Genomic DNA, 57,671 nt, shown 5'->3' with positions numbered 1-57,671 from the left:
TTTAGGGTGTTAATTCATGAAAGCTGTGAAGTAAAGGATGATGAGCAGCCCTTAGTTCTTTATCTTTTACCGCAACAAGAATTTCGCCATGAAGCTTTAAAGAAAAAAAGCCGTAAATACATTGTTATATTTGATAAATACCATTCTATAGGCAACTGCGATTAGCTGATTTAAAATTTCATATTATATGATTAGCCAGTAATATTTATTGTTACTGGTTTTTTCAATTCATGTTACTTCTATCTATTAATAATCATTAGAAAGGCTAGGTCTTTTACTCAACTCAAACAAAAATATTCGGGCATATTGCGCTTTTTTTTGTCTAAAACTTTGCCAATTATCACTAATGTGGCAGCTAAATGAGCTAGAAGCATAAATCACCTTGATCCCAGACACTGAACTCAGGTTTAATAAGGTTAGTCACTTGCGCAAAAATGTAAGTCTTAAGGGATATTTTGCGCAATGGAATGGATTCAGCTTTGCGGCAGTTCAATTTATTAGCGATCTGCTGCCATGAACATAGCAAATATTGCGGTATGGGTAGAATTGGGTTACTTTCAATCGCTCTATTCGTGAAATGCTCAGTATGTTGTCGATGTGTTGTGGTTCCTTAGATAAGGAAACCGATGGCGATACCTCGGTAAATTGATATTTTCATGTTGCAGCGAAATTAAAGTAGCACTATCCGTATTGCGTTGTAAAAATTGGTTTAAGTACGTTTTTATCCTACCTGGAGTATACTGATGACGACTCGTAAAACCCTTGCTAATGCTATCCGCTTTCTAAGTATGGATGCGGTTCAAAAAGCAAAATCAGGGCATCCTGGCGCGCCAATGGGCATGGCTGATATCGCTGAAGTACTGTGGCGTGACCATATGAATCATAACCCAGCAGACCCTCACTGGGCAGATCGCGACCGTTTTGTACTGTCAAACGGCCATGGCTCAATGTTGATTTATAGCTTACTGCACCTCACTGGTTATGACTTACCTATCGAAGAGTTAAAAAACTTCCGCCAATTACACTCTAAAACACCGGGCCACCCAGAATATGGCTATACTCCAGGTGTTGAAACAACAACTGGTCCTTTGGGGCAAGGCATTGCAAACGCAGTGGGTTTTGCGATTGCAGAACGCACATTAGCCGCGCAATTTAACCGCCCTGGCCATGACGTTGTTGACCACCACACTTATGTTTTCATGGGTGATGGCTGTATGATGGAAGGTATCTCGCATGAAGCATGTTCTTTAGCGGGTACACTGAAATTAAATAAACTGATCGCATTCTATGATGACAACGGTATCTCAATTGATGGTGAAGTTGAAGGTTGGTTTACTGACGATACCGCAGCACGTTTCGAATCTTATGGCTGGCATGTTATCCGTGATATCGACGGACATGACGCATCACAGATCAATGCGGCAGTGAATGAAGCGAAGAACCAAGCTGATAAACCAACACTGATTATGTGTAAAACTATCATTGGTTTTGGTTCACCAAACAAAGCGGGTTCTGAGTCTGTCCACGGTGCACCTTTAGGTGATGCTGAAATTGCAGCAACTCGTGAAGCTCTGGGTTGGAGCTACGGCCCATTCGAAATTCCTAAAGATATCTATGAAGCTTGGGATGCTCGTACCGCAGGTAAAGAAAAACAAAGCGCATGGGATAAAAAATTCGCCGCATATGCAGCACAATTCCCTGAATTAGCAGCGGAATTTACTCGTCGTATGAATGGTGAATTACCGGCTAATTTTGATGCGGATGCAAAACAATTTGTTGAAAATCTGCAACAAAATCCAGCAAATATTGCCAGCCGTAAAGCATCACAAAATGCACTAGAAGCGTTTGGTAAAGTATTACCTGAATTTATGGGCGGTTCTGCGGACTTAGCTCCAAGTAACTTAACCATGTGGTCAGGTTCGAAAGCGCTGAACGTTGACCCAGCCGGTAACTATATTCACTACGGTGTTCGTGAATTTGGTATGTCAGCTATCATGAACGGTATCGCGTTACATGGTGGTTTCATTCCTTACGGCGCGACATTCCTGATGTTCGTTGAATACGCACGTAATGCGGTTCGTATGGCAGCACTGATGAAAGTGCGTAGCATCTTCGTTTATACTCACGATTCTATTGGTCTGGGGGAAGATGGCCCGACTCACCAACCGGTTGAGCAACTGGCAAGCCTGCGTGTGACACCTAATGTCAGCACATGGCGTCCTTGTGACCAAGTTGAATCTGCGGTGGCGTGGAAATATGCTATCGAGCGTAAAGATGGCCCAAGCGCATTAATCTTCTCACGTCAGAATTTAGAGCAACAACCTCGTACCGCTGAGCAATTAGCCAATATCGAGAAAGGCGCTTACATTCTGAAAGATTGCGCAGGTTCGCCTGAACTAATCTTTATTGCAACAGGTTCTGAAGTGGAATTGGCAGTTAAAGCAGCTGACCAATTAACGTCAGAAGGCCGTAAGGTTCGTGTTGTGTCTATGCCATCAACTGATGCATTTGATAAACAAGACGCGGCATACCGTGAAGCGGTTTTACCTGCCAATGTGACAGTACGTGTTGCTATCGAAGCGGGTATTGCAGATTACTGGTTCAAGTACACTGGATTAAACGGTGCCATCATTGGTATGCATACCTTTGGTGAATCTGCACCAGCGGAAGAACTGTATAAAGAATTCGGTATCACAGTAGAGAAAGCGGTTGAAGCTGCGAAATCTTTACTGAAATAAAATAAGACGGAATGAGAACCGAATTTCTAATTATCTTGCTGAACAACGCCTAGCGATAAACTAGGCGTTGTTTTTTTGTGCACCAATATAGGATTTTCTATTGCGTTCTATAAATATATCCCTTAATCTAATCCTAGATAAGCTGAACCGTTTCAGTTGTATGTTATAGAATGAAAATATTTTTTAAAAATGTCGGTTGAAGCACACTTTTGATGTTTGACAGCTAAAATGAGCAGTAGAGTTGGTGTGAGTCAGTTATCCTTAGCAACCGTGTGATTTTGCTCAGATACAAGGTGTAGAATGGCAATCAGGGTAGCAATAAATGGCTTTGGCCGCATTGGTCGAAGTGTTCTAAGAGCGTTGTATGAATCAGGCCGTCGGGCAGAAATTGTCGTGGTGGCGGTTAATGAACTAGCTGAACCTGAAGGTATTGCACATTTGCTGAAGTATGATTCCAGCCATGGGCGTTTTGCTTGGGATGTACGACTTAACGGAACACTTTTACAAGTTGGTGATGACAATATTCGCTTATTTCACCAATCTGAGCTGCATGAGTTACCTTGGAAAGAATTGGGAATTGATGTTGTTTTAGATTGTAGTGGGGTTTATGGTTCACGGGATGACGGCTTACTGCATTTAGCGGCAGGAGCGAAAAAAGTGTTATTTTCTCACCCAGGTGCTGATGACCTTGATGCAACTATCGTTTATGGTGTTAACCATGAAAGCTTAACCGCTCAAGATAAGATTGTTTCCAATGCTTCTTGCACCACCAATTGTATTATTCCAATTATTAAATTGCTTGATGAGGCTTTTTCGATTGAATCGGGAACCGTGACGACGATTCATGCGTCAATGAATGACCAGCCTGTTATCGATGCCTATCATAAAGATTTACGCAGAACTCGTGCAGCGAGTCAGTCTATTATTCCTGTTGATACCAAGTTAGCGGCAGGAATTACGCGAATTTTTCCGAAATTTAAAGACCATTTTGAAGCCATTTCTGTCCGTGTACCGACGACGAATGTGACAGCGATTGATTTGAGTGTTACCGTACATAACGATGTTTGTGTTGATAAAGTCAACCAACTACTGCGAAACGCGGCACAAGGCCATTTTCGTGGTATAGTGGATTACACTGAATTACCGCTAGTCTCGATGGATTTCAATCATGATCCACACAGTGCTATTATTGATGGTACACAAACGCGAGTTAGTGGTAAGCATTTAATTAAAACCCTAGTTTGGTGTGATAACGAATGGGGGTTTGCTAACCGGATGCTAGATACAACATTAGCGATGGCAGCGACAGGTTTAAACTAATTGGCGACTGACAGACAGCAGGGCATGATAACTTTATTGCTTTGCACAGTCGCTGATGGAAACTTTATAGAGAATCAACGAGAGGATTCACCATGTCTGTAATTAAGATGACCGATTTAGACTTAGCGGGTAAACGCGTATTCATCCGTTCTGACTTAAACGTTCCTGTAAAAGATGGCAAAGTTACTTCTGATGCACGTATTCGTGCTTCATTACCAACAATTGAAGCTGCTCTGAAACAAGGCGCTAAAGTCATGGTCACTTCTCACCTTGGTCGCCCGACCGAAGGCGAGTACAACGAAGAGTTTTCACTGCAACCTGTTGTTGACTATCTGGCTGACAAAATGGATTACCCAGTCCGCTTAGTTAAAGACTACCTTAACGGTGTTGAAATCGAAGCTGGCGAGTTAGTTGTGCTGGAAAACGTTCGCTTTAATAAAGGCGAGAAAAAAGACGATGAAACACTGTCAAAACAATATGCTGCATTGTGTGATGTTTATGTCATGGACGCATTCGGTACGGCTCATCGTGCACAAGCGTCAACACATGGCGTTGCTAAATTCTCTCCAGTTGCTTGCGCTGGCCCACTACTAAGTGGTGAGTTAGAAGCATTAGGTAAAGCACTAGATAACCCAGCTCGCCCGATGGTTGCGATTGTTGGCGGTTCAAAAGTATCAACGAAACTGACTGTATTAGATTCCCTATCTAAAATTGCAGACCAACTGATTGTTGGTGGCGGTATTGCGAATACCTTTATCGCAGCAGAAGGCAATAATGTTGGTCGCTCATTATATGAAGCAGACTTAATCCCTGAAGCGAAAAAATTACTGGCACATTGCCAAATTCCAGTACCGACTGATGTTCGTGTTGCGACTGAGTTCTCAGAAACCGCAGAAGCGACATTGAAAGCAAGTACTGAGATTAAAGACGACGAACAAATTCTGGATTTAGGTGACGAATCTGCACAGCGCTTGGCTGAGATTCTGAAAAATGCGAAAACCATTTTGTGGAATGGCCCAGTTGGTGTATTTGAGTTCCCTAATTTCCGTAAAGGTACCGAGATCGTTGCAAAAGCGATTGCAGACAGCGATGCATTCTCTATTGCGGGTGGTGGTGATACGTTGGCCGCTATCGATTTATTCAATATCGCTGACAAAATTTCATATATCTCTACTGGTGGCGGTGCTTTCCTTGAGTTCGTTGAAGGTAAAAAGCTCCCTGCTGTTGTGATGCTAGAAGAACGTGCTAAAGCGTAATTAATTGTTCATACACAACAGGCAGCGTAGGCTGCCTGTTTACCACAGGACCTTTTCACATGTCTAAAATTTTTGATTTTGTTAAACCGGGTGTTATCACGGGTGATGATGTACAGAAAGTTTTCGCAGTTGCTAAAGAAAATAACTTTGCATTGCCAGCGGTGAACTGTGTTGGTACGGATTCAATTAACGCCGTACTTGAAGCGGCCGCGAAAGTGCGTGCGCCAGTTATTGTTCAATTTTCAAACGGCGGTGCTGCATTCATCGCAGGTAAAGGTTTGAAAGCAGAAGGGCAACAAGCAGCAATTTTAGGCGCAATTTCAGGCGCTTATCATGTGCATCAAATGGCAGAGCACTATGGTGTGCCTGTTATTCTGCATACCGACCACTGTGCGAAAAAATTACTGCCATGGATCGATGGCCTGTTAGATGCAGGTGAAAAACACTACGCGAAAACGGGTAAACCACTGTTCTCTTCTCACATGATTGACCTGTCAGAAGAAACACTGGAAGAAAATATTGAGATCTGTGCTAAATATTTAGCGCGTATGGCTAAAATCGATATGACATTAGAAATCGAATTAGGCTGTACAGGTGGTGAAGAAGATGGTGTTGATAACACTGGTATGGACAGTTCTGAGCTGTACACTCAGCCAGAAGACGTTGCATACGCTTACGAAAAACTGAGTGCGGTGAGCCCACGTTTCACTATCGCTGCATCTTTCGGTAACGTTCACGGTGTTTATAAGCCAGGTAACGTTCAGTTAACGCCAAAAATTCTGCGTAATTCACAAGATTACGTTTCAGAAAAATATAACCTGCCACACAACAGCTTAGACTTCGTATTCCACGGTGGTTCTGGCTCAAGTGCTGCTGAAATCAAAGAAGCAGTAAGCTACGGTGTTATTAAAATGAACATCGATACTGATACTCAGTGGGCTGCTTGGGATGGTATTTTACAGTACTACAAAAAGAACGAAGGCTATTTACAAGGCCAATTAGGTAACCCAGAAGGTGCGGATAAGCCTAATAAAAAATATTATGACCCACGTGTATGGCTACGTAAATCTGAAGAATCAATGATTGTTCGTTTAGAGCAAGCATTTAAAGAACTGAACTGTGTTGACGTTCTGTAATTAACACGCATTAAGTTTCTTGTGATGAATCCCCCAGTGAGGTGACTTGCTGGGGGATTTTTTAGTCATGTAGATAGCGGAGTTTCACTTAATTGTGAAAGTAGTTTTAAAAATAGCGCTTCACTTTGTGTTAGAGGTTTACTGGCCTCAGTGATCGCACATATGCGGTTATGAAAAACAGGGGAATCGTTCATTTCTATTAGTGAGTGGCGAAAATTAATATGGGAGGCATAGTTCTCGGGCAGAATTCCGACATAGTGACCTGAAGCGATAAAAGTGGCAACGGCCTCAAGGCCAGCGGCCTCAGGACCTCGACTAAATTCACCCGATGCTAAAATACTTTCAGTGAATGGATGTGGCCGATAAACCAATGCTAGATTATGTTTGTTACTGGCGGTATTGGCAGAAACATAAAGCTTATGGTTTTCTATAAATAAGAATTGATAATTATAACGGCTGTTTTCGTGATATTGCCCCCGAATACCGATTTGAATTGTTCTGTCGCTAAGCGCTTTATTTAATTGATTATGGTTGAGTATGCTTAGCTCTAATTTGACATTAGGTGCCTCTTGGGTAAATTGAGTGATAGTGGCTGATAAATGGCAGAGTGGATCCGTTAAAATATGTTCAATAACACCAATAACTAATGTGCCAGATAAAATCCCATGGCGTTCATCAACTTCAGTTTTGATATTATCTAATGCTTTCAAAGCAGTATTGGCTTTTTCTATCACAAATAAACCTGATTCAGTTAGCTTAAAGCCTGAAGGTCCTCTTTCACATAATTGGACACCGAGTTTTTCTTCAATTTCACGAATATGGCGGCTTATCGACGCTTTTGACATATTTAATTTTTTTTCTGCAATGGTAAAGCCACCGACTTCTGCAACGGAAGTAAAAACACGTAATGATTTTAAGTCTTTTTCCGTTAGTTTTTTATTATGCATATTTATACCTATTACGTGAAATGAATCACTAAATGCTAATCTAGCTTAATTTTTGTTGGGATACAAATGACATAAATAATGCTGTTTTATTTTAATTATTAAAATTATTTTTGTTTTCTATAAAAGGTTTCATTTTATGAAACCATAGGATCAAAAATATCACTTTTATTCCTATCAGATACGTATATCTTAAAGTTGTAGTTGTTAATAGATTATTACCAAAGTGGCGCCACAAAATAATAATTAATCCAAATATATATAAATACAAAAGGATTCTAATTTATGGTCACAGATGAATTGTTAACAATAAAATTAGATATGATTACATTTACAGCATTAGGGGCTTTATTATTAATCGCTAGCAATGTAATTATAAAAAAATTCCCATTTTTTATGAAGTATTCAATTCCTAGCCCTGTTATCGGCGGGTTTATGTTTTCTATTGTAATGTGGTTAGCGTATCAATTTAATATTGTAGAACTTAATTTTGATAACACATTATATGACTTATCGATGTATGTATTCTTCGTCACAATTGGTTTAATGACAGGTGTTAAACTATTAGTGAGCGGTGGAAAAATATTACTGATTTATATGGTAATATGCTGGGGACTGGCATTTATGCAAAATGGCGTCAGCATTGGTTTATCATATATTTTAGATATTGAGCCATTAGTTGCCATGATGGCAGGCCAAGCCTCGATGCAGGGTGGTCATGGTATGGCGGCATCTTTAGCACCACTGATTGAATCCTTTGGTCACGACCAAGCTCTGAATGTTGGGTTAGCGGCTTCAACGTTTGGTTTGATTGCAGGGTCAATTCTAGGAGGGCCAGTTGGGAACTGGTTGATTCAAAGAAATAAATTAAAAATTGAAACTGACCATGTTGATTTAGAAAATTTAGCGGAAAGTAACAGCACAGAAGATAAAATTACAGCCCAACAATGTATTATTACAGGGGCGGTTATTTTAAGCATACTTGCTATCGGAATGCCGATAGCGAAATGGATAAGCACAGCAACGGGCTTTACCATTCCCGGCCATATTTTTAGTTTATTTGTTGGTGTTGTATTTCATTCAATTAATGAAAGAAAGCCGATAATTAAAATATCTCGTAATACAGTAGTGTTAATTTCTACTCTATCACTAGAAATGTTTTTAGTGATGGCAATGATGAAGTTAAAACTTTGGGAATTATATGAGTTAGCCTTGCCACTAACGATTATATTAATATCTCAGGTTATTACAACAATATTAGTTGCTATATTCGTTGTTTACCGTGCATTAGGTAAAAACTATGATGCCGCTGTTATGTCCGCTGGTTTTATTGGACATGGTTTAGGTGCAACACCAAATGGCTTAGTGGTTATGGACGCTATTTGTAATAAATATGGGTTATTCTCACGAAAAGCATTCATTATTATTCCAATTGCTGGAACAGTATTAACGGATATTGTTGGCGTCCCTCTATTTGTATTCCTAGCTAACACATTTGGTGGCTAAGAAATAAAAAATAAAAGAAATAAAACTAAATCTAAGAAGGAATAGTTGGTATGAAAAAATTAACGACACCCCCACATGTTGGCCATAAAACATTTTTATATTCAGAATTAGTGACTGAATTGGCCGGCATTGAAGCGGATATTGCCATACTAGGGATGCCATTTAGTTCTGCTTATAGTGCCCATGCATTTACTAATGACCAATCTCGAGCTCCACAATATTTACGTGATATGAGTGACCGAATTGTTAGGCATCCAGATCATTATGATTTTGATATTGATGGGCCACTACTACAAGGTCGAAAAGATATTAAATTTGTTGACTGTGGTGATGTTATTCCTGATTTATCAAAGCCTTTGGGGGAACATCATCAACGCGCGGCTGAGGCGATTCGGCAATTACTAAGAGCTAAGGCACTTCCTATTGTTTTAGGGGGCGATCATGGGATCACAACGCCTATTTTGCAGGGATTTGATGAAATAGGGCCGATTACACTTGTACATATTGATGCACATTTAGATTGGCGTGAAGAGGTTAATGGTGTCGATACTGGCCTTTCAAGCCCGATCCGCCGCGCTTCAGAAATGAAACATATAGGTGAAATTTTCCAAATCGGTTTACGTGCACAAGGTAGTGGGCGCCCAGCGGATTACCAAGCGGCTAAAGACCATGGGGCGCATGTTATTCCAGCCTATGAATTGCATGAGGTTGGAATGCAAGCCATTTTAGACCGGATCCCTGATAATTCGAACTACTATATTAGTATTGATGCGGATGGCATTGACCCAAGTATCATGCCTGGAGTTGATGGCCCAGCTCCTGGTGGGGTGACCTATTTGCAGGCTCGCAGCCTAATTCACGGTTTAGTGAAAAAGGGGCGCGTTGTTGGTATGGATATTGTGGAAATTACCCCAGCCAAGGATATTCCATCTAAGCTAACGGGGGTGACTGCCGGGCGCTTCGTTGTGAACCTTATTGGGGCATCTATCCGAGCGGGTTATTTTGATAAGTAATCGTCAATAAAAAACAGCAGTCTTCAAATGGAGGCTGCTGTTTTTCAGTAGGTTTCAAATTTTTTAGTAGAGAGTTATATCGGGGTTCCTTGATGAAACCGCAACTGCCATTGGTTTTCTGAATTTTTTAGCCAAATAGATGAACGGTGGGTGAGTTTGATTTTTTTACTATGGTGTAATTCAAAACTGGTATAGGTCATTAACACGGTATTATCGCTCAAGAATGAGCAGTGATAATTTTCTGAATAAATAGATGTTTCCATTTCATTTGCCAATGACAAAAGCGTATCTCGCTTATCACTGGTTCCCCCAGAACGACCAAATTCAAAAAAATCCGCATGTAATATCTCACGAAGAAAATCACTATTCTGTCGGTTAGAACTGTTATGTAATTTTTTTTCTAATTCAATCAATTTATGTATCACTCGCGCTCTCCCAATTTTTGTGCCAGTTTCTCGGCTAGCAGAGTAACAATGTCCGAAGTATTTGCCTGGAAATGCATGGCAATTTCCATTTCTTGAGCGGCAGGGAAACCGTCTTCTTCTGTTAAAATTCGATGTTGAGGCAGTTTTGCTCGCAAAGGTAATAAACTGACACCTAACCCGTCGGCGATAGCACTTTGAATGCCCGCGAGGCTAGAACAAGTATAAGTTATGTGCCAAGGGCGTTGTTCATTGTCTAATAACTTAAACATATCATTACGATACAGACCATTTTCAGGAAAAACTACCAAGGGTACGGAATCATTATTGCAGTGTTTATATTGGTTGCTCATTAGCCAACATAATGGTTCAGGCCAATGGTAATCACTTTTAAATTCGCCTTTTTTCTGTTTCACAATAATTAAATCTAACTCACCATGTTGGTAGCGCTGATGAAGCTGACGGCTTAGGCCACTTGTGACTTCTAATCGCACATTGGGATTAGCTTGCATAAATGCAGCAAGTGTTGGGGTAACTTGGCCAGAAGCGAGATCTTCCGGAAAACCGAGCCGAATAGTTTGAATTACTGCATTGCCAGTGATTTTCATAAAGAAGGTATCATTGAGTACTAAGATATTTTTTGCATAACTCAACAAAACTTCACCCGTTTCGGTTAAGGTGAGTATGCGGTGTCCCCGAACGAATAAAGGCTGGCCGACTAAAGTTTCTAGCCGTTGAATCTGCTGGCTCAATGTTGATTGCGTTGAATTTAAATGCTGTGAAGCCACGGTGAAATTCCCTGTTTCAGCAACAGTGACAAAGGTTTTCAACAAAACAAGATTAAGTAATGGATTCATTTTATAAATACCTACCATTTAGTTATTTAATTTTTAAATAGCATACTTTTTCAGTAGATTAAAGAGTCATCGGGGAGATTAATCATGAAAACATTCTTTTTACGTGCGAAATGGTTGGTTCACTTAGTTAGCATTCTTATGATTTCGTTGGCATTTATGGTGAAAGGTATGGCGAATCCACAACTTGATTCTTTGGTGCCATTGGCTGAGCAAGGGAATCTACAAGGCGTTAAATCCTTGGTTGAGCAAGGTGCGAATATTGAACAGCGCGATTTACGCCAACGTACTGCGTTGATGGCGGCAACCCATGAAAACCATATTGAAGTTGCCCGTTTTTTGATAGAGCAAGGCGCAGATGTTAATGCACGCGATAATATGCAAGATTCCCCTTATTTGTACGCAGGAGCGCGTGGTTTACAAGAGATACTCGTATTAACCCTACAACATGGCGCTGACTTGAAAAGCACTAATCGCTACGGGGGAACTGCGTTGATCCCTGCAGCAGAACGCGGACACGTAACGACGGTCAAAACCTTGATTGATGCGGGGGTTGATGTGAATCACGTTAATCGGTTGGGTTGGACTGCACTGATTGAAGCGATTATTTTGGGTGATGGTAGCGATAAGTACGCACAAATTGTCACTGAATTAATTAAGGGCGGCGCAAATGTCAATTTAGCTGATGGCTCGGGGATATCACCGTTGACGTTGGCAAAAAGTAAAGGTTACCGTAATTTGATTGAAATTCTTGAGAATTCAGGAGCGAAATAATGTCGGATACGCAATTTTTGCAACAAGCTATCAACTTAGCAATGGAAAACGTGCAAGCTGGCGGACGACCTTTTGGCGCAATTGTTGTCTGTGATGGGCAAGTCGTTGCAAATGGCGTCAACCAGATGCTTGAGCTCAATGACCCAACTGCCCATGCGGAGCTGATGGCGCTGCGTCAGGCTGGGCAAAAATTAAGCCGTGTGAAATTAGATGACTGTGTGGTTTATGCGAGTGGGCAGCCTTGTCCTATGTGCCTTGCTGCCATGCGAATGGCGGGTATCTCTCGGGTCGTTTACGCCTATTCAAACGATGATGCCGCACCTTTTGGGCTTTCTACGGATGCCATTGCCAAAGTGCTGAGAGTTGCTCCTGAACAACAATCAGGTTTACGGTTTGAACAATTAAAGCCTAATGATGAAACGCGCAGTACCCTGTACCAACAGTGGTGGGAACGACAATCTAAATGAGTAAAACAGCCCCATCTTCGTTGGCGTTGATACTAACCATTGTCTTAGTCGGGTTGAATTTACGGCCCTTTATGACGGGCCCAGGGCCCGTTATCGACAATATCATTCAAACGACAGGGATGAGTTATCAAAGCATTTCGCTTTTAACGTTGTTACCCATGTTGTTGATGGGGGTTGGGGCATTGGTTGTGCCGATGTTAAACCAACGTATAGGCGAACGTGCGGGGCTCAGTACTGCAATGCTATTACTGCTAGTCGGTTCACTTGCTCGTTACTTTGTTGTTGATGGTGCGGCTTTATTATTAACCGCTTTTTTATGCGGTGTGGGTGCGGCTTATATTCAGTCGGTATTTCCTGGGCTCATTAAAGCGAATTTCCCCCAAAAAATGGCGATGATGACAGGTTTGTATTCAGCCACGTTAATGGCGGGGGGAGCAATTGGTGCACAGCTAACGCCTTTGGTTGAGAAAATAACAGGCCACTGGCAGAGTGCTTTAGCATGGCTTGCCTTCCCAGCTTTGCTCGCGTTGTTGGCTATTTGGGCGAATGTACATACAGAGCGGAGTTCAAAAGTGGAATCGATCTCAGTATTGACGTTCTTACGAAAGCCGAGAGCATGGTTGTTGATGGCAGGTTTTGGGCTGATTAATGCGGGTTATGGTACCGTAGTGACTTGGTTGGCACCTTTTTTCCAAGAGCAGGGAATGAGTGCTGCACAAAGTGGCACGTTTGTTGCCATATTAACGGTGTTTCAGGCGTTATCTGCGCTAATGATCCCTGTATTTGCTTCGCATAATATTGATCGTCGCTTTTGGCTGATTATTACGCTCAGTTGCCAAGCACTTGGTTTTTCTGGTCTGATGCTGTTTGCTAGCGATGTGCCACTTTTGTGGGTGGCACTATTAGGTATGGGGTTAGGCGGCTGCTTTGCACTTAGTATTATTACCGCTTTAGATCATCTGCCTCATCCCGTCAGCGCAGGCGCATTGACTTCGTTAATGCAGGCTGGTGGCTTTATTATTGCGGCATTTGGGCCATTAGCGGCGGCTTGGTTGCATCAAGTCAGTCAGGGTTTTACATGGGTATGGGCAATGCATGTGGTCTTTGTATTAGTAACATTGATTCTTTATTTGCGTTTGAACCCTAAAAGCTATAGTCAAATCTTCAATTTAAGATAATTAATCTCCTCTTTGTTTATTGCGAATGATAATTATTGTTATCTTTGTGTTTTTTTGCCACTATAACTGTTTATTTATTCGTCTAGGTAAGAGCCCTATGCAGCAGCGTATTGAAGATAAATTCACACAAGCACATTCAGCCCGTGAAGAACAATCTGTTGGTGAATTTATCCGGATCCGCCGCGGTGAGTTTCTGATTAACCGTGATTTAGGTATTGAAGAAGAACAAGCCGCTGGGCTCAAAATTGTGGCTATCCATCAAGGGGCAATGGGTTGCCGTAGTAGTGCGGGACAAAATGTTGAGGTCAATTCACCTTCTTTGATTTTATCGAGCAGTCCGCAAAATTATCTATTGAATAATCAATTTTATGGTCAGCAAACCATGAAATACACCATGATAGATATTTCTCCTGAATGGTTGGAAATGCAACAATTAAGTTTACCAGATACTTGCTATCATCCTCGTTCCCCAAAGCTATTACAGTTGGTTATTCCACCGAGTGTACTGGCGATCACTCATCAGTTATTTGCTTGCCCGACTCATTCGTCATTACGCCAACTCTATTTGAGCGCTAAAGTGTCTGAAATTACGGCACTATGCTTACATCATTCGCTATCTCATACAAATACGCCTGTTATTAGCGTATTGCGCCAGAGAGATATTGATATCTTGCATATGGCAAAAACTATATTGATTCAGGAAATGGAATCTCCACCCAGTTTAGATGAATTAGCTAAACGGTTAGGGGTCAATACCCGTAAACTCACGCAAGGCTTTCGCCAATTATTTGGCAATAGTATTTATGGCTGGTTGCAGGAGACCCGCTTGGAAACAGCTTTCCAACTATTGAGTATGAATGATGCAAATATCTCAACAGTGGCTTACCAAGTCGGCTATACCCCCGCTCATTTCTCCGTTGCATTTCGCAAACGCTTTGGTATTTCACCTAATCAACTCAAAAAATAACAGTGTGTACGCCGGATAACGATAGACAAATTCCGGCGGTCGAAAGTATCCCATCACATTAATTGTTAAATTGATAACAATTATCATTTAACTTTTTTAGGGTGGGAAATGCTGTCCGTTTATAACATTAAGTCACGCGGAAAATTCCGCTTAACACCTTGTGCCCTTTTGTGTGCAACAGTGAGTTGGTCTGCGATGGTGAATGCAGCACCTATGCAACCGAAACAGGATGTTATACAAGTGACCGCATCCTCAGAGACTGATGATGACTATGTTGCACCGGGGGTGACAACACTTGGCAAAATGGCTCTTAAACCACGGGAAGTGGCGCAATCTGTTAGCGTGATTGATAGAGAGCAAATTGAAAAACAAAACCTACAAACGCTTGATGATGTAATGCAACGTGCAACAGGGGTAACCAGTGCGCCCTATGTGAAGTTAACAACGGCTTATTATGTGCGTGGCTTCCAGATTGACTCATTTGAAATTGATGGTGTGCCAGCGCTATTAGGAAACATGGCTAGTTCTCCTCAAGATATGGCGGTATATGAGCGGGTTGAAATTCTTCGTGGGTCGAACGGCCTTTTACATGGTATGGGAAACCCCGCCGCAACTGTCAATATGGTAAGAAAACATGCGCCAAAAGAAAATATGGCCAAGTTCAGTTTAAGTGCGGGAAGTTGGAATCGTTATCGTGGAGAGGTGGACGTTGGGGGATTACTGAATCAATCAGGTTCAGTGCGTGGGCGGTTTGTCATGGCATGGGAAGATAAAGACTATTTTTATGATGTTTCTGACCAACAAACACGGTTGATGTACGGTACTGTTGACATCGATATTACCCCAGATACTTTACTGCGTATGGGGGCACAATTCCAAACGATTGATTCTGTTACCAATATGGCGGGTGTTCCTTTCGGTAAAGATGGCAGTGATTTACATCTACCGCGTAAAACCTATTTAGATGTGGATTGGGACCGCTTCAAGTGGGACACCTCCCGTTCATTTGCGGGTATTGAACATAAAATCAATGATGATTGGCAATATAAGCTTAACGCAGAGTATCAACATGTAAATGCCCGATTATTGTACGCAGGAGCATGGGGAAATATCGACCCTGTAACTGGTGATGGCGCAATGTTAATGGGGGGAGCGTATAAATTCCGTAACGAACAAACCAGCTTAGATACCAGTTTAAACGGTAAAGTAGACGCATGGGGGTTAACCCATGATGTGGTTGTCGGTGCAAGTTATTCTCATGCTAGTGAAAAGCAATATAGCGCAGATTTAGACCCCGCCTTAAATGTGCCAGTGAATGTGTATCGTTGGGACCCTCACAGTGTACCAAAACCTAATGTTGGCGCTTATAGCTCCGCAGGGCCAACCAAAACGACACAAAAGGGTCTATACGGGATGGGACGTATCAAAGTGATCGAACCTGTTACTGTTATTGCGGGGGTGCGTGATAGCTGGTGGGATGTGAAAACACCAACAGCAAACTTCACTGAAAATGGCCGCCTTACTCCCTACGGTGGTGTGATTTGGGATTTTACGCCGCAATGGTCATGGTATAGCAGCTATTCAACAGTTTATCAGCCACAAACAGGGAAAACGTGGAGCGGAAAAATGCTCAAACCTGTTGAAGGGAAAACGCTTGAAACGGGTGTCAAAGGCGCACTATTCAATGGCGGATTAAATCTATCAGGTGCTATTTACCAAATTGATATTAAAAATAACCCACAAATTGACCCTGCACACCCGACCGGCGGGTTTAATAATTACTTTATCAGCGGTGGGAAAGTACGTAGTCAAGGATTTGAATTGGAAGGGATTGGCTATCTAACACCTTTCTGGGATGTATCAGTGGGTTACACCTATACGGATACCAAATATCGTGATGACAGCCAGAACAAAGGCGAGTCCTATAACACATTGACCCCGCGACATATGTTGCGAGTTTGGTCGAACTATGACTTGCCTTGGAATGAGCGCAAATGGAGCTTGGGTGGTGGTATGCAAGCTCAAAGTGCATACAGTACAAGTAACGGTAATGTGACTTTACGCCAAGGCGGTTATGCGATTTTTAACGCACGTTTAGGCTACCAAATCGATGAAACATGGACGGCAGCGGTTAATGTTAATAACTTGTTCGACCGTCGTTATTACTCAGGACTCTTCTCTCCACAATGGAATAACCGCTATGGTGATCCACGTAATGTAATGTTTACATTGAAGGCTGATTTCTAATGAAATTAGTGAGTTGCCTAGCAGTTATTGGCACGTTGATCGGTGGGATCGTGCTATCGATGTTGATAGCACGTTTTTATCCATCAGTAGATCCGCTCGAACGCTTATATGGAGCCATATTTCTAAGCGTTATCACCACGATGGGATTATTGGTTTATAACTTCAGTGCACTAAATTGGCGAAAATTATTAGTACGTAGCTATAGCTGGTGGCTATTGCCGCTTTTTTTAATGATGGCGGGGTGGGTATGAAGCATAAACCGCCTCTCACTCGTCGTTTAGACCAATTACATCGCAGTGCGGGGGCGCTATTTGGCGTTTTTCTGTTTGTGATCCTATTCACGGGGTGTTGGAGCTTAGGTAGTGATGCATTGCGGTTATGGTGGAACAATGTGCCACTCTCAGGTGAGTTATTACCACTCGAACAGCTCCTTGCGTTACAGCCAAGTGCAACCATGATCCAACTGCCTGAGCCGCATAATCCTGAGATCACTTTTTGCCAAGGTATGGGAAGATGTGAATTAAGCTATAGCGCGATTAACGGTGAATTGGTTGCCTTAAACAGCCCGACAATGTGGCTAGTAACATTACATAAAAACTTATTTATGGATTTTCCTGGGCGAGTTTTTATCAGTTTATTTGGTTTTGCATTCGCCGTTTTGTTAATCACAGGGCTAGTGATACAACGCCGCAGAATATCCACAATGGTGCGCTTGCCGCGCGTTACACACTTGAGAGTGTTTCTCCATGATTTACATAGCTGGCTTGGCCTATGGTGTTATCCGTGGCTGGTTTTATTTGCGTTTACTGGAGCATTATCAGGACTAGGGGCGCTAGGAACGGTTTCTCTTGGTGAAAGGGCTGCACCAGATAATCCACAAATTATCATGAAAACCTTGATGGGCGAGTTTAAGCCACTGAAAACACCAGTTCTCGTGGCTGAAAGCTCGATTACTGCGGCAATCAGTGCATTACAGCAAACAGTCCCTAGCTTTATACCTCAAACCTTGTTCAAGCAAGGTGATACGTGGGTGATTGGCGGTATGCGTAATGGACAGTTATCTACCTCTAACTTCGAACAATATCAATTTGATAGTAAAAAGCGCCAGTTAGTTGCAGTGCGGGATTCTGCACAGCAAGGTATTTGGACACGTGCTTTTATCGCCATCCAACCTTTGCATTATGGGCAATATCAATGGTTACCTAAAATAAGTAATACATTGAGTTATCTGCATTTTACTGCAGGGGTGAGTGGGCTGATATTGGTTTCTGTTGGCCTAGCTATGTGGTGTTGGAAAAGAAATCATAGCCTAGCGGCAAGGTTCATTGTGGGCAGTTGTGGTGGATTGCTGTTGTCCGCATGTGCACTATTAGCGGCAGTGCCATGGTTCACTGCTTTGCTACCAATACACTTTTTTTTGGGCTGGGGGATAGCCTGTATAGCGAGTTTACTCTGCAAAAATGCACAGTTGAGCTTGCAGGTATGCCTTTTATTCTCTGCTGTTTTGTTGCTATCCGTATTTATAGCCTCCTATTTGTTTAGTTCGTTGCCTTTTTCTCGTATCAATCTCGTTTTGTTATGTGGCGGAATAGGGCTTTTATGTATTTTATTCGGTTGTCGAAAATTGTCAGGCACAGCAAAACGTGCGCGGAGTGAGTATGAAAGATCTATTACAAAATAAACAGTTAGTGGTGACGTTGGGGTTACTTTATCTTGCGCAAGGGATACCGATGGGGATAGCAATGGATGCGTTGCCTACTTTTTTACGCCATGACGGAGGCGAACTGAAAGCGTTAGCATTTTTGCCATTAGTTGGTTTGCCATGGGTGGTGAAATTTTTATGGGCTTCGTTTGTTGATAACCATTGGGGGAACCGTTTAGGTCGCCGTAAAAGTTGGATTATTCCAATGCAAATTATTGTCACGATAACGATGTTCGCACTAAGCACCATCGGGTTATCGGTTGAGAATGCTTTACCCTGCATTGCATTGTTGTTTGCTGCTTCCCTTGCTAGTGCTACCCAAGATATTGCAACAGATGGTATGGCTGCGGAGCAGGTCAGTGGCACAATGTTATCAAAGATCAATGCAGTACAGATAGCAGGGGTGATGGCGGGCTTTTTTATTGGTGGCGCAGGGTTGATGATCATGAGTGAAAGTTTAGGCCAACATTTTGCTTTGGGCGTTTTAGCCTGCGTGCCGTTACTCAGTTTATTGTTTATTAGTGTGTGTCCATTAAAAACGCCATCAATAACACAGGAAATGAACGAGAAAGCGAGCCTATTAAAAACCGTAAAACGCCGTGGTGCTCCGCGTTTATTGTTATTAACTTTGCTTTCTGCGGTGACGGCTGTTTCCGGTTTTGGTTTAGCCAAACTATTCCTAAATGATGCGGGGTGGTCATTAGCGCAAATTGGTAAAATGGGCATGGCAGGGGGGGTGGTCACATTAGTACTGGGCTGTGGTGGTGGAGCGTGGTTAATCGGTAAAATCGGTGTGTGGCGCGCTTTCTCATTTGGTCTGTTATTTGCTTTGTTATCTTCGTTGTTATGGCTGTTGCAATCTGTTAATGGTGTTTCTATTTCTTTAGTTGCACTGTGTATTACATTTGGTTCGTTATCTGCGGGGATCACATCAGTTGCAATAATGACGGCTGGGATGCAATTTGCATCGCGCTATCAGCAAGCAGGAACGGATATGACTGCAGTACAAAGTACCCGTGATATTGGTGAATTAGCCAGTTCGATGATGCTTGTCGGTTTAACCGCAGTGGTAGGCTATTCCGGTGGGTTTATATTAGGGGCATTAATTGCCTTTATTGCGCTGTTAGTGACATTTTCACATTACCGCTATATGCAGCGATTAGAAACAGAGCGAGTTTAAGATAAATAGATCCGGTACTACTTTTTACGTTTCTTATTTTGTTTTTTGACTTCTTTATTCACTTTCTTTGCAATGGAATTGAAGTAGATATCTAAATAGTGTCGGTTGCTTAAAAATGAAATTAAGCAACTGGCAACGATCACCAGCCAAACAAGCTGTAACTTAATTGAGTTCTCGATACTGAAAAGGAGCAACAGTGGTATCATGACCATCATACTAATGAAAACAGAACAAAATAAAGCACCTGCAATATAGAGCGAGTACTTTTTTAAGCCGAATATATTGAGGATGATCAGGACGGCAACAGTTAAAAGTAGTGTACCGAATGTCGCAAACATAATGATAAGCCCTGCCTCTTGTTCAATGAGCCAATTCGTGAAACCAAACCAAGAGAAAGGGATACTTATCATTATAAACGCTCCTGTTTGCTATATACTCGCCATACTTCAAGTTGCAAGGGTGTTGACTACACTCAGCTAGCCGAATCACATACTCGTGTATGCTCATCGGCCTATCTTCCTTTGTCGCCTACCTGCAACTCAAATTATTTAGAGTAGAGTAGGGGGATATCTTTAAAACGAAATAATCGGGCAAAAATCAGATTAGGGAAAACATGAATATCCGTATTGTAGAGAGTGACGGTTTGGTTGAAAAACTCACGTCGGTCTGCAATTTGGTCTTCAATATGTTTTACTTGGGTTTGTAATTCCAATAGGACTGCTTTACTAATTAGTGTTGGGTAGTTTTCTGCAACCGCGATCAGTGGCTTTATTTTCGCTGGCAGTTGATTCGCAATATCGACTTTGGTTTCGATTGCGCTGCTGGATAAATAACGCTGGCGGCTGGCAATCAATTCACTAAATAGCTGCTTTTCATGTGCCATCGCTTTATCTGCAACGTGAGTTAATACTGGCACTAATTCAACTTGCTTCTTTAGCAATACATCAATATTAGCAAACGCTTTATGGCAATTGTTTTTTAAAAATACAATATTATTATAAATATTAATAAGATAGCGTATAAAAATATAGCTAATAACAGCGATGATGATGAAAAAAATAAGTTTTTCCATGTTATTCATCGCCATCAAATAATGCGATCTGGTCGAAATGCATATTTAGCTGGCCATTTTGGTAATCCATTGGGGTCACTAAAATGACACCAATCAGTAGAAGTGCAATCATGGCGGTAATGGCTAAGTTTCGACGTAATGGACCCGTTTTGTTCCAACGAACGACATAGTCCGAGGGGGAGATGCCTAATAACATATGAGGTGCTTTACGTATAATAATCGGTTCGCCTTTTTCGTTAGCGTCTGCTGTACCAATTAATAAATAACTGCGGTTTGCTTCAAGTAAATACTCTGTGTAACGGCGATTACCGCTTTCAACATCCATATGCGGCTCTAAGCCCGGGTAAACGAAATAATCAGGGTCACATTCTACCTTAACAGAGCCCGTATCATCCGTTAGGGTAAAGCTGTGCATGTTGCACTTACTACTTTGTAAGGTATAGCTTTTTTTACCGTCTTTATCTTTTGATATGGAATATTCAAAATAAAAGGAGCCATAGCAGGTTTTATTACCTAGCTGGCTTTTAATGGACGTGCCCGCCGTGATTTTCCCTTCAACTTCCACAAGTCCCATCGCCATTGAGCGTATTTTAGAGGTGGCTAAGTTTTTCTGGAATTTTAAGAAGCGCTTGGTTGGTGTATTTTCAATTGCTTTAAATACGAAGGCTAAGACAAATGCGATAAAAAATACGCGCATGTCGATAAAGAACCCAGCAAATAGGCAAGTGGCGATCAGCATTCCCACAAGGACTCTAAGAAACGCACTAAACTTTGATGAGCCTTCATTTTGTAAGCGCTGGTAACGTTGATAGGCTACTTTGCTAGAATTGACGACACTACGAGTAATAAAAAAGGTGATGACCAGTACAACGACATAATAAATGATACTGACATAATCTCGGGTAGAAGGGGACAGTGAGTCCCACATGCCACAAGCAACACTGATAAAAGGAATGATCCCCCAGTTTACTTTTTTATTTACCGAGAACTTGTTATCGATAAATAAAATGAAAGCACCAATGGCGGCTCCGAGTAAAAAATACATATTCACGCATTAATACCTTTAGGCTGACATTATTTAAACTGGACGCCTTGATATTTTTTTTCATCTTCAGAAATATCAAGTAATGGCAGTGCTGAAAAACGAAAGGCATTGGCAATTAGGCTATCAGGGAACATTTGTATGGCGGTATTGTATTCGGTTGTTGCATCGTTAAAGCCTTCGCGTCGTTGGGCTATTTTATTTTCAACGTCACTTAAAGCGATTTGTAATTGGGTAAATTGCTCACCAGAAATGAGGGTAGGATAATTTTCTGCAATGGCTACAAGGTTAACCAGTGCGCGGTTCATTTCATTCGATGCCGCAATTTTTTCATTCATATTTTGGGCATTGAAATAGCGTTGGCGCGCATCACTTAATGAGGTAAATAACGTTTTTTCATGTTCCATCGCTTTTTCTGTAATAGTGACTAGCTGCGGAATCTGCTCTGCTCTTTGCTTTAAAATAACATCAATATTGGCAAATTGATTGCTGACTTGATTACGGGTATTGATCAGGCGGTTATAGATAGAGATCCCCCAACCTATGGCCAATAAGAGTAAAACAAATACAACGATAAGTGTGATGGTCATATTGGTACCTTTTAACCCGTGATCAGTGATTTGAGTTAAAAATATAAGAGCCTTATCGCTTATGCAATCAGAAAAGAATGAAAGTGAGGTTAGAATAAAGAAAATCTGATCTTGCTTTATGACAAAATCAGATTTTACTGCTTAAACAGTGCTTAAAGGTTTATATCGACAAGGGCATGGTTCTCATAGATATTTTGTTCAAGAAAATAATCTAGGTCACACTGCAGTACATTAGCAAATATACATAGTCGATGAATCGTAAAATTCTGCGTACCGCGTTCATAACGGGAAATTTGCTGTTGGCTTAATCCCGACTTTTTCCCTAAAGTGTGTGCTGTCCAGCCCATTTGTAAGCGGCGCTTACGAAGTTGTAGTCCTATATAGGTGTTTGAAATTTCAGTTTGATATATTCTCATAATACTGTCCTGATTAATATAACACTACTTGAGTGAAAATAAGGTTTATTTATGTTTTTTTATACGTTATTTTTTTCTAAGCTAATTGAACTCGATACTCGAATTGCTATGCTTTCGTTATGATAACTACCCTGTGCATAAAAAGATTTTTCTCCATTAAATAGAAATAAACCAATAATAAAAACGCCCAATCCAATAATAAATATAATAAAGCTGAATAAATAAGAGAGTTGCTTATTAATATAAAATAGGGATTGTTCTTCTAATGCGAAAGCGGCATCTGAGAATGATAGAAATAATATGACGATCCCCCAATGTAATACGGAAAGTAAAAAAGGGTATTCAACATGATTATGTATAATAATAGGGGTTATTGATAGAATGATTGCCAATGGGTAACCATTTCCGTTAATTTTATATTTTATAAAAGATTGAAATACGACATAGATACCTCCGGTTAATAATAAAGATAAAAATATCAAATTAGTGAAACCTCCAGTCATCAGCCAGAGTAATATTTCATTATGTGGATGAGGAACAATATACATTTTAGGGCTGAAAAAAGGAATTGCTGTTCTTTCATAACTATTTTCAAATAAAAAAGACTGCTCCCATGCATCATAAGGTTTCTCTAAGAATAAAGTAATAGAAAAACGCAACATTTGTTTTAAATGGAATTGGTTCATAATGTCAGTTGCAATGTACTGAGGGCATAGCCTTATTAGATAAATTCCAATGAAAATTGCTACAGCAATAATAAAATAGCTAGAGCTAACACGTAGAGGGTTTTTCTTGTAAAAAAGGCAAATAAAAATAAATGCACAAACAGTAAAGCTTAGCCAAGCAATAACAGACTGCAGAACAACTAAAGTTAATGTGAAAAATAAAATACAAGTTCCAAGTAATACAACCCTAATTTTTTCATAGCGTTCAGATAATAACGAAAATTGTGATAATACAAGAGTCATTAGAGATAATAAGCATGCAGCCGCCATGTTAACTGATAATATATTGACTTGTTGTGATAATCCATTTGACCTCATACCAGAGGCAAGATAAAAAATATCGGCTTCAAATATATATTGATATGCAGTGATAAAGGCTTGAGCTACACTAATAGTGATATAACAGTAAATACAAAATGATTGTATTAACCATTTTTTTCTCACTTGTAACCCTGCAATATAGAGTAATACGCCAACAGTAATACCAGAACAATACCAAAAATCAATGCTATTATTTTCTCCCTGATAAGATATTAACCCCATCATTAGAATGGCTAAAGAGAAACAGTAGCAAATAGCAGGTAATGTAATGATTATTTTAATTTTCCGATAGAAAACAGTAAATGCAATAATAGATATTGTCAAGGAAATAGATAACCAACTAATAATGTTTTGTGGTAATGATTGTCTTAGGCTTCCTAGGCTATCGATATAAATAAGACTAGCAAGGTGCCAAACAATAAAGATACCAATAAATAGTGCGCGGGATATTATTATCATAGTACAATTACCGCTAAATTAAATAAATGTGGCGATTAACCAAGCATTACCTTTGTAGTCTCCTGGTTCGGCGTCATAACCAGAAACTTTACTTTCAATCATAATGTTTTTTACTTTATCAATTGTTGTTTCAAATGTTTTTCCACTTTGATTATTTTGTTCATCATAAATTGTAAGCTCAGAATAAATAGTATTATTTCCTGATTTTAAAGGGAGTCTTTTTTGTGGATCGCTGTCTGTGGCATAGTCTAAAGTTAATTTTACTTTAACTGGCTGCACTCTATCGCATGTATAGGTAACAGTACGAGTTTCTTTACTATTAAATTCATAAGCATCCAATGTTTTGTGATCAATATTTAAATTATCAATACTAGAACGGCAATTTGATGGATAATTGATAACCGATGTTGTGAGGTCTAATTTAACGGTGGCTTTATCAATAGGTACATAAATATCTGGTGTTCCATAGTCTTGGAATAATCGTGTATAACCTGCGATCATTGCATTTGGAATAACAATTTTTCCATCAACAGGAATATCTTTGACATAAACTCTAACGGTAAAAGGAAAATGGACAGTAAAAAATGATGTTGCTAATGGCCCCATTTCTTCATTAGAACATCCTCTCCCTGAAATATTTCGCCAGCCACTGGTTATTCCATTCTCAGAATAAAGAGTAAAAAATGTATTGTTGTTTATTTTATATGCGGTCAGCCCACCAATAGTAAAGCCTGCCTCTGGCATATAAGCAAAGACACGGTGATAGGCGTAGCTCCAAGAAAGACCAGCGGAATAATTACCTTGTAAGAAGTTCACAGTACAATATACAGAGCCATAAGGCTGAGATGTGCTTTCATTAATAACAATACCGGAGCTATTTGCTGGAGCGATTAAAAAATATTTATTGTTATCACTTCCAATTGCTGGGGTGTTAGAAACAACGGAGTTGTTAGATACTAAGCTCATTTTATAACCACCACCACTTCCTGAATAGCGGGTCGCACTATAGGAATTTAAGCTAACTAAGAGGAGTAACAAAAGTAATGGTGAATATATTTTTATATTTTTCATAAAGACTTCCCAATATTACAGATAATCAACCATCACTGATAAAGCGGCACTAAACGGCCCTGCAGTGAGATTTTCAATAGCTTGATTAGTGACTAATTGTGATTGGATAACAACTTTCCCTGTATCACCACTTACGGATGGAGCAATCCTTTCCCATTTATTAAGGTTGAGCGCATTACTTTTATTTTCTTCTGAAAAACGAATTCCCAATCCATTAATAGAGGTCGCAAGCACGGTTTCATTGTTTATTATCAGAGTGCTTCCTTCTCTAGGTGATAGGTAAACTTGTAAATTTTTTCGAAGTTCACATTGTTTAATGAGAATACCAAAGGACTGCTTTTCTTCAGTTAGTCTATCTAGCGCTACCTCTCGAAAATTAATGACTAATTCTTTTTCACCATTTTCTGCAGTAAGTACACATGGCGGTCGAACCAATTTAGCAGAAAGAGAAATTAGTACATCCGCTTGAGTACCTAAGGAAACTAATAAGCTAATTAAAGGGAATGAAAAACAAATGAATTTCATTTCAATTCTCCTTATTGATAATCAAGATTAAAAGTAACAGTTGAGGAAAACCCCCCTGTTTTTAAACGAGTACTAAAGGGTTTTTGAGCATAAACACCAAATAAAAGTGTATTAACGGATCCTTTACCTGATTCAGTAACTGTGCTGACATCAATTGTTGTATTAAGCGCCAGTTCTTTACCACGACTATCAGTCAGAGCTAATAAAACATTAGATTCACCTGTGGTTTTTAAATAATTAATACCATTATGTGTTTCAATATTTTGGGTGTTTAACGTTATTTTGATCGTTTTATTCAAAGCCATTGCAGAACAGTCCATGATATCCAATTTAAATGGCTGCATATCTGAACGTCCTAATGTTTCGATTGAAGAAAAGCGTAGCCCAGAAAGATATATTTTTTTTTGTGTATCATCATCACTCAGTCGACAGCCAAGCGGCACTAGCACACCCTCAAAGTAAACGGTTAGGCTATTGGCAAAGCTGGTATTCCATGTTAGGAATAAAAAGCTAAATAATAATGTTGAGTATCTAGTCATAATTTATCTCCACACGTTGCATCTTATTACTAGCAGGAATAGAGAATAAAATGGTGTTATTGCGTAGTGGTTGTGTTAGCACATATTGGTTATTGCCTAATTTCAGTGTAAACGGTACCCAAGCTTGCTTTTGTATTGACTTGCTACAATGAGAAAAATGCATTTCCACGCTATAGGTTGCTGCAATTAAAGTACTTTCATTTAATTTTAATGAGATATTAGGTAGACAAGGAGCAGTAACAATACGCGCATTGACATATATTGTGCCTGTTGTCACAGGCACAGCAGATTCAGCAAAAATAGGTATAGCAAAAGCCCATAGTGCTAGGTAATTCAATTTCATTGTTCTGCTCCTATCTATTTTTTACTCATTATTCCGTCACACTGCACTTTGAAGCTTGGCATTTGAAAGCAAGTGAAGGCTTTCCACCATAATCATTGATATATGTAAGATAAGGTGTTGAAAATTTGGAGGATTTAATCGGTTGATTAGATTTTGGTGGTACCATAACCGCGTCAAAATCACTTTCTTCAGATTGTTTTTGGCTGTTCCCTAAACCAATTACAGTTAAATAAAATGGTGTTGGATTATTTAATGTATAGCCCGATGATGTTGTTGTTAATGTTATATGTTTCGTCCAATCTGTTTTGCTTTGTGCAACAATGTTTTCAGGGCGATAAAATAGTTTTACACGGCTCTGTAATGCAATTTGCAACACACCCGCTTCTGATGATTTAGGCGGGATTTCACGCAGGTTGTAATAAAACAGGGATTCCCTGTCTTGCGGTAACTTTGTAATGTCAGGTGCGGTGCTTAGGCGAACTAGGCTAGTTGATTTGGGCTCCATGCGCTGAATCGGCGGAGTGGCAATAATAGGGCCTGTTTCCAATTTTTGTTCTAACGCATTTTCCAGCCACGACTGGGCTAAATAAGGTAGCTCAGGGTTATCATTACGGATCGTAATATTAATAGACGACTGATTTCCATCGAAAATTATACGAGTACGATCAAGTGTAACCGCGGCATTCGTAACAGAAATTACGCTCATAGTCAGCGTGAATACGCTAGTAAGTAATAAAAAAGGGGAATTCAATTTCATCTTAGTTCTCTTATTAACGGCAAATAATAGTTGGGTAAATCTCCTGAGGATTAATCACGTCAGGCACACGGGCACTACACTGGTGTTTATTTCCCCAATAGAGATTGAGTAAGTCTTTAGGTTGGATACCAACAATCCACGTAATACCTTGTTCACCAACAATTCCGAGTTCAATATTGTTGCTATTACGTACACTAGCGCCAAAAGGTGGATAAGTGTCATCAGCCAGTTTTAAGCGAGCAAACGTTTTTTCACCTTGAATAACGTTGAGGCGACGATATCCGATTGCTCCACGAGTCAAAGTCGCATCGGTGACAGTCTCTAATGCTTCAACATCTTTTGGTAATTTACTGGTATTAATAGATGCACTGGTTTTCCGATAACTACTCACATTTGGCAATACAGCGAGTCCAAAGTGATTAGTTTGATAAACGCCACCACTCAGAGGAACGTTAGCTGCTCCAGGTGTTTCTACAACGAGTCGAGTACCGCCATAAGCGGCTTGGTGCATGGCAATACCTTCTTTAATTAAGGTAATCCCACCATTAATTGATCCCCCAACACTGTGATATTCGTTCGGGACATAACTTGCGTTTCCTGAAATAGAGGCATAAGGAAGATTTTGGTTTAAATAACCACTAAAGCTGGTTTGGTCATCCTGATGGCTTCCTGTTTGATAACCGACATTTAAGTTATAATTGCGCTGCTCACTGTATCCGCTATAGCCGATATTATGTGTTGAGCTGTGTTGACCATTTTGGTTTCGGGTATAACCTTCAGAAAAGCTGATGCTACTTCCTTGACTTAAAGGAATAGTGAAATATAAGCTGATCGCATCATCTTGATATCCTGCTCTTTTTGAACGAGTTGCAGACGCTGTCAGGTTAATATTTTTGAGCCCAATAGCCGCCCAATTTAAAAGAGTACTTAGGTATAAGCTGTATTGTTCTTCTGTTTCACTATTCCAATAAGTATTATATTGATAGTTTCCACCCAATGAGAAATCATCAAAATATTTATTAATATTAACTTGATAGCTTTCTTTTTGAGCTTGACTTTCATTACCCGTACGTCGTTCATCCAACGTTTGTTGCAAAGAGCGATAGGTTTCATCAGAGAAACGATACCCTGCGAATGTAATGTCAGTTCTGGCTTCATCAAATGATTTTGAATAACTAAGTCGATAACTTCGGCCAGTTAATGTTTTATCAAGTAATTGAGCATGTGACTGAGTCGCATCGAACGAAAGGCTACCGAATGAAAACAGGTCACGGCCAAAGCCTGCTGAAAATGCCTGATAATTTTTTGATAAAACGGATCCCCCATAGATAGACCAAAAGTTATTTAACCCGTAAGAGAGTTCTCCCGACGCAGTTAAATCACCTTCGAGCTGGCGGCCATTAAAACGCGGTTTACCCGCTGCAAATTTATAGCGGATTTGCCCTGGTCTCGTTAAGTAGGGTAATGCTGCAGTGGTAATGCTAAATTGTTGCTCTTCACCATTTTCTTCTCGCACAGTCACATCTAATGTTCCACGAATGGAACTATCTAGTGTCTGGATACGAAAGGGGCCAGCAGGTACGGTTGTTTCTAAAACTATACGGTTATGGCTTTTGACAATAACCGTGGCATTAGTTTGAGCAATACCAATAATCTCTGGTGCATAACCCGTTAATTTAGGGGGCATCATATTTTCATCGGTTTCAAGAGATACCCCGGTGTACTGCCAAGAATCAAAAATAGCAGAATAAAAGTAGTTCTCACCTAACGTTAAAATAGATGCAATAGATTTTATTGAGCGATATGCAAATAATCGGCTAAATGTGGCATCACTATATTGGTTTTCGAAACTTCCTGTCGATTTTCGGTAGTTTGCTTGGTAATCACCGCGTAAACGCCATGCACCAAAGTTAAGCCCTGTTGTTCCGTTAGCAGAAAGGTACGATTCTCGTGAACCTGAATTCCGACGCGTTAAAGAACCTGTTAGGTTGTAATCTAATAAAAATCCATTTACACCTTCTTCCCAACGTGAAGGAGGAACCCAACTTGGATCGGTATATTCTAAATAGCTTTGTGGAATTAAAATGGATAGCGTTAATGTTGATAAATCTACATTTAATGAAGCACCTTCAAGCGGAGATAAATCAAGGCATTTACCCTCATCACGATATTTAATTAATTTAATTGCGTCTGGAGTAAGCCCTAAACGATCAAGAATATTAACGGGAACACAAACGGTATCGAATAAATTATTGTTTTGGGATTGTGGCGCTATCACAGTGATATCTTGCGCACTACCCATACTCTCATTATTGACTTTGAGGGTTAAATGATAAATACCAGGCATGATAAATCCAGCCTGAGAAAATTGGCTAAAGTCAATATTTTGAGTGTCTTCCGTATCTAACATATCGGTATTAAATTCGACAGCATAGGCTAACGAAGAGATTGACGATACAAAAGAAGTCACAATGATGTAAGAGTAAATATTAAATTTAACCATGATTTTTTCATCAAATTAATTATGAGTTTATTTACTAATCGTAAGTAACGTTGAATTTAATTGTGGTAAAGTAATCGCCAGGTGTAATTTCGTTATTACTTGCACCCAATTCTGTTTCATATTTTAAAAAGCTCTCTTTACTTTTTTTATCAAAATAAACATAGTTATTAGAAATAGAATAGAGCTTATTTGGTATTAATAAATTATTGTTAATATCGTATATATATAGAACAATCCCAGGCTTAGGGCCTGATAGTTTTATTGCATTAGAATACGTATCTTGTGGTGCAAAAAAACGAATTTTAATACCTTTATGATTACTGCTATCATATTCACTAATACAGTTATTTAATTTTATATAGAAAGGTTTTCGCATTAATTTTTCATCTTCTATATTATCTATACTATAGTTAGAAATATAATCGTAATTTATATATTGATATTGACTATCAGTTTCAATTGAACAAGGTGCCGCAACGATATAACCTTGCATTACTGTTTCACCTCGAAGACCATCTTGAATATGTCCAAGGTTAGAGCTAGTCGCATTAGAGTTAATCGAGCTAAATAATAAGGCAATCCATAGATAAGTATTTTTTTTCATAATGAGCCTTTTATGGGGAGAGAATTCTCTCCCCTAAAAAAATTACTCGTATGTGATTTTAAAATCAGCAATAGAACTAAATTCACCTTCGGTAACGGGTGTTGTACCATCAACACGTTTAGCTAATGCAGTAAATTCTAAAACGTTTTCACCTTGTTTATTACGAATTTGATTCATAACAGATTTGGCTTCATCAAATTTGAAATCTTTGATTTGAATACCGATATTTGAAGCTGTACCAGTAGTCCCTAAGAATTCTTTATCAGTACCGACATAGTTTTTACCACCAAAGGTAATTTTAATATCTTTAACAGCAACCCACTTACCTTCAGTGTCTTTGCTAAACTCATCAAAATTACATTCTTTTAATTTAATTGCGATATCTTTCTCTGCTGCATTACCTGCTTCTAAAGATGCACGAGAAAGTTGACCGAATGGAACTTCTTGTTTTGTGCTCTCTGATTCAATATTACATGGAGCATTAACAACTTGACCGCTGAAATGTAATTCACCGCTATTACCACTAGCAAAGATAGAAGTTGAAATAGCAGAAGTAGCGAATAAAACAGCAATAGAAAGTTTATTTAATTTCATATCTTACATCCTTAAAAATAAGTAAATATTTGATCCCTAGTAAGCCTTTATATAAGTACTGGCATAGGAATAAAGTTCAGTATCCATCAATGGATTTTCAAATGTCCTAATCACAGAACGCTTAACATAATCGTTTTTAGCGTGGGTCATTTCGACGGGGGAAATCTTATCCTTCTCAGGTGTAAAGTGGAATAAAATTCTTTAATTTTAATTAAATTCAAAGTTATAGTTTGGTATTTAGTTTTTTTTAATGTCTATTAATGTTTTTATGCTAATTTAATTTGCTATGAAATGTTTAATGTTTGTGCTTTTAAGGTGTTTTAAGGTTGAAGATGTTTAGAAATAAAAAAATGCATCAAAATATCAATATTTGATGCATCTTTTGTGGTTTTTTTTGAATTTACAGAGTGCAAATAAAAAGTGGAGAGAAATTTTCTTCAAAAATATAACTTGTATCGGTTAATTTTTTTATTTTTAAAAAATAAAGTTGATTCATTTCAGGGACTCCTCGAATATTGATTTTTCCTTGAGCCTGATCACCTGGGTCTATAAATATATTGTCAACACGTAAAAAAAAATGGTCGCCTAAGTATTCATGTTTCATCAGAAATTTTCGTGAAATAGTATAGTTTTTACCATTTTCATTAATGCTTCCATTCATGATGAACGTATGTTGGTCAGGTTTGTTTTCATTAGGAATAACACTTAGTAGGTAAAATCCTTTTAAGGTAGAACGATGGTCAGAGATATTTATTTTTAAAGTTGTCTGACAATCGGGAATAACAGGAGTATTAATTATGTGATGAACATATAAGCTAATAAAAACCAAAATTATAGAGATAATGGACAAGAAAAGCATTCTTAGTGATAATTTATTTGACATAAAAATTCTCACAGCTCACAGTTGCACTCTCTTTCGGTACTGTTGGGCAATAGGACAAAAATAGGAAATTGTCATATAAATTTTTATCATTCGCGACGATACCAACATTATAATAAAAAACAGTTGCTGGCTTTTTACAATCAAGGTTTAATTTCGTGAGTTCATTTTGAATTGTCGCAAAGCTGATGGTTGTTGTATCGGGTTTATGGTAACTATTAATGTAGCGGATACTGCATTGATCGATACGACCAACTTCAGGATATTCTGTTCGGTTTGCAAAGAAATAACTTTTAAATAGGTATAATAAGCAAAAAATAATGAGTCCAATAAGTGAAATTTCAACATACCGGTTATTCAGCATGTAGTTTTTTTTATTTTCGCTTGCTTGGGGGGGAGTCCCTTCGGGTACTTTTGATGAAGAACCTAGTTCAACCTCAGTAGTAAGCAATTCTTTGTCATTATTATCCTTTATTTCCTCACGCTCATTCTCAATTTTCAGGTCAGCAGAAAACTTAATCCCAACTTTAGGTACTGTTGTGATAATTTCTTCATCAGAAAAGGAAGATAAATGGCGTCGTAGTACAGACACACTACTATTCAGGTTATTATCAGAGACGACTTGGTTATGTTCCTCCCAAACCCTGCGTAATATTGTTTCTCGGTCAACGATATCATGGTTGTTTTGCACTAAGACTAATAACAAGCGATTTAGCGTGGTCGTTAGCTTTAAGGCATCATTAATATCGTCGGTATATAACAGCCCCTGATGACTGTCATAATTAATATGATTATTAATCAAATAGTTCATTTTTAGATTGATTGTATTTATAGGAAAAATATTTATATTATTTGAGTTTATACCTGTTATTTATGTTATGTCAATTAAGCATATTTAGTGTAATTCTAAAAATCGTTAAAAATCATATGGTTGGCTTTTGGTTTACGCATGTTATGTTTAAAGGTGGGAGGCTAAAGGAGTATTTGTTTTTTTCAGAAAAACACTATCCTTTAAAAATTATACGAAATAACTAATAATTTATATGCGTAAAAAATTTCAGACTGAAACATTTTATGAGGAGTAAGTCTGTTGCTAGCTATTATTTTGACTAAACGATGAGATATAAAAAAATAGCCTCAAATATAAGAGGCTATTTAATATAAATACTTTACCAATTAAGCGGTTGGCTCAAGTATTTGGTGCATAACAGGATGGAATTTACGTTTAAAGTAAACGAGACCATGCCCAGTATCGTTAACAATGATTTGTTTCATTTCAACCATGTAGACAGAGTGCGTACCAATATCTTGCACTTGTGTAATCTCACCTTCTAAATTAGCAAGAGAACCTTTTAGTTGAGGTTGTTGTAAGAGACCTTTTTCCCACACATTCCAGCTAAAACGCTCTTCCATTGTGGAACCTTTCATCCCAGCAAAATGGCACGCTAACTCTTCTTGGTCATGGCTCAGTACGTTCACGCACAGGCGGCCATTCTTTTGAAAAACCGCATTCATTGCACTGTTGCGGTTGACACAGACCATCAAAGTGGGTGGCGTATCTGTAACTGAACAGACTGCGGTGGCTGTAATTCCACAGCGACCTTCAGCCCCATCCGTGGTGACGATATTGACTGCTGCACCAAGACTTGCCATCGCATCTCTGAAACGCAGGCGATGTTCATTTTCTAAAGACATTTTGACCTCCTGCTGCCGATTATTTCAGCAGCGAATCTAACTGATTAATATCATTGTTGTTATGCAGGTGTGGACGTTTCCATCCATGTTGATCGTAATCTGATAAGCAGCGATCAACCATATCCGTCATGGCTTTCATATTGCCAGAACCTTGTGCATGACGCAGACATTGCAGACGAATTTCGTCTTGGCTTCCTGCATAGTTAATTTCATACAGTTCATGGCGCCCACCAAACTCACTACCAATCGCATCCCACATTAATTTAAGGATCTTGATGCGTTCAACGTGATCCATTCCGTTCGAACCGCGAACATATTTCGCTAAATACTTATCAATTTCTGGATTATTCATATCACGAACGCTTGATGGCAGATAAATCAAACCACTTGTTACGTTACTTTCAATGATATTCTTGATTTTGGTGTAAGCCATTGGTGCCATAACTCGATAAGTTTGGATAGCTTGGGTATCCGGTAAGAATGCACCGCCTTCCCAGGCTTTGGCTTCAGAAGTCATTGCGTCAGTCAAGGACCAGAACAGGTTACGCCACGCAACCACTTCACCTAAATCTGCTTGTACACCACGGAAATCAATAACACCTGTACATTCTAAACTTTTTTGTAACAATCCGGTAATGAAGTCTAATTTAACCGCTAAGCGGACACAAGCTTGTAATGGGAATAAACGTGCGAATCCACCTTGAACAGCCCAATTACGTGCACGGTCAAAGTCACGGTAGATCAGGACGTTTTCCCATGGAATTAACACGTGATCCATCACCAAGATGGCATCATTTTCATCGAAACGGCTTGAAAGCGGGTAATCAAATGGTGCGCCTGTTGCGCCAGCCACTAATTCATAAGATGCACGTGAGATTAATTTCACACCGTCTGCGTCCATTGGGGCAACAAACATCAGGGCAAAATCAGGGTTATTTCCCATTACTTGTGCAGAGCCAAAACCAATAAAGTTATAGTGTGTTAATGCGGAGTTGGTCGCAACGACTTTAGCACCACTGACGATAATCCCTGCATCTGTTTCTTTTTCGAGTTTGATATAAACATCTTTCACTTCATCAGCGGGCTTATGACGATCAATCGGTGGGTTAACGATCGCATGGTTAAAGTACAGACCGCTTTCTTGAATGCGTTTGTACCAATTGCGCGCGTTATCTGCAAATTGGCCATAATATTCAGGGTTCGCACCTAAACAGCTGGCGAATGCCGCCTTATAGTCTGGAGTGCGTCCCATCCATCCGTAGCTCTGGCGTGACCAATCTGCGATGGCATCACGCTGTTGGCGTAATTCTTCTGGGCTGGTTGCGAAACGGAAGAATTTGTGAGTGTATCCACCGTTACCTGTGTCGGTGTTCCAGCAAAGTTGGTCATGAGTTGTTTTATCATGAAGCGCATCATATAACTGTCCTATTGAAGCTGCGGAGTTACGAAAAGCTGGATGAGTAGTGACATCTTTCACACGCTCGCCATAAATATAGATTTCACGGCCATCTTGTAGGCTTTTTAAGTATTCTTGGCTATTAAAAGGTCGTTTAGCATCTGAACGAAAATCTTCTGGTTTCATGTCTACCTCGTTATCTCACAATGAGGGCTTGCATTGATAGGGTATAAAGGTTGCAAGCGAATATGTTAATTTTATGTTTATTTTGTGTTTCTTAATTGAATCGCTTTACGAGGGAGTTTTAAAGAGATTTTCTAAAGGTTCGCTGGTACTTTTCGTTGAAAGTTATTCTTTGTGAAAGAAATGTGATCACTTCGATGTTTTGATATTAATATAATACTTAAAATTATATATAAGATATTGATTATTATTTAATAATAAAACCATTTCTATATTAACATTAAATTTATTTTTGTTTTAAATTGTTCTTTTTTTAATCTTTGCGTTCACTTTTGGTTAAGCATTGTTGGTATTTTTACAAAGTTAAAACGAAATTTATAAAATATCAAAAATGTTTTTAAAGTGTAACGTAATTTAAGAGCTTAACAGTTTATCAAGATAGACTAGAAGAGGATTTGCTATACAGCTAAGGAGCTATTGATGATTTTTTCTCAGAAATAAGAATGAAATCACTAAGGCTCCTTATTAATGAAGGTTTTGTTCTCGCCATAGGCTAGGAGAGCATCCGACTAATCGGTTAAAAAACCGAGCAAAATAGGCGGGGTCTTTGAAACCGAGCTGGTAGGCAATCTCTGAAACAGGGCTATCGGAAAACAGTAACATCCGCTTCGCTTCTCGCAATATTCTGTCAAAAATTAACCTTTTCGGTGGCCGGTTAGCGAACCGCCGGCACATATCTTTAAGGCGTGACTCTGTGACATCAAGTTTTTTGGCATATTCAGGCACTGCGAGGTGTTCATGATAGTGTAAGTCAATAAGCTGATTAAACCGCTGGAATAGGCGGTGTTCGCCTCTAACCCCTGTTGTTGGGTGCTCATCAAGTGGAATAGAGCGCAGTAGAAAAGTAAATAGCGCTTGGGCTAAAGAGGCAAGAACTTGGTCTTTTCCTGTATGGTTATAAGCCGATTCACGAGCCATTAACGCCCAGTAATGGTTAAAGGTATCGATATCATCAGGCTTATCGGCAACAGATAAACAAATAGCAGGAATATCGACCAAATCTGGATTGGCAGGGTACAGTGAGTCAAGAAGCGGGGTGATCAGGTCTTGCCGTACGGTGAGTACGTGGCCGTCAGTGTCTTCTTGAGTGAAAAATGCATGTGCAACCGAAGGGGGCGTAAGAATAAATAGCGGGGCTTGAACAGAATAGCGTGACTCATCGAGCTGCAAAGTAATATGGCCAGTAACCAAATAGTGCAACTGAAAGAAACCATCATGGCGATGAGCTTGCATGTCGCGACCAAAGAAGGCGGCCATGTTGCCAAAGGTTTGGTAGTGGACGTCGTCGGTGCCTTGGGTTTCGTCGTAGTCTGTACTGATGTCGATATTGGTAATTAAAGTTGAGTTACCCTTCATTCTTCGGCTCGCAGCGTTGTTGGCCTCACAAGCCAACCCTAGTCACATACTTCAGTATGCTCCTAGGGATTAACTTGCTTGCCGCCTAGCTGCAAACCAAATTATTTTGGGTAACACCCTTTAATAATTATTTGCAGCGTAAGTTATTAAAACATTTAAAACATTTAAAACATTCAAAACATCAAAATATTAAGGTGTTGCTCTTGGTCTTGAGTTTTTCATTGGGATAGCAATGACTAACAGCGCGCCGACCACCAGCAAACCTGCCACAAAATACAGGCCGGAATTAAAGCTACCCGTTTGGTCTTTTAACCATCCAATTAACAGTGGACTGACGGCAGAACCTATATTACCTGTTGCGTTGATAACAGCAATACCGATGGCACGAGCACGTAAACTGATTGATTGGTCTGGCGTTGTCCAGAACACAGCCATCGCAGTAAATGACCCCGTTGATGCCATAATAATACCAAGCAATTGGATGACGGGATGGCTTGTCATCGCCGCGAGGACCCATCCCGCTGCTGCAAATAAGTACGGTAAGGCGGTGTGCATTTTCCGTTCTTGTAACCGGTCAGAGCGACGGCTCCAGTAGATCATCCCAAGAATAGTACAAAATTGTGGGATGGCAGTTAACAGCCCAATCATGGCATTACTACTGCCTTGGTTGAAGCTTTGCATAATCTGTGGCGTCCAGATATTAATAGCACTTAACGTATTGGTTAAACAGAAATAAGCAACGGTGTACATCAAGATCACTGGAGTGAAGATTTCTTTCCATAAGCTTTTGTTTTGCATAGCTGTATGGCTTTTTGAACCGTGTGGCTGTACAAGCTCTAATTGGTCCTGGTCCATCATTTCTTGCAATGTGTCTTTATCTTCTTGGGTCAGCCATTTGGCTTTCTTTGGCGAGTCATCCAAATAGAACCAAACCAGCACACCAAGGATCACGGATGGGAAACCTTCTAATAGGAACAGCCATTGCCAGCCTTTTAGGTTTAAAATGCCATCCATGCCTAAAATATAGCCAGAGGCTAATGAACCGAATGCCATGGTGACTGGCATTGCAATCATAAATAAGGCATTAGCACGAGCACGGAAATAGGCAGGGAACCAGTAAGTTAAATAAACTAAAATTCCCGGTAAGAAGCCTGCTTCAGCGATACCCACTAACATCCGTAGGACGTATAAACTGGTTGGCCCTGTGGCAAACATGGTGGCTGTAGAAGCGATACCCCAAAGTACCATGATGGTGGCTATCCAGCGGCGAGCACCAACGATTCCTAACATGATGTTACTTGGAATACCAAAAATCACATAAGTGGCATAGAACAGGGTGGCCGCTAAGCCGAACATGGTGGAAGTTAGGCCGATATCTTTCCCCATAGTTAGACCCGCAAAGCCGATATTAATACGGTCTAAGAAAGAAAAAACAAATAGCACAAATAAAAATACAATGAGACGTTTAAATAGTTTATTAATCACCCGCTGCTGCGGTTCGGTTAAATTTTTATGTTGTTCAGCAGGGTTAGTGCTTGCAAGTTGTTGATTACTCATATTGTAGGGCCCTCAATTCTTTCTTTTGCAGATTATTATAGGTACAAGGGACTAGTAGGCAGTCATGGTGTGGTCTGCCCTATATTGCGATATTGATTTTTTATCTAAATAAGTTATTTGTCTGTAGGGTTAAAATTAACTTATTTAGAGATAGCTTTATTAATAAACACTGGGTGCACTCGAGGTCACCTCTGAAACCGTTTTACCAAACTTTGCTGCTAGCGCTTCTGCGGTACGTGCCAGTAGCGTGGTATCGACCCCGACGGCAACAAATAGTGCGCCGAGTTTAAGATAATGTTCAGCAACATCTGGGGCTGCCATTAAAATACCGGGTGCCAAGCCAGCCTCACGAATTTGGACAATCGCTTTTTCTATCGCAGCTTTGACTTCTGGGTGGTTAGGGTTCCCTGAAAAGCCCATATCCGCACTAAGATCCGCAGGGCCGATAAACACGCCATCGACACCTTCAACTTTTAAGATCTCAGGAAGATTATTCATGGCTTCACGGGTTTCAACCTGTACTATTACGCACATTTCATCATTGGCACGAGTTAAATAATTAGGTACTCGGTTCCAGCGAGAAGCGCGAGCTAAAGCACTACCGACACCACGGATCCCTGCGGGTGGATAACGCGTTGCACGTACCGCTTGCTTGGCTTGTTCTGCATTTTGCACCATTGGCAACAACAACGTTTGTGCGCCAATATCTAGCAATTGCTTAATGATCACTGGATCATTCCATGGCGGACGAACGACGGGTTGTGACGGGTAAGGGGCAATAGCTTGTAATTGAGATAAGGTCGTTTGCACATTATTCGGTGCATGTTCACCATCAATTAATAACCAGTCGAAGCCTGCACCGGCAAGTAATTCAGCACTATATGGGCTGTATAAACCAAGCCATAATCCGATTTGCGGTTGGCCACTTTTTAGTGCTTTTTTAAATTTATTTTCTAAAATATCCATGCCATTTTCCTTACACGAAGCGGCAGCTAATTGAACCCATATTGCCGTAATCAACGTGAAACACATCACCTTTACGAGCAGGGACAGGGCGTGTAAATGAGCCACCTAAAATAATTTGGCCCGGCTCAAGTTGCACATTATGCGGTGCTAATTTGTTCGCTAGCCATGCCACACCATTCGCTGGGTGGTTGAGTACAGCAGCTGCAACGCCAGATTCTTCAATGACGCCATTACGATAGAGCAGGGCGCTAATCCAGCGCATATCCAAATCGCGTGGCTTGATTGGTCTGCCACCTAAAATCACTGCGCCATTTGCGGCGTTATCTGAAATGGTATCGAACACTTTGCGTGGGCGATTGGTTTCAGGGTCAACGTTGTGGCAACGCGCATCAATTAGCTCAAGTGCTGGGATCACATAATCAGTTGCGTTATACACATCAAAGATGGTGCAGTTTGGCCCACGTAATGGCTTCGCGAGTACGAAGGCTAATTCAACTTCAATACGTGGCACGATAAAGCGGTCTGTTGGAATATCACAGCCGTCATCAAAAAACATATCGTCAAGAAGCGCACCGTAATCAGGTTCATCAATCTGTGAACTGGCTTGCATTGCTTTAGACGTCAGCCCAATTTTATGGCCTTTTAACACACGTCCTTCAGCAATTTTCACACCAACCCACTCTTTTTGAATAGCATAAGCATCGTCGATCGTCATTTCTGGGTGATCGAGTGAGATCTGACGGATTTGCTCACGTGATTTTTCAGCCTGATTTAGGCGCTGTGCGATTTGCGATATGACATCTTTTTGTAACATCTTATTTTCCTTTTGCACCTCAGCTCGTCATACTTCGAGCTATAACTGCGTTAGCTTCACGATAGGCTTACGCCTATCCCCTAGTCACACGGGTATGCTCCTAAGGGATTAGTCTCATTTACTGCCTTGTTCTAACTCGAATTATTTAGAGCTAAGATTTTAAAAGCGAAGACCGCCAGCTAATGTGTCTTTCTAATTGGAAAGACCACCAAAGCAGAGGTATTTCACTTCCAAATAATCTTCAATTCCGTAGCGTGAACCTTCACGCCCCAGACCAGACTGCTTAATACCACCAAATGGGGCTACTTCGTTTGAAATAATGCCTTCATTGATACCCACCATGCCGCTTTCTAATGCCTCTGCAACACGGTAGATACGCCCGATATCTTTTGAATAGAAATAAGATGCCAAGCCAAATTCAGTATCATTTGCCAGAGCAATTGCTTCTTGCTCATCACGGAATTTAAATAATGGCGCCAATGGACCGAACGTTTCTTCTTTTGCGACCTTCATGGACTCAGTCACACCCGTGATCACGGTGGGTTCAAAGAATAAACCGCCTAATTGAGCTGGTTTACCCCCTGCAATCACTTTTGCACCTTGTGAAACGGCATCTGCAATATGTTCAGTGACTTTATCGACCGCGGCTTGGTTAATCAGAGGGCCTTGTTGGGAGTCGACTTGTGTGGCTGGTCCGATTTTCAGTTCATTCACCGCTTTTGCCAAACGAGCTGCAAATTCATCGTAAACCCCTTCTTGGACTAAAATACGGTTAGCACACACACAAGTTTGCCCGCTATTACGGAATTTAGCCGCTAATGCACCTTGTACTGCTGCATCTAAATCGGCATCATCAAACACGATAAATGGCGCGTTACCACCGAGTTCCAGAGACATTTTCTTCACTGTGTTCGCACACTGTTCCATCAGCAGCTTACCGACTCGCGTTGAACCCGTGAATGTGAGTTTGCGAACAATTGGGCTGGAAGTCATAACGCCACCAATAGCTTTAGCATCAGTACCTGGGACAATGTTAAACACACCAGCAGGAATGCCGGCTTCTTCCCCTAACGCTGCCAATGCTAATGCTGATAATGGCGTTTCTGCCGCGGGTTTTAATACCATCGTACAGCCTGCAGCGAGTGCAGGGCCGACTTTGCGGGTGATCATGGCATTTGGGAAGTTCCATGGCGTGATAGCCGCAACCACACCCACGGGCTGTTTTATCGTCACCAGACGACGCCCCGGCAGAGGTGATGGAATGGTTTCCCCATACACTCGTTTACCTTCTTCAGCAAACCACTCAATAAAGCTGGCGCCGTAGGCAATTTCTCCCATCGATTCAGTGATCGACTTACCTTGCTCAGCACTGAGTAATTCGGCCAATTCCTTTTGGTTATCCATCATTAAACGGAACCATTTGTTTAAAATTTGGCTGCGCTCTTTGGCGGTTTTAGCACGCCATGCCGGCAGGGCTTTTTCTGCGGCTTCGATAGCTTGTTGAGTTTCTAAAGCACCGACATTGCTGACGTTAGCGATAACTTGGTTATTGGCTGGATTAGTGACCTCAAACACACTTTTATTTTGGGCATCAACCCATTGGCCGTTGATATAAGCTTGTTGGCGAAATAATGTAGAATTGGTATTTATGCTCATTTTTCGTTGTTCTCCGAAGACACTGATTGGACTTGTGGGCGGATATTTTTAGCTGATAGCTGTTGGCTAGCAAAACTTAACCCGGCACAAAGCGCCATAACAAGTGCCATAGCGAATGGGGATTCATCTTGTAATACAGAAACTGCAACGCTGGCGACAGCCGCTAAGGCAAACTGAATAGAAATGGCAAGTGCACTGGCACTTCCTGCAATTTTCCCGCGATGTTGCAGTAATAGTGACAAACTGTTGGTGCCGATAGCATTGACCATCGATAAGAACAGTACGACTAGAATAACAATTATGGGCAAACTTTGTTGGTAAAATATGAGTAACAGCAGACCAAACGCTAATTGAAACCCACTTTGCATAGTCAGTATGCGCGTTAAACTATAGGTTTTTAGTAGTTTAACGTTCAACAACAGCATGACAATCATCCCCAAGATGTTACAGCCGAACAGCAAACCATAATGTTGTTCAGAAACACCGAAATAATTGATGTACACAAACGGTGAACCACTGATAAAGGCAAACATACCGGCAAAGGAGAAGGCCATGGTGCCAATAATACTCAGTGCTTCTCGGTCTGTGAGCACCTGTGCATAATTCTTGAAAGCGACACAAAGTATATTTTCAGAACCGCGCTGGTGGGTTAACGTTTCAGGGAGCAAGAAAAAAATTGCACACACCGAAGCCAAGCCAATCACTGCCAGCAAATAGAAAATTACTTGCCACTGAAAATGAACGAGTAAAAAACCACCTAATAGTGGTGCCAGTAATGGCGCTATCATGGTCACAAGTGTCATTAATGACAGTACTTTAGGTAACTCATGAGCAGGGTAAACATCTCTAGCGATAGCCCTTGCCATGACAATGGCCGCTCCACTGCCAAAAGCTTGCAGCGCTCGGAATACAATTAAAGTATTTGCATTGGTGGCTTGGGCGCACAACAAACTGGCGACAGTAAAAATGGCAAGGCCACTTAACAACATTTTCCGCCGACCAAGAAGGTCACTTAATGGGCCATAAAACAGCATTCCAATGCAGAACCCGGCAAAAAAGGCGCCAAGAGTGTACTGCATTTGCCCTTGAGTAGCGTGTAACGCAATACCCATTTGAGGGAGGGCAGGAAGGTACATATCGATAGACAATGGACCGAATGCCACTAATGACCCCAGTAATGGGATCAAATAGTGCGGTATGTGTTTATCGAAATTTTTAACCATCTTGCCCTCTCAATAAAACGATAAATAAAGATTTAAACCATTAACCTTTAAACTGTTAACCCTTAAATAAGGCATGAACATTGTTCTGCTTATAATTTAAAACAGGATCAAGCTCTTCCATGGTAAAAGACAATGCGAGGTAGCGTTTTGCCATCAAATCGGCAAAATGTTTTTTGATCAGCTCAAAAATCATTTCTCCCGTTTTTTGCCTATCTTCAAGAGAACGCCCAGCACCTATCTTCAACGTCATATGGACAAAAGCATAATCGTGCTTGCCATCGGCCATTTGCCAAGTATCCAGCCAAATAGCACGGCTACGAATGCCACCTAATGGGAAGATACCGGTTCCCGCGAGGGCTTCATTCACTTTGGCGAAGAGCTCAGGTAGCTGAGCGTCATCACGAATGTTTTCTGTACATTCTGCATAAAAATGAGGCATAACAACTCCTTACGCAGTGGTAGCTTGTTTGTCAGTAATATAACTCGGCAGTGGGAATACGGCGTTTAATTGCCCTGTTCCAGAGCTTGCGAACAAGTCAGTTAAAATTTCCACTTTTTCGTCGTATTTATCCCAACCTAACATACCTAGCAGCATTACGGTGTCGTGCATATGGCCTTCGCCATAACAGTAGTCGGCATACTCAGGTAACATTTTGCAGAATTCTTCAAAACGTCCTTCGCGCCAAAGTTTGACGACGCGTTTGTCCATTTGCTCATCAAATTCACGTGTGTAGCTGTTCATGCCATCTTCAGCACGTTGGTCATCAATAAAGCGGTGAGATAACGAACCACTTGCTAGTACCGCCACAGTGCCATCGTATTTTTCAATCGCAGTCAGTACGGCTTCGCCTAATTTACGGCTGTCTTCAAAACTGTGTGAAGTACAGAAGGCTGAAATTGAGATGACTTTAAAGTGACGATCGCTATTCATATAGCGCATAGGGACTAATGTGGCGTATTCGAGGGTTAAGCTTGGAATTTCATGGGCTTGGGCACGAACACCTAATTTACGTGCTTCCTCACCGATCATTTGGCCCAATACGGAGTTCCCATCATATTCATATTCCATATCACGAATAAAATGTGGAAGCTCATTACTGGTATAAATACCTTTGAAGTGGTCAGCACAGTTAATGTGATAGGCGCTGTTAACTAACCAGTGTGTATCAAAAACAATAATAGTATCAACGCCCAATTCACGGCAGCGGCGACTGATTTCTTTGTGCCCATCGATAGCGGCTTGGCGACATCCAAAGTTTTTACCTGGTAGTTCTGATAGGTACATGGATGGGACGTGTGTTATTTTTGCAGCGAGTGCCAACTTACCCATATTTATATCCTTACCCGTCATTCTTCAAGCTGTAGCGTTGTTGACTGCTCGCGCTAACCCTAGTCACATACTCATGTATGCTCCTAGGGATTAGCTTGTTTGTCGCCTAGCTACAACTCGAATTATTTAGGGTAAGACAGCGAGTTTACCTAAGTTGTAGCTCTTCTAACGACTTGAAGTGACTTGGTTTATCAGTTTTAACGATGCTGAGTATCAATATAATTCAGCGGAAAGTGCTGGAATATAAGGTTTCCAGCACAGAGTGTTGTAAAGCTTACACACCCCAACGAGGGATGTTGTGGTCTCCGTAGGAGATACAGACGTTCTTCATTTCTGCGAAGACTTCGAAGCTGTACTCGCCACCTTCACGGCCTACACCCGAAGCTTTTACACCACCGAAAGGCTGGCGCAGGTCACGTACGTTTTGTGTATTAACAAACACCATGCCTGCTTCGATACTGCGTGATAAACGTAAAATCTTGCTGACATCTTGTGTCCAAATATACGAAGCAAGACCGTACTCAATATCATTTGCCATGCGTAAACCGTCTTCTTCAGATTTAAACGGAATTAAACAAGCAACAGGCCCAAAGATCTCTTCTTGGGCGACACGCATGCGGTTATCGACATCAGCCAGTACGGTAGGACGTAAGAAATTACCACCTTTGAGGTGATCAGGTAGATCAGTCGGTTTGTCTGGGCCACCCGCTAACAAGGTTGCGCCTTCTTCCATACCTAAGCGAATATAACCCGAAACTTTGTTCCAGTGCTGCTGGCTGATCAATGCACCCACTTGGGTTTTGGGATCGTTCGGGTCACCGACGATCAGGCGATTAGCCCGCTCAGCAAAGCGTTTAACAAACTCAGGGTAGATGCTCTCTTGAATGAAAATACGTGAGCCAGCTGTACAGCGTTCACCATTAATGGAGAAAATAGTAAACAGAGCAGCGTCTAGTGCACGCTCAATATCGGCATCTTCAAACACCAACACAGGTGATTTACCACCTAATTCCATGGAATACTTTTTCAAGCCTGCATTTTGCATAATGGTGCGGCCAGTGGCTGTGCCCCCAGTAAAGGAAACCGCACGGACATCATGATGTTTGACTAAAGCATCTCCCGCAGTGCTACCGTAGCCTTGAACCACGTTCAAAACACCCGCAGGAATACCCGCTTCCAGCGCCAGTTCACCAAGGCGGTTCGCTGATAATGGAGATAATTCAGACATTTTCAGAACCGCAGTATTACCCAGTGCTAAACAAGGGGCGGTTTTCCATGTGGCGGTCATAAATGGCACGTTCCATGGTGAAATCAGCGCACAGACACCCACAGGTTGAACCAAGGTGTAGTTCATCATCTTGTCATCAACAGGGTATGTACGGCCGTTCATTTGCTGGCAAATCTCGGCGAAGAATTCAAAGTTATGTGAAGCACGTGGGATCAACACGTTTTTAGTTTGGTGAATAGGTAAACCAGTATCTTTGGTTTCCATTTCCGCGATTTGCGGGACGTTTTCGTCGATCAATTCACCAAGGCGACGCATTAAGCGAGCGCGCTCTTTCATTGGGGTATTGGCCCACTTTGGAAAAGCGTCTTTCGCTGCGGCAACGGCTTGGTTGATTTCATCTTGTCCACCCGCGGCAACTTCTGCTAATACTTCGCCTGTTGCAGGGTTGGTGGTTTCGAAATAGTCTTTGCTAGCAACGTTTTTACCGTTGATCCAATGATTAATCTTAGTCATTACACACGTTCCTCATAGTCTTTTTCGCTGATAATGGTGTTGACCAGTCGGCCAACGCCTTCAACTTCAACAATGACTTCGTCGCCCGGTACTACGTCAGACAGCCCTTTTGGCGTCCCTGTAGCAATCATGTCTCCCGGTTGCAGTGTCATAAAGTCACTGAGGTAAGCAATTAAAAAGGGAATATCGAAAATCAGATCGGCCGTGGTGCCTTTTTGGCGCAATTCACCATTTACATAGGTGTACAAAGCCAAATTATGCGGATCTTTAATGGCATCTTTATCGACAATCCAAGGGCCAATCGGCGTTAAAGTATCACGACTCTTAACACGTAAATTTGGGCGATAATAGTTCTCTAAATAGTCACGGATCGCATAGTCATTACACACGGTGTAACCTGCGACATAGTCCATGGCATCTTCTCTTGAGACCTTGTGAGCTGTTTTGCCAATCACCACCACTAATTCAGACTCATAATGCATATATTCCACATTATCAGGACGAACAGAAACTTGGCGATGACCCGTTAAACTGCTTTCCGCTTTTAAGAAAATTAAAGGCTCTTCAGGTGGCTTAAATTCTAATTCGGCAGCGTGGTCGGCATAGTTCAGGCCTAGGGCAAACAAGGTTCCTTGCGCAGGAGGTAACCATTCAACATCAGGAGAATCACCCGCGATCACGTCCCCATTAGGTAACGTGATGGCTTCGTTATCACCGACGGTGACGGAATATTCAGTGCCTTTAAAAAGGATTTTGGCGCGTTTTGTAATCGTAGACATTATTTTCCTCCTGCTGCCACAACGGTATTTTTCAGGCTAGGAAAGCCTTCCGCTTGGATAACCACTTCGTCTCCGGGTTTGATGGTGACACGTTGTTGTGGTGTGCCGAGCAGGATCACGTCCCCTTGCTTTAAGGTGGCGAAGTCACTTAATGCAGCAACTAACTCACTCGCATCACGGATCAGATCTTTTGTTGACCAGCGATCCACTTCTTTACCATTTACTAGGGTGATGATATCAACAGGAGTATTTAGCGAAGTTGCAACCATTTCACCAATTGGGCAGAAAGTATCACGGCATTTTGCTTTGATGGCAGGGCGATAGAAGGTGTCTTCTGGCAAGCTCACTTCATTTGCCAGCGCAAATCCAGCAATAAACTGATGTGCATCTGTCTTACTGACTTTACGTGCATTTTTACCGATCACCAAAGCAAGCGTAGCGCCACTTTGCACTTCTTCACCAGCGGGATGCAAAATTTTTTCGCCTGAATTGATACGCGTATTACGCGGCTTAATAAACCACACTGGGGTTTTTGGTGGGGTTTTATAAGGGGCTTGCTGGAATGCCTCAAGCCAGTGGCTAAGCTGGCTTTGATGATTGAGGGCAACGGCAAATACAGTGCCTTTCATTGACAACTCCTTAATGAAAAGAATTCAACTTTCGAGTAATTATTAATATATTAATAAAGTATAATTTTGAAATTAGCAATAGGTTTATAGAAATGTTAATTTTAATTGTGATCTCATTAACACAATTAAGTTGTCTTTTTGTAAGGCTATGTTATAAAAGAAATTATTATTTTTTCAATTTTTTTTGATTTACAAAAAATTAACTTAAAAGTGAGTTTTTAAATTATTTACTCATTAATATTTTAGGGTTTTTCTTTGAGATTGTTATTTGACCGTGCTACTCTTAAATAAGGCAAACTGGTGATGTGAAAGCTCATAGTTATGGTATGTGATTTCATCAAAGTACAGGGCCAACAAAGCGAAATGGCAACTGCCATAAAATGCCAAAATTGGGTTAAGTAACGTTAATTAAGTGGTGAGTTTTAATCTTATGCATGAATCATTGACAATTGCATTATTGCAGGCAAGAGAAACCGCAATGGGTTTTTTCCGGCCGATATTAAAGTCGTATAATTTGACTGAACAGCAATGGCGTATCATTCGAGTTTTAGCTGATAAGCGTTCAATTGATTTTCATGAATTATCAGTTCAAACCTGTATTCTGCGCCCAAGTTTAACGGGGATCCTAACCCGTATGGAGCGCGAAGGTTTAATTTTCCGCTTAAAACCGTTGAATGACCAACGTAAATTATATGTCTCTTTGACACCTGTAGGGCAAGAGCTGTATGACAAAGCACGGCAGGAAGTGGAAGAAGGTTATCAAAAAATAGAGCTAGCATTTTCACCAGAGAAAATGCAGCAATTAACCGCGTTATTGGATGAATTAATCGCTTTAGAGAGCCCAGATTATAGTAATATCGCTGCTGATAAGAGAAAGAGCGCCTAAATTTTCGTCATATTTCGAGCTCTAGCTGTGTTGGCTTCTTTCGGCTATTTGGGTCACATACTGATGTATGCTCCCCAAACTATCCTCAATTGCCGCCTTGCTAGAGTTCGAACTATTTAGAAATTTAAATATTGGTCATATTTCGGTTATTTGGGTCACATACTGATGTATGCTCATCTGACTATCTTCAATTGGTGCTTTCCTACAATTCGAATTATTTGGAGTATAGTTATCACTTGAATAATTCCCTTTCCCTGTAGATTCACTGCAATCGAACTTTACTTATACTCATTAGATAAGTTCTAAATTCCCCACTGTCATATCCTTTTTTGCAATTGTGAAATTACCTGCAGGGCTACTTGTGACAAAGTCTTCAGCAAAATTATTTTCTAATAAAATCAATCGATTGATTTTCAGTGAATAATATTAAATATTATCTTTAATGAAGCATTAACCAAAATAATGGAATGAAAAAACACAAAAAACCGTATTAAACAGGAAAGTGTTAAATTTTAGTCATAGTGAATATTTTTTATTTAAAAACAGTTAATGAGAATAAGTTACATTACGGTAAATTTACTATTCGTGACGAAAATTTAAATAACATGACAAAGTATCAAATTATATGGCGTTTATTATATGTATCGTTATTGATGATTGCGCCTTATAGTTATCCTGAAAATCAATTACTCCCCTCTGCACAGGAAAGCATTCAATTTGAACAAAAACAACGGTTAGAGTCGGAGTTAATCCAACGTAATCTATTGGAAAAACATAATGCAATCACCGTTGATGATTCTTTTTCCAAACACCGCCAAGATGAAATCTGTTTCCCGATCAATCAGATCCAATTTGCCGGCGCCACACAGCTGACGACTAAAACTCAAACTCAGTTAACCTCACCTTATTTAAAACGCTGCCTCACACTGAGTGAAATACAAGAGCTCACCAAGCATGTGACTAATTACTATATGGAACAGGGGTTTATTACCTCTCAAGCCATCATTCCAGAGCAAGATTTATCCTCATATCAATTGTTAATACAAGTGATTGAAGGGCATATTGAAACTATCGAGATTGAAAATTCTCCTGAGCGTTTAGTTCATCAAATATTTCCTCATCAACAAGGCAAAATATTAAATCTACGGCATATTGAACAAGGGTTGGAGCAACTCAACCGGTTATCGTCCGCTAAGTACACTATCGATATCCAACCAGGAAGCCAAAATGGCTATTCTCGGGTTATTATTCATCAACAAGGGAAAAAATGGCCTATCACGAGCCAGCTAAACCTCGATAACACGGGTATGAAGGCAACGGGAAAACAGCTACTTACGGGGAGTTTAACGGTAGATTCCCCGTTAGGGTTTGGTGAGCAATGGTCATTAAGTGCCAGTAGCGATACTGACTTCAGTCGCTCCCATCACAGTCGTTACGCTGTTGCGGCAATCAATGTCCCTTATGGTTACTGGTCTTATCGTTACCAGTTTTATCGTAATAATACGCTACAACCGTTTCATGCATCTGGTCAGCAATTCCGTTATGAAGGCAAAAATACCAACCAACAGTTTGATGTCAGTCGCTTAGTTTATCGTGATGGGAAGCAACGACTTACACTGCAAGGTAGCTTAAAACATAAAAATGCGACGACACAATTAGCGTCCCAAACCTTGACGATTAGCAGCCCAACCTTAACCTCGCTCTCGTTTACCCCACAGTACAGCACCATGCTTGGACAAGGTTACTTCACGTTTAACCCTGCCGCTGAATGGGGGATATCTGCCTTTGGCGCCTCACCGGATACCCTCGCGAAAGATTCACCGCGTAGTCATTACCGCAAATTCAGTCTAAGCAGCAGTTATCAGTATTTTTTCTCTAATGGTGTGACCTATTTAACCTCATTTTACGGTCAATATTCGCCCGATAATTTATACGGCATTGAACGCATCAGCATCGGTGGCCAGTACTCTGTCCGTGGCTACCATGAACAATCTGTGAGTGGTAACCGAGGCGGGTATTGGCGTAATGAAATTAACAAAGACATCGCCAATACGGCAATGGGGCAACTGCGTTTTATCGGAGCGTTAGATTATGGGTTTATTGCCTCAGATAAATACCACGTTGAACCTGACACTTTAGCAGGCGGAGCCGTTGGCCTCTCTTTTATTGGTAATAGCCTGTTTTATTCGCAGCTTCTACTCAGTAAGCCTTTGCATTATCCCTCACAACTTAAACCAGACAATTGGTCGGCTTATTGGTCGGTCTCATTCTTTCTGTAGCTTTACGTTTTTAAAGGATTATTTATGCTAAATGAACAATTACCTTCACGGCCTAAACGGTTATTAAGTTATACCCTTATTTTCTTAACCGTTGTCTACCCCTTACACCCCGCTTGGGGGGCAGCCATGACGGCGGCCGATAAAAACACTCAAATCAGCCAACAAAATAACGTCCCGATTATTAATATTGCCACGCCGAATGGGGCGGGAATATCGCACAATAAATTTCAACAATTTAATGTGGATAAACAAGGTGCGGTACTCAATAACGCCACTGCCAATGTGAATTCTCAAATTGCAGGGCAAATCAAAGCCAATGCCAATTTAAAAGGAAATGCTGCCAATCTGATTATCAATGAAGTCACGGGCAGTAGCCGCTCAGCATTACAAGGTAAGTTGGAAGTGGCAGGTAAAGGCGCGAATGTCGTCATTGCCAACCCGAATGGGATTACCTGTAATGGCTGTAGCTTTGTGAATACCCCTGCGATTACTTTGACCACAGGGAAACCCATTCTGGATAACAAGGGAGCTTTATCTGCGGTTGAGGTGAAAAAAGGCAGTGTGGTTATCGGGGCCAATGGCATGAATGCGCAAGCGCAAACCTATGCCGATATTATCAGTCGAGCCACCGAACTAAACGGGCAAATCAAAGCCAAGAATCTGACTTTAATGCAAGGCACCAACCGTGTTGATTTTCAAAAAGGTACGGTCACGCCCATTAGTGGAGAGGGTGCTAAACCGTCTATATCGGTGGATACTAAAGCGCTGGGTGGGATGTATGCCAATCAAGTGAAATTGGTGAGTACAGAATCAGGGGTGGGGATTAACCTCAGCAATGTGCAAACCAACCAAAATGACCTGACATTAACCGTCGATGGCAAAATTACCCTTGCAGGCAATATTCAAGGGAAAAAAGATATCAATGTCAGTACCAAAAACCTGCAAATTAACGCCAATGCCAACGTGAATGCCGCCAAAGACATCACATTGGCCACCAATACTCTTATCAACAATGGTCAAGTTACCGCAGGCAAAGATATGCGTGTCTTTGCTGATTCAATAAGCAATACGGGCAATAGTGCGCTTATTCAAGCACAAGATAATCTGTGGATGCAAAAAAATGCCAAAGGGGATTTGAGTACCCTGATTGAGAATAAATCAGGAACGATAAAGACCAATACGGGGGATTTAGTTGTTCGGACTAAAAAATTGACCAACATGGCGTTAAATACGCACTACAAGGAAAATACGATACAACCGACCTCCACAAGTAAGAACTTATTAATAGACCGAGTTAGAGAAGGAGGCGGGAATTATGATGTGGTCATGAATGCAAAGTTGGTTAACCCTCTTCCTAATAAGTGGTTCGGTGTAGCTGATTTTTCAAATGCATTTTATAAAGAGGGTGTTTTAGTCAATACAGGTCAAAGTGTTTACTCTGATGATTCAGTTCGGATCGGAGAAATAGTTAGCGGTGGAAATGCTTATCTTAATGGCAATCAAATCACTAACGATAACGGTATCATTTCCGCTAAGAATAATTTAATTTTAACCGGTAATACGTTAGAGAATAGTCAAAATATTGGTTGGAAAAAATACACCTATAAAAATTATGTCATTGATACTTCGAATAGTGGCAGTGGAATAGTTAATATTATAAATATCAAAGAATTAGTTTTAGAAACAAATTATAAAGCACAAGATTATGTGCTCGTTTTGGAACAGATTGATAATTTAAAAACAAAAAAAGGATTACATTCAGGCACTAATCTCATCCTTGATTTTAAACATTCAATTAACAGTGAAAATAAGCTGCCTATTGCTTCATCACTAATATCAAAAATAAATCAAAGCACTGCGCCTGCTTATTTAATATCAGCAAAAAACATTATCTTAAATTCTAATAATATAAATATTTCTACCAACTTACAGTCTGAAAATGATCTGTCTATTATCGCTGGTCAAAACATCAATATTCATGATGCGCGACTGGTTGCAAAACAATCACAAAGCCTAATTGCCAACAACGATCTTAATCTCAAACAAGTCAATTTAACGGCTAAAGACAGTACCTTAATTGCGAAAAATGGCAATCTTCAATACAGCTTAAATCCTGTCTCTGCGTTTAAGGATAATGTCTTATCGCCCCCGGTTATCAACGCTGCAAACTCGTTACATATCCAAGCGGGTAAAAACATCTCTTTTGATAATGCGCAATTAACCAAAACCAATAAACTCACCTTCAGTGCCAATGATAATATTGTTATTCGTCGCGATGAATCCAATTTAATGAAACTCGCGGCTTCAGAGCCTATCGCCAATATCAATGCGTTACTCACAAAAACAGGAAATTGGGCAAGTTCAGGGGAGATAAACCTCACTGCAGGTAAGAATATTGAAGCGCGTGGCATTGCCTTCAACAGTGGAAAATCACTGACGTTCAATGCAGGCCAAGATATTCTTTTAGGCTCTAAAGCGATTAAAGATGTCGACAATGTATTTAAGACCAATCGCTACCCAGAGCTACGCTCTCAACTCATCGCAAATGGCAATATTACGTTAAATGCAGCTCGCGATATTGACTTGCAATCTGCCAATCTTCAATCAAAAGACAAAGTTATCGCGCTCTCAGGTCGTGATATTAAATTAACCGCTACCGCTTACTCTGCCATTCCCAACCCCAACGAAGATAACCAAGATGTACGTTATGTGACTTCGACGCTTTCGGGAGACAAAGGCGTCACCCTAGCCTCAAATGGCGCCTTAACCGCACAAGGTAGCACAATCAAATCCCTAAATGACATCACACTCTCAAGCGGGGGAAATGTACGGTTAGAGTCGGTTAAAACGAATTATCGAAAACAGTCAGGGAAAACATATGAAGAGTTATATCGCCAAATTGGCACTGAAATTAACAGTGGTAAAACGCTGACCATTTTGTCTGAGGGGAGCATTCTTTTCCAAGCGTCTCGTCTCATTGCCAAAGGCGCGATGGATATTGCGGCAAAAGGTGGGTATCTCTATGCCCAAGCCATGGAGGAAAGCAGTTACTTCGAAGAGTATAAAAAGAAATGCAATAGATGGACGCTTTGTATCACGAAAAAGGAAGTGAGAAAAACACGCAGTGATAAAACCAATAAAGTCACTGAATTTACCGCAGGTGGTGATATTAACCTATATGCCAAGGATGATGTCACCTTAGAAGCCACCAAAATTAATACGGGCAAGAATGCCAAAATCACCAGTCAAACCGGTAAGGTGAATTTTAAGGCTGTCAAAAACTCGCAATTTGAACAGGTGATTACAAATTCTAACGGGTTTTATATTACACAGCGCAATAAAGGGTATACCTCAGATAAATGGGTTTTACCTGCATTGCATATTGGTGGCAAGCTGACGGTTGATGCAGCTAAAGGTATCACTGCAGATATTAAAGCTAAAAATAACCAAAGCTTACAAAATGCCTTAAATTCACTCGGACAAACCGAAGGCACCAAATGGTTAGCGGGTCTAAAAGACCGCAAGGATGTGCAATGGGGATTAGTTCAAGATGCGTATGACAGTTGGGATTATAAAAGCCAAAGCTTAAACCCGGTTGCTGCTGCGCTTATTATGATAACCGTTGCAGCGATGACGTCAGGTACAGCAACTAAATTTGCGGCTTGGGCGGCATCCGGTAGCAGTGGTACGAGTGCTGCGGTGATATCAGGCGCAGCTTATTCTGGTATGACGGCTCTTTCAACACAAGCGGCAATCGCACTGGCTGAAAACCAAGGAAACTTATCCAAAGCGCTTAATTCACTAGGTAAAAGCGAAACAGTTAAATCTATTGTTGCTCAAATGGTGATCTCCGGGGCGCTTAATGGCTTAGATGTCAAAATGGGATGGACAAAAGGGAATCCGGGGAATGCTAAGTTACCTTTATTAAGTAATGGGGATTGGAATAAGGTTGCTCAGCGCGTTGCCGCGCAATCCGTGATTAGCTCAACCGTGAATACCACGATACAAGGTGGCAGTTTTACTGATAATTTTAAGAGTGCCTTACTCAGTAATATTGGTAATCAGGTGAATGCGGAAGGGGCTAAGTTAATCGGTGATAACGGTGAGATCCTGGGGCGTCCAGGGAAAGCAATTAGTCATGCTGCACTTTCAGGTTTATCCGCCGAAATTAAGCAAGCGAATTCGCGAGGCGCGATTGTTGGCGCATTAGCCGCTGAATTAGCCGCCATTTCCTTAGGGGATAACACCATAAAAGCAGAAGAGTGGCAAAAAAAATCCGAAGCTCAAGCGCAGTTTGCCCGGGCATTTGGTGGATTTGCTGGCGCGATATTTACGGGGGATGCCGGAGGGGTCTACAGTGGTGCTGATGCAGCGGATAATACATTTAGATATAATTATCTCTCTCACCATCAGGACGCATTAAAAAATAAAGAACTCGCCGCTGAACCCAATGATTTTAAAAAAATACTCATTGCCATGAAGTGGCTCTATATCGATCTTGACCAAGATGCTGCATTTGGCGCTGGAATGATAGGGGGATTACCTGCGGGATTATATGAAACCGTTGAAGGATTAGCCAATTTAACCGTTAACTATAAAGAGACTTATGTAGCTTTAAGAGCGGTTTTAATGAGTGATGATACACTAGATATTATGAGTGATGCCCTCAGGCAATCATATATCTCACGTCTAAATACAATGGAGGCTGAATATCAAAAAGCAGGGACTGAAGGGGCGTTTAAGGCAGGCGTTGAAGGAGGCAAGTTAATTTTTGACATTGCTGGTACGTTTGGCGGAGGAGCCTATGTTGCAAAAGGAGGGGTAAACCTAGTAGAGAAAGTTTCAATAAAAATAGCATCAAGAGGACTGATAGGTACGACATCCAATGGTTATAGAGTTTATAATGGCTCTAATACTATGGTTCCTAAATCTAGTTTAGAGCACCCTATAGTTCAATCTCGTATCAATGTAAAAATCGGTGACAATAAGTCTGGCTGGAATCATGTACTTGATCGACATTTTTCTGATAAAAATGCAAGTCAATTTACCATTAGCCAATCAGATTTAAAAATAATTCTTCAAAGTAACGATATATCAAAAGTTCCAATAAGTAGGATCGTAAATTCATCAGATGGCCCTCGCTTTGAGCGAGTTATTACATTAGATAAAAATGTTGGTACTGATAAATTCAATGGTTATAAATCAACAAAAACAATGACTATATTAACTGATGGCCAAGGAAATCTAATAACGACTCATCCTGGAAGGTTACCATGAAATTAATAAACTCTAGAATAGAGAAAGAGATAAGAGATAATTTGAAAAACTACTCAACTTTAATTACAGAAAACAAAGAAATTTTTATTTTTTTGAATGAAAAATTTAAAGAAATAAGTAGCGTATATGCTTTAAACCATACAATAGAACAAGGTGAAGATATCTATACATTACTAGTTAATGGGGAGGTTGTTATTGATTTTGAGATTTCTAGAATTAATAATTCAATTTATGATGTGTCTATAAAAACAGTTAGTGATTACTCAAAAGAAATCAAACAAAAACTACCTAAATTAAAACTAATGATTGCTTTAGAATTGTCTAAAAAAACAAATAATTCATAGTCTTAATTCTAGACAACGAACAATCTCTGATTGAAGGGGGTTCGTTGTCTAGTGATATGGAGTTGAAGTGACGTGATGGACGCCCCCCATATCCAGTGCTATTTATACAGGTGAAGCAAGTGGTGCATACAGTGGCGCTAATGCCGCAGAAAGCGTATTTCTTTTTAATCATTATTTTCATAACTTTTTTGGAAACACTGGAGATAAATTTTTCGCGAGTGGTTTTGAACTTGAAAAAGTATTAGCGAGTGATAGCAGCCTTACGGAGCAAGAGAAGCATAGAATTCGATTAACCTATCTTAACGGTACAGGGAAAGAAGACCCTGTAAAGTTAATATTAGAGCATCTTCCTGTTTCAGATACTATGATGGCATTAGCACAGGCCAAGGATACTAAAGATTACACAATTGCACTATTAACATCGTTACCATTAGAACGAGCTTTAGCCGTTATGGGGCGATTGATCAAAACAACAGGCTCGGCCCTTCAGCGGAAACCATTAAAAGGAGGGGCCGGAGGTAACTGGAATGTAATGAATGAAATCGTTGACCCAACTGTAGTGAAACAGGTGACGCCGACTAGTTGTGGGGCTGCATGTGGGGAAATGTTACTCAGAGATCGGAATATATTTGTAGATCAAACTAATTTAGGAACACAATTAAAATCTACAGAGCAACTAGTAAAAGACCTGAATAAGCAATATGGAAAATGGAATGGAGGATATGTTGGTTCGGAGCAGTTTGAGTTATTAAATAAATCAGGAAGCTGGGCTGCAATGATGTGGGAGAAAGGCGCGGGTGTCGGACATTGGGTTGTTGTAAAAGGTACTGATAAAGTTACTGGGAATGTTATTATTCATGACCCGTGGAAAGGTACAAGCTATCAAATGACACAACGAGAATTTTTAGAGGGGCCTTGGAATGGACATGCCGTTTTTAGTCAATAGTGCATATCTTATTGATATACAATATGCTAACCAAAAAGTTTATTTAACCATACTACTTAACGGTGCCAGTGAAACTTTTATTGCTTACCCTAAAGATGGAAGAATACCAGTAGTTAGTTTATCGGATGAGTTATCAACGTTATTAATACAACGAATGCCCCATGATAATTCTATATCTAAAAAATTATTTAGCTTGGTATGGGATTACGTTAAAGGTAAAGACGTAATACTTCCTGCAAAATTATTATAAAAAATCAGGTAATAACAATCAGTAAGCCCCAATGATAGGGTGTAGGTAGCTCTAAGTTCAATAGAATTAAACAAAAAAGATGAAAAAAACAGGCGGTTATAATTTTAGCCGCCTGTGAATTCTTATCGGCACATTTTAGGTAATGTTTCTTTTTTAGGA

At 40.5% G+C, this 57,671-nt stretch carries 53 protein-coding genes (1 of these 53 running past the window's edge); 21 read left to right on the top strand and 32 right to left on the bottom strand.

Features of this window, described 5'->3' with window-relative positions; all coding sequences use genetic code 11:
- From PSF09_RS14440 to fbaA, 5 genes are all read left to right on the top strand, one after another.
- Positions 1-165, top strand: the end of a protein-coding gene (locus PSF09_RS14440; RefSeq protein ID WP_272665556.1) for a fimbrial protein. 552 nt of this gene lie to the left of the window's left edge; 165 of the gene's 717 nt are visible here — the last part of the coding sequence; the start codon falls outside the window, past its left edge; its stop codon occupies positions 163-165.
- Between the two features lie 578 nt (positions 166-743).
- Entirely contained in the window at positions 744-2,738 is a 1,995-nt protein-coding gene (gene tkt, locus PSF09_RS14435) for a transketolase (protein WP_272684065.1), read from the top strand.
- 300 nt (positions 2,739-3,038) lie between these two features.
- The gene (epd, locus tag PSF09_RS14430; protein ID WP_210839982.1) at positions 3,039-4,058 is read left to right on the top strand and encodes an erythrose-4-phosphate dehydrogenase; all 1,020 of its coding nucleotides are present in this window, start codon (positions 3,039-3,041) and stop codon (positions 4,056-4,058) included.
- Between the two features lie 92 nt (positions 4,059-4,150).
- Complete coding sequence (gene pgk, locus PSF09_RS14425; RefSeq protein WP_210839980.1) at positions 4,151-5,314, top strand: phosphoglycerate kinase; 1,164 nt, start codon at positions 4,151-4,153, stop codon at positions 5,312-5,314.
- A gap of 59 nt (positions 5,315-5,373) precedes the next feature.
- On the top strand, positions 5,374-6,450 hold the full coding sequence (gene fbaA / locus PSF09_RS14420) for a class II fructose-bisphosphate aldolase (protein ID WP_272665554.1): 1,077 nt from the start codon (positions 5,374-5,376) through the stop codon (positions 6,448-6,450).
- Between the two features lie 65 nt (positions 6,451-6,515).
- On the opposite strand, the gene PSF09_RS14415 is transcribed toward fbaA, so the two are convergent.
- Positions 6,516-7,397: a LysR family transcriptional regulator gene (locus PSF09_RS14415; protein ID WP_210839978.1), complete on the bottom strand. Its 882-nt coding sequence runs from the start codon at positions 7,395-7,397 to the stop codon at positions 6,516-6,518.
- Positions 7,398-7,679: 282 nt separating this feature from the next.
- Between PSF09_RS14415 and gltS the strand changes: the two genes are divergently transcribed.
- Positions 7,680-8,900, top strand: a complete 1,221-nt coding sequence (gene gltS, locus PSF09_RS14410; RefSeq protein ID WP_272684064.1) for a sodium/glutamate symporter — start codon at positions 7,680-7,682, stop codon at positions 8,898-8,900.
- A 50-nt stretch (positions 8,901-8,950) separates the two neighbouring features.
- Positions 8,951-9,913 (top strand): agmatinase, encoded by a 963-nt coding sequence (locus PSF09_RS14405; RefSeq protein ID WP_210838589.1) that lies wholly within the window; start codon positions 8,951-8,953, stop codon positions 9,911-9,913.
- Positions 9,914-9,987: 74 nt separating this feature from the next.
- On the opposite strand, the gene PSF09_RS14400 is transcribed toward PSF09_RS14405, so the two are convergent.
- Positions 9,988-10,338: a nuclear transport factor 2 family protein gene (locus PSF09_RS14400; protein WP_272665552.1), complete on the bottom strand. Its 351-nt coding sequence runs from the start codon at positions 10,336-10,338 to the stop codon at positions 9,988-9,990.
- Entirely contained in the window at positions 10,335-11,192 is an 858-nt protein-coding gene (locus tag PSF09_RS14395) for a LysR substrate-binding domain-containing protein (protein WP_272665551.1), read from the bottom strand. Before PSF09_RS14395 ends, PSF09_RS14400 begins: the two co-directional genes overlap by 4 nt.
- Before the next feature lie 84 nt (positions 11,193-11,276).
- Between PSF09_RS14395 and PSF09_RS14390 the strand changes: the two genes are divergently transcribed.
- From PSF09_RS14390 to PSF09_RS14355, 8 genes are all read left to right on the top strand, one after another.
- Positions 11,277-11,963: an ankyrin repeat domain-containing protein gene (locus tag PSF09_RS14390; protein ID WP_272665550.1), complete on the top strand. Its 687-nt coding sequence runs from the start codon at positions 11,277-11,279 to the stop codon at positions 11,961-11,963.
- Positions 11,963-12,430 carry a nucleoside deaminase gene (locus PSF09_RS14385; protein WP_272665549.1) on the top strand — a complete coding sequence of 156 codons (468 nt, stop codon included), beginning with the start codon at positions 11,963-11,965 and terminating at the stop codon, positions 12,428-12,430. The genes PSF09_RS14390 and PSF09_RS14385 overlap by 1 nt, the downstream gene beginning before the upstream one ends.
- Complete coding sequence (locus PSF09_RS14380) at positions 12,427-13,608, top strand: cyanate transporter (protein ID WP_272684063.1); 1,182 nt, start codon at positions 12,427-12,429, stop codon at positions 13,606-13,608. Before PSF09_RS14385 ends, PSF09_RS14380 begins: the two co-directional genes overlap by 4 nt.
- 97 nt (positions 13,609-13,705) lie before the next feature.
- Complete coding sequence (locus PSF09_RS14375) at positions 13,706-14,575, top strand: helix-turn-helix transcriptional regulator (protein WP_210838577.1); 870 nt, start codon at positions 13,706-13,708, stop codon at positions 14,573-14,575.
- A 108-nt stretch (positions 14,576-14,683) separates the two neighbouring features.
- Complete coding sequence (locus PSF09_RS14370) at positions 14,684-16,822, top strand: TonB-dependent siderophore receptor (protein WP_272684062.1); 2,139 nt, start codon at positions 14,684-14,686, stop codon at positions 16,820-16,822.
- The gene (locus PSF09_RS14365) at positions 16,822-17,073 is read left to right on the top strand and encodes a hypothetical protein (protein ID WP_272665546.1); all 252 of its coding nucleotides are present in this window, start codon (positions 16,822-16,824) and stop codon (positions 17,071-17,073) included. The genes PSF09_RS14370 and PSF09_RS14365 overlap by 1 nt, the downstream gene beginning before the upstream one ends.
- Positions 17,070-18,503, top strand: a complete 1,434-nt coding sequence (locus PSF09_RS14360; protein WP_272684061.1) for a PepSY-associated TM helix domain-containing protein — start codon at positions 17,070-17,072, stop codon at positions 18,501-18,503. Before PSF09_RS14365 ends, PSF09_RS14360 begins: the two co-directional genes overlap by 4 nt.
- Complete coding sequence (locus tag PSF09_RS14355) at positions 18,481-19,704, top strand: RhtX/FptX family siderophore transporter (protein WP_272684060.1); 1,224 nt, start codon at positions 18,481-18,483, stop codon at positions 19,702-19,704. Before PSF09_RS14360 ends, PSF09_RS14355 begins: the two co-directional genes overlap by 23 nt.
- 17 nt (positions 19,705-19,721) lie before the next feature.
- Here PSF09_RS14355 and PSF09_RS14350 read toward each other — a convergent pair whose 3' ends face one another.
- The 29 genes from PSF09_RS14350 to PSF09_RS14210 all read right to left on the bottom strand — a co-directional run bounded on the left by PSF09_RS14350 (position 19,722) and on the right by PSF09_RS14210 (position 47,530).
- The gene (locus PSF09_RS14350) at positions 19,722-20,114 is read right to left on the bottom strand and encodes a hypothetical protein (RefSeq protein WP_272684059.1); all 393 of its coding nucleotides are present in this window, start codon (positions 20,112-20,114) and stop codon (positions 19,722-19,724) included.
- Positions 20,115-20,248: 134 nt separating this feature from the next.
- A complete protein-coding gene (locus PSF09_RS14345; RefSeq protein WP_272684058.1) occupies positions 20,249-20,776 on the bottom strand; it encodes a LemA family protein in 528 nt (175 codons plus the stop codon).
- A 1-nt stretch (position 20,777) separates the two neighbouring features.
- Positions 20,778-21,821, bottom strand: coding sequence for a hypothetical protein (locus tag PSF09_RS14340; RefSeq protein ID WP_272684077.1), 1,044 nt, complete (start codon positions 21,819-21,821; stop codon positions 20,778-20,780).
- Between the two features lie 29 nt (positions 21,822-21,850).
- On the bottom strand, positions 21,851-22,408 hold the full coding sequence (locus tag PSF09_RS14335; RefSeq protein ID WP_272684057.1) for a LemA family protein: 558 nt from the start codon (positions 22,406-22,408) through the stop codon (positions 21,851-21,853).
- Between the two features lie 152 nt (positions 22,409-22,560).
- On the bottom strand, positions 22,561-22,824 hold the full coding sequence (locus tag PSF09_RS14330) for a helix-turn-helix domain-containing protein (protein WP_210838562.1): 264 nt from the start codon (positions 22,822-22,824) through the stop codon (positions 22,561-22,563).
- Positions 22,825-22,883: 59 nt separating this feature from the next.
- Positions 22,884-24,329: an O-antigen ligase domain-containing protein gene (locus tag PSF09_RS14325; protein ID WP_272684056.1), complete on the bottom strand. Its 1,446-nt coding sequence runs from the start codon at positions 24,327-24,329 to the stop codon at positions 22,884-22,886.
- A gap of 18 nt (positions 24,330-24,347) precedes the next feature.
- Entirely contained in the window at positions 24,348-25,400 is a 1,053-nt protein-coding gene (locus PSF09_RS14320) for an adhesin (protein WP_272665542.1), read from the bottom strand.
- Positions 25,401-25,415: 15 nt separating this feature from the next.
- Positions 25,416-25,925, bottom strand: a complete 510-nt coding sequence (locus PSF09_RS14315; RefSeq protein ID WP_272665541.1) for a fimbrial protein — start codon at positions 25,923-25,925, stop codon at positions 25,416-25,418.
- 11 nt (positions 25,926-25,936) lie between these two features.
- Positions 25,937-26,464, bottom strand: coding sequence for a fimbrial protein (locus PSF09_RS14310; RefSeq protein ID WP_210838555.1), 528 nt, complete (start codon positions 26,462-26,464; stop codon positions 25,937-25,939).
- Entirely contained in the window at positions 26,457-26,807 is a 351-nt protein-coding gene (locus PSF09_RS14305; protein ID WP_210838553.1) for a hypothetical protein, read from the bottom strand. Before PSF09_RS14305 ends, PSF09_RS14310 begins: the two co-directional genes overlap by 8 nt.
- Before the next feature lie 28 nt (positions 26,808-26,835).
- The gene (locus tag PSF09_RS14300) at positions 26,836-27,564 is read right to left on the bottom strand and encodes a fimbria/pilus periplasmic chaperone (protein WP_419182216.1); all 729 of its coding nucleotides are present in this window, start codon (positions 27,562-27,564) and stop codon (positions 26,836-26,838) included.
- A 13-nt stretch (positions 27,565-27,577) separates the two neighbouring features.
- The gene (locus PSF09_RS14295; protein WP_272665539.1) at positions 27,578-30,067 is read right to left on the bottom strand and encodes a fimbria/pilus outer membrane usher protein; all 2,490 of its coding nucleotides are present in this window, start codon (positions 30,065-30,067) and stop codon (positions 27,578-27,580) included.
- Between the two features lie 34 nt (positions 30,068-30,101).
- Positions 30,102-30,671 carry a fimbrial protein gene (locus PSF09_RS14290; RefSeq protein WP_272665538.1) on the bottom strand — a complete coding sequence of 190 codons (570 nt, stop codon included), beginning with the start codon at positions 30,669-30,671 and terminating at the stop codon, positions 30,102-30,104.
- 42 nt (positions 30,672-30,713) lie between these two features.
- Complete coding sequence (locus PSF09_RS14285) at positions 30,714-31,265, bottom strand: fimbrial protein (protein WP_109911932.1); 552 nt, start codon at positions 31,263-31,265, stop codon at positions 30,714-30,716.
- Positions 31,266-31,665: 400 nt separating this feature from the next.
- The gene (locus PSF09_RS14280; RefSeq protein ID WP_210836943.1) at positions 31,666-32,148 is read right to left on the bottom strand and encodes a FidL-like protein; all 483 of its coding nucleotides are present in this window, start codon (positions 32,146-32,148) and stop codon (positions 31,666-31,668) included.
- Complete coding sequence (locus tag PSF09_RS14275) at positions 32,138-32,956, bottom strand: winged helix-turn-helix domain-containing protein (protein ID WP_210836942.1); 819 nt, start codon at positions 32,954-32,956, stop codon at positions 32,138-32,140. The genes PSF09_RS14280 and PSF09_RS14275 overlap by 11 nt, the downstream gene beginning before the upstream one ends.
- Before the next feature lie 365 nt (positions 32,957-33,321).
- Entirely contained in the window at positions 33,322-33,840 is a 519-nt protein-coding gene (gene hpaC / locus PSF09_RS14270) for a 4-hydroxyphenylacetate 3-monooxygenase, reductase component (RefSeq protein WP_210836940.1), read from the bottom strand.
- A 19-nt stretch (positions 33,841-33,859) separates the two neighbouring features.
- Positions 33,860-35,422 (bottom strand): 4-hydroxyphenylacetate 3-monooxygenase, oxygenase component, encoded by a 1,563-nt coding sequence (gene hpaB / locus PSF09_RS14265; RefSeq protein WP_004914324.1) that lies wholly within the window; start codon positions 35,420-35,422, stop codon positions 33,860-33,862.
- Positions 35,423-35,944: 522 nt separating this feature from the next.
- Positions 35,945-36,835 (bottom strand): 4-hydroxyphenylacetate catabolism regulatory protein HpaA, encoded by an 891-nt coding sequence (gene hpaA / locus PSF09_RS14260; protein ID WP_272665536.1) that lies wholly within the window; start codon positions 36,833-36,835, stop codon positions 35,945-35,947.
- Positions 36,836-37,024: 189 nt separating this feature from the next.
- A complete protein-coding gene (gene hpaX / locus PSF09_RS14255; RefSeq protein WP_210836936.1) occupies positions 37,025-38,392 on the bottom strand; it encodes a 4-hydroxyphenylacetate permease in 1,368 nt (455 codons plus the stop codon).
- Between the two features lie 159 nt (positions 38,393-38,551).
- A complete protein-coding gene (gene hpaI / locus PSF09_RS14250) occupies positions 38,552-39,358 on the bottom strand; it encodes a 4-hydroxy-2-oxoheptanedioate aldolase (protein WP_272684055.1) in 807 nt (268 codons plus the stop codon).
- Positions 39,359-39,368: 10 nt separating this feature from the next.
- Positions 39,369-40,172: a 2-oxo-hept-4-ene-1,7-dioate hydratase gene (gene hpaH, locus PSF09_RS14245; protein ID WP_004914311.1), complete on the bottom strand. Its 804-nt coding sequence runs from the start codon at positions 40,170-40,172 to the stop codon at positions 39,369-39,371.
- A 192-nt stretch (positions 40,173-40,364) separates the two neighbouring features.
- On the bottom strand, positions 40,365-41,828 hold the full coding sequence (locus tag PSF09_RS14240; RefSeq protein ID WP_272665535.1) for an NAD-dependent succinate-semialdehyde dehydrogenase: 1,464 nt from the start codon (positions 41,826-41,828) through the stop codon (positions 40,365-40,367).
- Positions 41,825-43,051, bottom strand: a complete 1,227-nt coding sequence (locus PSF09_RS14235; protein ID WP_004914300.1) for a Bcr/CflA family multidrug efflux MFS transporter — start codon at positions 43,049-43,051, stop codon at positions 41,825-41,827. The genes PSF09_RS14240 and PSF09_RS14235 overlap by 4 nt, the downstream gene beginning before the upstream one ends.
- Positions 43,052-43,106: 55 nt before the next feature.
- Positions 43,107-43,490 (bottom strand): 5-carboxymethyl-2-hydroxymuconate Delta-isomerase, encoded by a 384-nt coding sequence (locus tag PSF09_RS14230; protein ID WP_004914298.1) that lies wholly within the window; start codon positions 43,488-43,490, stop codon positions 43,107-43,109.
- A 9-nt stretch (positions 43,491-43,499) separates the two neighbouring features.
- The gene (hpaD, locus tag PSF09_RS14225) at positions 43,500-44,381 is read right to left on the bottom strand and encodes a 3,4-dihydroxyphenylacetate 2,3-dioxygenase (protein ID WP_210836932.1); all 882 of its coding nucleotides are present in this window, start codon (positions 44,379-44,381) and stop codon (positions 43,500-43,502) included.
- 274 nt (positions 44,382-44,655) lie between these two features.
- Positions 44,656-46,122, bottom strand: a complete 1,467-nt coding sequence (hpaE, locus tag PSF09_RS14220) for a 5-carboxymethyl-2-hydroxymuconate semialdehyde dehydrogenase (protein ID WP_004905295.1) — start codon at positions 46,120-46,122, stop codon at positions 44,656-44,658.
- Positions 46,122-46,901, bottom strand: a complete 780-nt coding sequence (locus PSF09_RS14215) for a fumarylacetoacetate hydrolase family protein (RefSeq protein WP_096864817.1) — start codon at positions 46,899-46,901, stop codon at positions 46,122-46,124. Before PSF09_RS14215 ends, hpaE begins: the two co-directional genes overlap by 1 nt.
- Positions 46,901-47,530 (bottom strand): fumarylacetoacetate hydrolase family protein, encoded by a 630-nt coding sequence (locus tag PSF09_RS14210; RefSeq protein ID WP_196718539.1) that lies wholly within the window; start codon positions 47,528-47,530, stop codon positions 46,901-46,903. The genes PSF09_RS14215 and PSF09_RS14210 overlap by 1 nt, the downstream gene beginning before the upstream one ends.
- 430 nt (positions 47,531-47,960) lie before the next feature.
- Between PSF09_RS14210 and hpaR the strand changes: the two genes are divergently transcribed.
- The 6 genes from hpaR (at position 47,961) to PSF09_RS14180 (ending at position 57,512) form a co-directional block, all read left to right on the top strand.
- The gene (gene hpaR, locus PSF09_RS14205; RefSeq protein ID WP_210836930.1) at positions 47,961-48,416 is read left to right on the top strand and encodes a homoprotocatechuate degradation operon regulator HpaR; all 456 of its coding nucleotides are present in this window, start codon (positions 47,961-47,963) and stop codon (positions 48,414-48,416) included.
- 605 nt (positions 48,417-49,021) lie between these two features.
- Positions 49,022-50,695: a ShlB/FhaC/HecB family hemolysin secretion/activation protein gene (locus tag PSF09_RS14200; protein WP_272684054.1), complete on the top strand. Its 1,674-nt coding sequence runs from the start codon at positions 49,022-49,024 to the stop codon at positions 50,693-50,695.
- Positions 50,696-50,719: 24 nt separating this feature from the next.
- Positions 50,720-55,972, top strand: coding sequence for a DUF637 domain-containing protein (locus PSF09_RS14195; protein ID WP_272684053.1), 5,253 nt, complete (start codon positions 50,720-50,722; stop codon positions 55,970-55,972).
- Positions 55,969-56,316: a hypothetical protein gene (locus tag PSF09_RS14190; RefSeq protein WP_272684052.1), complete on the top strand. Its 348-nt coding sequence runs from the start codon at positions 55,969-55,971 to the stop codon at positions 56,314-56,316. Before PSF09_RS14195 ends, PSF09_RS14190 begins: the two co-directional genes overlap by 4 nt.
- Before the next feature lie 367 nt (positions 56,317-56,683).
- Positions 56,684-57,262 carry a cysteine peptidase family C39 domain-containing protein gene (locus PSF09_RS14185; protein ID WP_272684051.1) on the top strand — a complete coding sequence of 193 codons (579 nt, stop codon included), beginning with the start codon at positions 56,684-56,686 and terminating at the stop codon, positions 57,260-57,262.
- On the top strand, positions 57,237-57,512 hold the full coding sequence (locus PSF09_RS14180; protein WP_272684050.1) for a hypothetical protein: 276 nt from the start codon (positions 57,237-57,239) through the stop codon (positions 57,510-57,512). Before PSF09_RS14185 ends, PSF09_RS14180 begins: the two co-directional genes overlap by 26 nt.
- The last annotated feature ends 159 nt before the right edge of the window (positions 57,513-57,671 follow it).

The organism is Providencia sp. PROV141, from assembly GCF_028481645.1.
GTDB classification, from domain to species: domain Bacteria; phylum Pseudomonadota; class Gammaproteobacteria; order Enterobacterales; family Enterobacteriaceae; genus Providencia; species Providencia rettgeri.
Note: the sequence above shows the minus strand (reverse complement) of the source record. Positions and strands in the feature narration are given on the sequence as shown.

Excerpts from the sequence above, each read along its gene's own strand:
- tkt (WP_272684065.1), top strand. The coding sequence starts at position 744 with ATGACGACTCGTAAAACCCTTGCTAATGCTATCCGCTTTCTAAGTATG.
- epd (WP_210839982.1), top strand. The coding sequence starts at position 3,039 with ATGGCAATCAGGGTAGCAATAAATGGCTTTGGCCGCATTGGTCGAAGT.
- pgk (WP_210839980.1), top strand. The coding sequence starts at position 4,151 with ATGTCTGTAATTAAGATGACCGATTTAGACTTAGCGGGTAAACGCGTA.
- fbaA (WP_272665554.1), top strand. The coding sequence starts at position 5,374 with ATGTCTAAAATTTTTGATTTTGTTAAACCGGGTGTTATCACGGGTGAT.
- PSF09_RS14415 (WP_210839978.1), bottom strand. The coding sequence starts at position 7,397 with ATGCATAATAAAAAACTAACGGAAAAAGACTTAAAATCATTACGTGTT.
- gltS (WP_272684064.1), top strand. The coding sequence starts at position 7,680 with ATGGTCACAGATGAATTGTTAACAATAAAATTAGATATGATTACATTT.
- PSF09_RS14405 (WP_210838589.1), top strand. The coding sequence starts at position 8,951 with ATGAAAAAATTAACGACACCCCCACATGTTGGCCATAAAACATTTTTA.
- PSF09_RS14395 (WP_272665551.1), bottom strand. The coding sequence starts at position 11,192 with ATGAATCCATTACTTAATCTTGTTTTGTTGAAAACCTTTGTCACTGTT.
- PSF09_RS14390 (WP_272665550.1), top strand. The coding sequence starts at position 11,277 with ATGAAAACATTCTTTTTACGTGCGAAATGGTTGGTTCACTTAGTTAGC.
- PSF09_RS14385 (WP_272665549.1), top strand. The coding sequence starts at position 11,963 with ATGTCGGATACGCAATTTTTGCAACAAGCTATCAACTTAGCAATGGAA.
- PSF09_RS14380 (WP_272684063.1), top strand. The coding sequence starts at position 12,427 with ATGAGTAAAACAGCCCCATCTTCGTTGGCGTTGATACTAACCATTGTC.
- PSF09_RS14375 (WP_210838577.1), top strand. The coding sequence starts at position 13,706 with ATGCAGCAGCGTATTGAAGATAAATTCACACAAGCACATTCAGCCCGT.
- PSF09_RS14370 (WP_272684062.1), top strand. The coding sequence starts at position 14,684 with ATGCTGTCCGTTTATAACATTAAGTCACGCGGAAAATTCCGCTTAACA.
- PSF09_RS14365 (WP_272665546.1), top strand. The coding sequence starts at position 16,822 with ATGAAATTAGTGAGTTGCCTAGCAGTTATTGGCACGTTGATCGGTGGG.
- PSF09_RS14360 (WP_272684061.1), top strand. The coding sequence starts at position 17,070 with ATGAAGCATAAACCGCCTCTCACTCGTCGTTTAGACCAATTACATCGC.
- PSF09_RS14355 (WP_272684060.1), top strand. The coding sequence starts at position 18,481 with ATGAAAGATCTATTACAAAATAAACAGTTAGTGGTGACGTTGGGGTTA.
- PSF09_RS14350 (WP_272684059.1), bottom strand. The coding sequence starts at position 20,114 with ATGATAAGTATCCCTTTCTCTTGGTTTGGTTTCACGAATTGGCTCATT.
- PSF09_RS14345 (WP_272684058.1), bottom strand. The coding sequence starts at position 20,776 with ATGGAAAAACTTATTTTTTTCATCATCATCGCTGTTATTAGCTATATT.
- PSF09_RS14340 (WP_272684077.1), bottom strand. The coding sequence starts at position 21,821 with ATGTATTTTTTACTCGGAGCCGCCATTGGTGCTTTCATTTTATTTATC.
- PSF09_RS14335 (WP_272684057.1), bottom strand. The coding sequence starts at position 22,408 with ATGACCATCACACTTATCGTTGTATTTGTTTTACTCTTATTGGCCATA.
- PSF09_RS14330 (WP_210838562.1), bottom strand. The coding sequence starts at position 22,824 with ATGAGAATATATCAAACTGAAATTTCAAACACCTATATAGGACTACAA.
- PSF09_RS14325 (WP_272684056.1), bottom strand. The coding sequence starts at position 24,329 with ATGATAATAATATCCCGCGCACTATTTATTGGTATCTTTATTGTTTGG.
- PSF09_RS14320 (WP_272665542.1), bottom strand. The coding sequence starts at position 25,400 with ATGAAAAATATAAAAATATATTCACCATTACTTTTGTTACTCCTCTTA.
- PSF09_RS14315 (WP_272665541.1), bottom strand. The coding sequence starts at position 25,925 with ATGAAATTCATTTGTTTTTCATTCCCTTTAATTAGCTTATTAGTTTCC.
- PSF09_RS14310 (WP_210838555.1), bottom strand. The coding sequence starts at position 26,464 with ATGACTAGATACTCAACATTATTATTTAGCTTTTTATTCCTAACATGG.
- PSF09_RS14305 (WP_210838553.1), bottom strand. The coding sequence starts at position 26,807 with ATGAAATTGAATTACCTAGCACTATGGGCTTTTGCTATACCTATTTTT.
- PSF09_RS14300 (WP_419182216.1), bottom strand. The coding sequence starts at position 27,564 with ATGAAATTGAATTCCCCTTTTTTATTACTTACTAGCGTATTCACGCTG.
- PSF09_RS14295 (WP_272665539.1), bottom strand. The coding sequence starts at position 30,067 with ATGGTTAAATTTAATATTTACTCTTACATCATTGTGACTTCTTTTGTA.
- PSF09_RS14290 (WP_272665538.1), bottom strand. The coding sequence starts at position 30,671 with ATGAAAAAAAATACTTATCTATGGATTGCCTTATTATTTAGCTCGATT.
- PSF09_RS14285 (WP_109911932.1), bottom strand. The coding sequence starts at position 31,265 with ATGAAATTAAATAAACTTTCTATTGCTGTTTTATTCGCTACTTCTGCT.
- PSF09_RS14280 (WP_210836943.1), bottom strand. The coding sequence starts at position 32,148 with ATGTCAAATAAATTATCACTAAGAATGCTTTTCTTGTCCATTATCTCT.
- PSF09_RS14275 (WP_210836942.1), bottom strand. The coding sequence starts at position 32,956 with ATGAACTATTTGATTAATAATCATATTAATTATGACAGTCATCAGGGG.
- hpaC (WP_210836940.1), bottom strand. The coding sequence starts at position 33,840 with ATGTCTTTAGAAAATGAACATCGCCTGCGTTTCAGAGATGCGATGGCA.
- hpaB (WP_004914324.1), bottom strand. The coding sequence starts at position 35,422 with ATGAAACCAGAAGATTTTCGTTCAGATGCTAAACGACCTTTTAATAGC.
- hpaA (WP_272665536.1), bottom strand. The coding sequence starts at position 36,835 with ATGAAGGGTAACTCAACTTTAATTACCAATATCGACATCAGTACAGAC.
- hpaX (WP_210836936.1), bottom strand. The coding sequence starts at position 38,392 with ATGAGTAATCAACAACTTGCAAGCACTAACCCTGCTGAACAACATAAA.
- hpaI (WP_272684055.1), bottom strand. The coding sequence starts at position 39,358 with ATGGATATTTTAGAAAATAAATTTAAAAAAGCACTAAAAAGTGGCCAA.
- hpaH (WP_004914311.1), bottom strand. The coding sequence starts at position 40,172 with ATGTTACAAAAAGATGTCATATCGCAAATCGCACAGCGCCTAAATCAG.
- PSF09_RS14240 (WP_272665535.1), bottom strand. The coding sequence starts at position 41,828 with ATGAGCATAAATACCAATTCTACATTATTTCGCCAACAAGCTTATATC.
- PSF09_RS14235 (WP_004914300.1), bottom strand. The coding sequence starts at position 43,051 with ATGGTTAAAAATTTCGATAAACACATACCGCACTATTTGATCCCATTA.
- PSF09_RS14230 (WP_004914298.1), bottom strand. The coding sequence starts at position 43,490 with ATGCCTCATTTTTATGCAGAATGTACAGAAAACATTCGTGATGACGCT.
- hpaD (WP_210836932.1), bottom strand. The coding sequence starts at position 44,381 with ATGGGTAAGTTGGCACTCGCTGCAAAAATAACACACGTCCCATCCATG.
- hpaE (WP_004905295.1), bottom strand. The coding sequence starts at position 46,122 with ATGACTAAGATTAATCATTGGATCAACGGTAAAAACGTTGCTAGCAAA.
- PSF09_RS14215 (WP_096864817.1), bottom strand. The coding sequence starts at position 46,901 with ATGTCTACGATTACAAAACGCGCCAAAATCCTTTTTAAAGGCACTGAA.
- PSF09_RS14210 (WP_196718539.1), bottom strand. The coding sequence starts at position 47,530 with ATGAAAGGCACTGTATTTGCCGTTGCCCTCAATCATCAAAGCCAGCTT.
- hpaR (WP_210836930.1), top strand. The coding sequence starts at position 47,961 with ATGCATGAATCATTGACAATTGCATTATTGCAGGCAAGAGAAACCGCA.
- PSF09_RS14200 (WP_272684054.1), top strand. The coding sequence starts at position 49,022 with ATGACAAAGTATCAAATTATATGGCGTTTATTATATGTATCGTTATTG.
- PSF09_RS14195 (WP_272684053.1), top strand. The coding sequence starts at position 50,720 with ATGCTAAATGAACAATTACCTTCACGGCCTAAACGGTTATTAAGTTAT.
- PSF09_RS14190 (WP_272684052.1), top strand. The coding sequence starts at position 55,969 with ATGAAATTAATAAACTCTAGAATAGAGAAAGAGATAAGAGATAATTTG.
- PSF09_RS14185 (WP_272684051.1), top strand. The coding sequence starts at position 56,684 with ATGGCATTAGCACAGGCCAAGGATACTAAAGATTACACAATTGCACTA.
- PSF09_RS14180 (WP_272684050.1), top strand. The coding sequence starts at position 57,237 with ATGGACATGCCGTTTTTAGTCAATAGTGCATATCTTATTGATATACAA.